At 43.4% G+C, this 54956-nt stretch carries 71 protein-coding genes (2 of these 71 running past the window's edge); 24 read left to right on the top strand and 47 right to left on the bottom strand.

What is annotated here, in order from left to right:
• Both L1271_RS09785 and rlmA read left to right on the top strand, forming a co-directional pair.
• Positions 1-492, top strand: the 3' portion of a protein-coding gene (locus L1271_RS09785) for an energy-coupling factor ABC transporter permease (RefSeq protein WP_010605043.1). The gene continues 132 nt to the left of window position 1, outside the view; only the last 492 of its 624 coding nucleotides appear in the window; its start codon lies beyond the left edge, outside the window; the stop codon is at positions 490-492.
• Positions 489-1289, top strand: coding sequence for a 23S rRNA (guanine(745)-N(1))-methyltransferase (gene rlmA / locus L1271_RS09780; protein ID WP_102056986.1), 801 nt, complete (start codon positions 489-491; stop codon positions 1287-1289). Before L1271_RS09785 ends, rlmA begins: the two co-directional genes overlap by 4 nt.
• 67 nt (positions 1290-1356) lie before the next feature.
• Here rlmA and yfbV read toward each other — a convergent pair whose 3' ends face one another.
• A complete protein-coding gene (gene yfbV, locus L1271_RS09775; protein ID WP_010605045.1) occupies positions 1357-1803 on the bottom strand; it encodes a terminus macrodomain insulation protein YfbV in 447 nt (148 codons plus the stop codon).
• Between the two features lie 152 nt (positions 1804-1955).
• Between yfbV and L1271_RS09770 the strand changes: the two genes are divergently transcribed.
• The 8 genes from L1271_RS09770 to L1271_RS24845 all read left to right on the top strand — a co-directional run bounded on the left by L1271_RS09770 (position 1956) and on the right by L1271_RS24845 (position 8894).
• On the top strand, positions 1956-3155 hold the full coding sequence (locus L1271_RS09770) for an acetate kinase (RefSeq protein WP_102056988.1): 1200 nt from the start codon (positions 1956-1958) through the stop codon (positions 3153-3155).
• 2 nt (positions 3156-3157) lie between these two features.
• On the top strand, positions 3158-5305 hold the full coding sequence (gene pta, locus L1271_RS09765) for a phosphate acetyltransferase (RefSeq protein ID WP_235367763.1): 2148 nt from the start codon (positions 3158-3160) through the stop codon (positions 5303-5305).
• 157 nt (positions 5306-5462) lie between these two features.
• Positions 5463-5843 carry an ACT domain-containing protein gene (locus tag L1271_RS09760; protein WP_235367723.1) on the top strand — a complete coding sequence of 127 codons (381 nt, stop codon included), beginning with the start codon at positions 5463-5465 and terminating at the stop codon, positions 5841-5843.
• Positions 5840-6352 carry a PTS glucose transporter subunit IIA gene (locus L1271_RS09755; protein WP_235367722.1) on the top strand — a complete coding sequence of 171 codons (513 nt, stop codon included), beginning with the start codon at positions 5840-5842 and terminating at the stop codon, positions 6350-6352. Before L1271_RS09760 ends, L1271_RS09755 begins: the two co-directional genes overlap by 4 nt.
• The gene (locus L1271_RS09750) at positions 6349-6696 is read left to right on the top strand and encodes an ArsC family reductase (RefSeq protein WP_235367720.1); all 348 of its coding nucleotides are present in this window, start codon (positions 6349-6351) and stop codon (positions 6694-6696) included. Before L1271_RS09755 ends, L1271_RS09750 begins: the two co-directional genes overlap by 4 nt.
• Positions 6696-7823: a succinyl-diaminopimelate desuccinylase gene (dapE, locus tag L1271_RS09745; protein ID WP_235367719.1), complete on the top strand. Its 1128-nt coding sequence runs from the start codon at positions 6696-6698 to the stop codon at positions 7821-7823. The genes L1271_RS09750 and dapE overlap by 1 nt, the downstream gene beginning before the upstream one ends.
• Positions 7816-8508 (top strand): M15 family metallopeptidase, encoded by a 693-nt coding sequence (locus tag L1271_RS09740; RefSeq protein WP_235367762.1) that lies wholly within the window; start codon positions 7816-7818, stop codon positions 8506-8508. Before dapE ends, L1271_RS09740 begins: the two co-directional genes overlap by 8 nt.
• A gap of 143 nt (positions 8509-8651) precedes the next feature.
• Positions 8652-8894, top strand: a complete 243-nt coding sequence (locus L1271_RS24845; protein ID WP_328265965.1) for a hypothetical protein — start codon at positions 8652-8654, stop codon at positions 8892-8894.
• Here L1271_RS24845 and L1271_RS09735 read toward each other — a convergent pair.
• Positions 8816-9703 (bottom strand): NAD(P)-dependent oxidoreductase, encoded by an 888-nt coding sequence (locus L1271_RS09735; protein WP_102056992.1) that lies wholly within the window; start codon positions 9701-9703, stop codon positions 8816-8818. The two genes, L1271_RS24845 and L1271_RS09735, sit on opposite strands and share 79 nt — an antisense overlap.
• Before the next feature lie 128 nt (positions 9704-9831).
• Between L1271_RS09735 and L1271_RS09730 the strand changes: the two genes are divergently transcribed.
• Together L1271_RS09730 and L1271_RS09725 are read left to right on the top strand one after the other, a co-directional pair.
• Positions 9832-10347, top strand: a complete 516-nt coding sequence (locus L1271_RS09730; protein ID WP_010373899.1) for a glutathione peroxidase — start codon at positions 9832-9834, stop codon at positions 10345-10347.
• Positions 10313-11293, top strand: a complete 981-nt coding sequence (locus tag L1271_RS09725) for a 2-hydroxyacid dehydrogenase (protein ID WP_102056993.1) — start codon at positions 10313-10315, stop codon at positions 11291-11293. The genes L1271_RS09730 and L1271_RS09725 overlap by 35 nt, the downstream gene beginning before the upstream one ends.
• Positions 11294-11372: 79 nt before the next feature.
• Here the strand turns inward: L1271_RS09725 and L1271_RS09720 are convergent, their stop codons facing one another.
• Together L1271_RS09720 and L1271_RS09715 are read right to left on the bottom strand one after the other, a co-directional pair.
• Positions 11373-11960: an MlaC/ttg2D family ABC transporter substrate-binding protein gene (locus L1271_RS09720; RefSeq protein WP_010373895.1), complete on the bottom strand. Its 588-nt coding sequence runs from the start codon at positions 11958-11960 to the stop codon at positions 11373-11375.
• 322 nt (positions 11961-12282) lie between these two features.
• On the bottom strand, positions 12283-13263 hold the full coding sequence (locus tag L1271_RS09715; RefSeq protein WP_233525161.1) for a zinc-binding dehydrogenase: 981 nt from the start codon (positions 13261-13263) through the stop codon (positions 12283-12285).
• 155 nt (positions 13264-13418) lie between these two features.
• Between L1271_RS09715 and L1271_RS09710 the strand changes: the two genes are divergently transcribed.
• Positions 13419-14390, top strand: a complete 972-nt coding sequence (locus tag L1271_RS09710; protein WP_010605058.1) for a LysR substrate-binding domain-containing protein — start codon at positions 13419-13421, stop codon at positions 14388-14390.
• Positions 14391-14451: 61 nt separating this feature from the next.
• Here the strand turns inward: L1271_RS09710 and L1271_RS09705 are convergent, their stop codons facing one another.
• Positions 14452-15954 carry a putative bifunctional diguanylate cyclase/phosphodiesterase gene (locus L1271_RS09705; RefSeq protein ID WP_233525162.1) on the bottom strand — a complete coding sequence of 501 codons (1503 nt, stop codon included), beginning with the start codon at positions 15952-15954 and terminating at the stop codon, positions 14452-14454.
• A 252-nt stretch (positions 15955-16206) separates the two neighbouring features.
• Positions 16207-16449, bottom strand: a complete 243-nt coding sequence (locus L1271_RS09700) for a YdcH family protein (RefSeq protein WP_010373888.1) — start codon at positions 16447-16449, stop codon at positions 16207-16209.
• Between the two features lie 385 nt (positions 16450-16834).
• On the opposite strand from L1271_RS09700, the gene purM reads away from it, so the two are divergent.
• Genes purM through L1271_RS09685 form a run of 3 tightly spaced genes read left to right on the top strand, consistent with a single transcriptional unit; the run spans position 16835 to position 19246 of the window.
• The gene (purM, locus tag L1271_RS09695) at positions 16835-17887 is read left to right on the top strand and encodes a phosphoribosylformylglycinamidine cyclo-ligase (protein ID WP_102056995.1); all 1053 of its coding nucleotides are present in this window, start codon (positions 16835-16837) and stop codon (positions 17885-17887) included.
• Positions 17887-18537 carry a phosphoribosylglycinamide formyltransferase gene (purN, locus tag L1271_RS09690; RefSeq protein WP_017219541.1) on the top strand — a complete coding sequence of 217 codons (651 nt, stop codon included), beginning with the start codon at positions 17887-17889 and terminating at the stop codon, positions 18535-18537. The genes purM and purN overlap by 1 nt, the downstream gene beginning before the upstream one ends.
• A gap of 13 nt (positions 18538-18550) precedes the next feature.
• Positions 18551-19246, top strand: a complete 696-nt coding sequence (locus L1271_RS09685) for a DUF3108 domain-containing protein (RefSeq protein WP_235367718.1) — start codon at positions 18551-18553, stop codon at positions 19244-19246.
• A gap of 64 nt (positions 19247-19310) precedes the next feature.
• Here the strand turns inward: L1271_RS09685 and L1271_RS09680 are convergent, their stop codons facing one another.
• From L1271_RS09680 to L1271_RS09570, 24 genes are all read right to left on the bottom strand, one after another.
• Positions 19311-20075 (bottom strand): class II glutamine amidotransferase, encoded by a 765-nt coding sequence (locus tag L1271_RS09680; protein WP_010605063.1) that lies wholly within the window; start codon positions 20073-20075, stop codon positions 19311-19313.
• Positions 20076-20193: 118 nt separating this feature from the next.
• A complete protein-coding gene (locus L1271_RS09675; RefSeq protein ID WP_235367717.1) occupies positions 20194-21144 on the bottom strand; it encodes a hypothetical protein in 951 nt (316 codons plus the stop codon).
• The gene (locus tag L1271_RS09670) at positions 21111-21803 is read right to left on the bottom strand and encodes a hypothetical protein (protein ID WP_235367715.1); all 693 of its coding nucleotides are present in this window, start codon (positions 21801-21803) and stop codon (positions 21111-21113) included. Before L1271_RS09670 ends, L1271_RS09675 begins: the two co-directional genes overlap by 34 nt.
• Entirely contained in the window at positions 21800-22282 is a 483-nt protein-coding gene (locus L1271_RS09665; protein WP_235367714.1) for a baseplate complex protein, read from the bottom strand. Before L1271_RS09665 ends, L1271_RS09670 begins: the two co-directional genes overlap by 4 nt.
• Positions 22279-22941, bottom strand: a complete 663-nt coding sequence (locus L1271_RS09660) for a hypothetical protein (RefSeq protein ID WP_235367713.1) — start codon at positions 22939-22941, stop codon at positions 22279-22281. The genes L1271_RS09665 and L1271_RS09660 overlap by 4 nt, the downstream gene beginning before the upstream one ends.
• Positions 22919-23284 (bottom strand): DUF1353 domain-containing protein, encoded by a 366-nt coding sequence (locus L1271_RS09655; RefSeq protein WP_235367712.1) that lies wholly within the window; start codon positions 23282-23284, stop codon positions 22919-22921. Before L1271_RS09655 ends, L1271_RS09660 begins: the two co-directional genes overlap by 23 nt.
• Complete coding sequence (locus L1271_RS09650) at positions 23262-23678, bottom strand: hypothetical protein (RefSeq protein ID WP_235367711.1); 417 nt, start codon at positions 23676-23678, stop codon at positions 23262-23264. The genes L1271_RS09655 and L1271_RS09650 overlap by 23 nt, the downstream gene beginning before the upstream one ends.
• A gap of 92 nt (positions 23679-23770) precedes the next feature.
• Positions 23771-24163 (bottom strand): hypothetical protein, encoded by a 393-nt coding sequence (locus L1271_RS09645; RefSeq protein ID WP_235367710.1) that lies wholly within the window; start codon positions 24161-24163, stop codon positions 23771-23773.
• Position 24164: 1 nt separating this feature from the next.
• On the bottom strand, positions 24165-26747 hold the full coding sequence (locus tag L1271_RS09640) for a phage tail-collar fiber domain-containing protein (RefSeq protein ID WP_235367709.1): 2583 nt from the start codon (positions 26745-26747) through the stop codon (positions 24165-24167).
• Positions 26744-27250 carry a phage tail protein gene (locus tag L1271_RS09635; RefSeq protein WP_235367707.1) on the bottom strand — a complete coding sequence of 169 codons (507 nt, stop codon included), beginning with the start codon at positions 27248-27250 and terminating at the stop codon, positions 26744-26746. The genes L1271_RS09640 and L1271_RS09635 overlap by 4 nt, the downstream gene beginning before the upstream one ends.
• Positions 27243-28382, bottom strand: coding sequence for a baseplate J/gp47 family protein (locus tag L1271_RS09630; RefSeq protein WP_235367705.1), 1140 nt, complete (start codon positions 28380-28382; stop codon positions 27243-27245). Before L1271_RS09630 ends, L1271_RS09635 begins: the two co-directional genes overlap by 8 nt.
• Entirely contained in the window at positions 28372-28686 is a 315-nt protein-coding gene (locus tag L1271_RS09625) for a DUF2590 family protein (RefSeq protein ID WP_235367704.1), read from the bottom strand. Before L1271_RS09625 ends, L1271_RS09630 begins: the two co-directional genes overlap by 11 nt.
• Complete coding sequence (locus L1271_RS09620) at positions 28683-31013, bottom strand: phage tail tape measure protein (protein ID WP_235367702.1); 2331 nt, start codon at positions 31011-31013, stop codon at positions 28683-28685. Before L1271_RS09620 ends, L1271_RS09625 begins: the two co-directional genes overlap by 4 nt.
• The gene (locus L1271_RS24925; protein ID WP_371378761.1) at positions 31014-31160 is read right to left on the bottom strand and encodes a DUF6890 family protein; all 147 of its coding nucleotides are present in this window, start codon (positions 31158-31160) and stop codon (positions 31014-31016) included.
• Positions 31161-31183: 23 nt separating this feature from the next.
• Positions 31184-31477 (bottom strand): putative phage tail assembly chaperone, encoded by a 294-nt coding sequence (locus tag L1271_RS09615; protein WP_235367700.1) that lies wholly within the window; start codon positions 31475-31477, stop codon positions 31184-31186.
• Entirely contained in the window at positions 31458-32093 is a 636-nt protein-coding gene (locus L1271_RS09610; protein ID WP_235367699.1) for a hypothetical protein, read from the bottom strand. The genes L1271_RS09615 and L1271_RS09610 overlap by 20 nt, the downstream gene beginning before the upstream one ends.
• Positions 32093-32542, bottom strand: coding sequence for a phage protein (locus L1271_RS09605; RefSeq protein ID WP_039497824.1), 450 nt, complete (start codon positions 32540-32542; stop codon positions 32093-32095). Before L1271_RS09605 ends, L1271_RS09610 begins: the two co-directional genes overlap by 1 nt.
• Before the next feature lie 9 nt (positions 32543-32551).
• Complete coding sequence (locus tag L1271_RS09600) at positions 32552-33652, bottom strand: DUF2586 domain-containing protein (RefSeq protein WP_235367698.1); 1101 nt, start codon at positions 33650-33652, stop codon at positions 32552-32554.
• Between the two features lie 18 nt (positions 33653-33670).
• Entirely contained in the window at positions 33671-34303 is a 633-nt protein-coding gene (locus L1271_RS09595; RefSeq protein ID WP_235367697.1) for a phage virion morphogenesis protein, read from the bottom strand.
• Positions 34296-34769, bottom strand: a complete 474-nt coding sequence (locus L1271_RS09590; RefSeq protein WP_235367696.1) for a phage tail protein — start codon at positions 34767-34769, stop codon at positions 34296-34298. The genes L1271_RS09595 and L1271_RS09590 overlap by 8 nt, the downstream gene beginning before the upstream one ends.
• The gene (locus L1271_RS09585) at positions 34766-35203 is read right to left on the bottom strand and encodes a head completion/stabilization protein (RefSeq protein WP_235367695.1); all 438 of its coding nucleotides are present in this window, start codon (positions 35201-35203) and stop codon (positions 34766-34768) included. The genes L1271_RS09590 and L1271_RS09585 overlap by 4 nt, the downstream gene beginning before the upstream one ends.
• Before the next feature lie 96 nt (positions 35204-35299).
• The gene (gene gpM / locus L1271_RS09580; RefSeq protein ID WP_235367694.1) at positions 35300-35998 is read right to left on the bottom strand and encodes a phage terminase small subunit; all 699 of its coding nucleotides are present in this window, start codon (positions 35996-35998) and stop codon (positions 35300-35302) included.
• Between the two features lie 67 nt (positions 35999-36065).
• Entirely contained in the window at positions 36066-37118 is a 1053-nt protein-coding gene (locus L1271_RS09575) for a phage major capsid protein, P2 family (RefSeq protein WP_235367693.1), read from the bottom strand.
• Positions 37119-37129: 11 nt separating this feature from the next.
• Positions 37130-38029, bottom strand: a complete 900-nt coding sequence (locus L1271_RS09570) for a GPO family capsid scaffolding protein (protein ID WP_235367691.1) — start codon at positions 38027-38029, stop codon at positions 37130-37132.
• Between the two features lie 191 nt (positions 38030-38220).
• On the opposite strand from L1271_RS09570, the gene L1271_RS09565 reads away from it, so the two are divergent.
• From L1271_RS09565 to L1271_RS09550, 4 genes are read left to right on the top strand one after another with little or no spacing between them, the layout of a single operon-like run.
• Positions 38221-39993 (top strand): terminase large subunit domain-containing protein, encoded by a 1773-nt coding sequence (locus tag L1271_RS09565; protein WP_235367690.1) that lies wholly within the window; start codon positions 38221-38223, stop codon positions 39991-39993.
• The gene (locus L1271_RS09560; RefSeq protein ID WP_235367689.1) at positions 39993-41051 is read left to right on the top strand and encodes a phage portal protein; all 1059 of its coding nucleotides are present in this window, start codon (positions 39993-39995) and stop codon (positions 41049-41051) included. The genes L1271_RS09565 and L1271_RS09560 overlap by 1 nt, the downstream gene beginning before the upstream one ends.
• Positions 41048-41362, top strand: a complete 315-nt coding sequence (locus tag L1271_RS09555; RefSeq protein ID WP_235367688.1) for a hypothetical protein — start codon at positions 41048-41050, stop codon at positions 41360-41362. Before L1271_RS09560 ends, L1271_RS09555 begins: the two co-directional genes overlap by 4 nt.
• Entirely contained in the window at positions 41362-41799 is a 438-nt protein-coding gene (locus tag L1271_RS09550) for a hypothetical protein (protein WP_235367687.1), read from the top strand. The genes L1271_RS09555 and L1271_RS09550 overlap by 1 nt, the downstream gene beginning before the upstream one ends.
• Before the next feature lie 26 nt (positions 41800-41825).
• Here the strand turns inward: L1271_RS09550 and L1271_RS09545 are convergent, their stop codons facing one another.
• Positions 41826-42101: a hypothetical protein gene (locus L1271_RS09545; RefSeq protein WP_235367686.1), complete on the bottom strand. Its 276-nt coding sequence runs from the start codon at positions 42099-42101 to the stop codon at positions 41826-41828.
• Positions 42102-42146: 45 nt separating this feature from the next.
• Positions 42147-42386, bottom strand: a complete 240-nt coding sequence (locus tag L1271_RS09540) for an adhesin biosynthesis transcription regulatory family protein (protein WP_235367684.1) — start codon at positions 42384-42386, stop codon at positions 42147-42149.
• Positions 42387-42731: 345 nt separating this feature from the next.
• Here L1271_RS09540 and L1271_RS09535 point away from each other — a divergent pair, with 345 nt between their 5' ends.
• Complete coding sequence (locus L1271_RS09535) at positions 42732-42977, top strand: ogr/Delta-like zinc finger family protein (RefSeq protein ID WP_084204363.1); 246 nt, start codon at positions 42732-42734, stop codon at positions 42975-42977.
• A gap of 80 nt (positions 42978-43057) precedes the next feature.
• Here the strand turns inward: L1271_RS09535 and L1271_RS09530 are convergent, their stop codons facing one another.
• The 4 genes from L1271_RS09530 to L1271_RS09515 form a co-directional block, all read right to left on the bottom strand.
• Positions 43058-43294: a DUF7415 domain-containing protein gene (locus L1271_RS09530; protein WP_235367683.1), complete on the bottom strand. Its 237-nt coding sequence runs from the start codon at positions 43292-43294 to the stop codon at positions 43058-43060.
• 294 nt (positions 43295-43588) lie between these two features.
• Positions 43589-44092, bottom strand: coding sequence for an HNH endonuclease (locus L1271_RS09525; protein ID WP_235367681.1), 504 nt, complete (start codon positions 44090-44092; stop codon positions 43589-43591).
• Between the two features lie 213 nt (positions 44093-44305).
• On the bottom strand, positions 44306-44584 hold the full coding sequence (locus L1271_RS09520) for a hypothetical protein (RefSeq protein WP_235367680.1): 279 nt from the start codon (positions 44582-44584) through the stop codon (positions 44306-44308).
• Between the two features lie 19 nt (positions 44585-44603).
• Complete coding sequence (locus tag L1271_RS09515) at positions 44604-44930, bottom strand: hypothetical protein (RefSeq protein WP_211866385.1); 327 nt, start codon at positions 44928-44930, stop codon at positions 44604-44606.
• 124 nt (positions 44931-45054) lie between these two features.
• On the opposite strand from L1271_RS09515, the gene L1271_RS09510 reads away from it, so the two are divergent.
• A complete protein-coding gene (locus L1271_RS09510) occupies positions 45055-45237 on the top strand; it encodes a hypothetical protein (RefSeq protein ID WP_211866387.1) in 183 nt (60 codons plus the stop codon).
• A gap of 5 nt (positions 45238-45242) precedes the next feature.
• Here the strand turns inward: L1271_RS09510 and L1271_RS09505 are convergent, their stop codons facing one another.
• The 4 genes from L1271_RS09505 to L1271_RS09490 all read right to left on the bottom strand — a co-directional run bounded on the left by L1271_RS09505 (position 45243) and on the right by L1271_RS09490 (position 48278).
• Positions 45243-45761, bottom strand: coding sequence for a hypothetical protein (locus tag L1271_RS09505; protein WP_235367678.1), 519 nt, complete (start codon positions 45759-45761; stop codon positions 45243-45245).
• A 364-nt stretch (positions 45762-46125) separates the two neighbouring features.
• On the bottom strand, positions 46126-47481 hold the full coding sequence (locus L1271_RS09500; RefSeq protein ID WP_235367677.1) for a hypothetical protein: 1356 nt from the start codon (positions 47479-47481) through the stop codon (positions 46126-46128).
• Between the two features lies 1 nt (position 47482).
• A complete protein-coding gene (locus L1271_RS09495; RefSeq protein WP_235367676.1) occupies positions 47483-47878 on the bottom strand; it encodes a hypothetical protein in 396 nt (131 codons plus the stop codon).
• Positions 47879-47921: 43 nt separating this feature from the next.
• Positions 47922-48278: a hypothetical protein gene (locus L1271_RS09490; RefSeq protein ID WP_235367675.1), complete on the bottom strand. Its 357-nt coding sequence runs from the start codon at positions 48276-48278 to the stop codon at positions 47922-47924.
• Between the two features lie 236 nt (positions 48279-48514).
• Here L1271_RS09490 and L1271_RS09485 point away from each other — a divergent pair, with 236 nt between their 5' ends.
• On the top strand, positions 48515-48886 hold the full coding sequence (locus tag L1271_RS09485) for a hypothetical protein (RefSeq protein WP_235367674.1): 372 nt from the start codon (positions 48515-48517) through the stop codon (positions 48884-48886).
• A gap of 43 nt (positions 48887-48929) precedes the next feature.
• Here the strand turns inward: L1271_RS09485 and L1271_RS09480 are convergent, their stop codons facing one another.
• From L1271_RS09480 to L1271_RS09455, 6 genes are all read right to left on the bottom strand, one after another.
• Positions 48930-52079, bottom strand: a complete 3150-nt coding sequence (locus tag L1271_RS09480; protein WP_235367673.1) for a replication endonuclease — start codon at positions 52077-52079, stop codon at positions 48930-48932.
• A gap of 110 nt (positions 52080-52189) precedes the next feature.
• Positions 52190-52495 carry a hypothetical protein gene (locus L1271_RS09475; protein WP_235367672.1) on the bottom strand — a complete coding sequence of 102 codons (306 nt, stop codon included), beginning with the start codon at positions 52493-52495 and terminating at the stop codon, positions 52190-52192.
• 26 nt (positions 52496-52521) lie between these two features.
• The gene (locus L1271_RS09470; protein ID WP_235367671.1) at positions 52522-53109 is read right to left on the bottom strand and encodes a class I SAM-dependent methyltransferase; all 588 of its coding nucleotides are present in this window, start codon (positions 53107-53109) and stop codon (positions 52522-52524) included.
• Positions 53110-53122: 13 nt separating this feature from the next.
• A complete protein-coding gene (locus L1271_RS09465) occupies positions 53123-53464 on the bottom strand; it encodes a hypothetical protein (protein WP_235367670.1) in 342 nt (113 codons plus the stop codon).
• Between the two features lie 11 nt (positions 53465-53475).
• A complete protein-coding gene (locus L1271_RS09460; protein WP_235367669.1) occupies positions 53476-53757 on the bottom strand; it encodes a helix-turn-helix transcriptional regulator in 282 nt (93 codons plus the stop codon).
• Entirely contained in the window at positions 53754-54032 is a 279-nt protein-coding gene (locus L1271_RS09455) for a helix-turn-helix transcriptional regulator (RefSeq protein ID WP_211866406.1), read from the bottom strand. The genes L1271_RS09460 and L1271_RS09455 overlap by 4 nt, the downstream gene beginning before the upstream one ends.
• Before the next feature lie 177 nt (positions 54033-54209).
• On the opposite strand from L1271_RS09455, the gene L1271_RS09450 reads away from it, so the two are divergent.
• On the top strand, positions 54210-54674 hold the full coding sequence (locus L1271_RS09450; protein ID WP_211866408.1) for a helix-turn-helix domain-containing protein: 465 nt from the start codon (positions 54210-54212) through the stop codon (positions 54672-54674).
• A 38-nt stretch (positions 54675-54712) separates the two neighbouring features.
• Here L1271_RS09450 and L1271_RS09445 read toward each other — a convergent pair whose 3' ends face one another.
• A protein-coding gene (locus L1271_RS09445; RefSeq protein WP_211866410.1) for a hypothetical protein crosses the window boundary here: on the bottom strand, positions 54713-54956 show its 3' portion. 104 nt of this gene lie beyond the right edge of the window; 244 of the gene's 348 nt are visible here — the last part of the coding sequence; its start codon lies off the right edge, out of view — the gene reads right to left on this strand; the stop codon is at positions 54713-54715.

The raw sequence follows: 54956 nt of genomic DNA, 5'->3' as shown, positions 1-54956 counted from the left end.
ATAAAAGCAGGCATTTTACCTGAGCTGAACATTCATATTCTTGGAATAACAGCAGTAACGTTAATTTTAGGTTGGCGACTGGGTGCGTTGAGTGCAACTTTGGCCTGCCTCGTCCATAGTTACTTTAGTGCTTTTACCTTGGTGGAGTTTGGTAATTTTTGGCTGTTTACTGCACTGATACCTGTCTACTTAAGCTATGGACTTTTTGCCCTTTGCTATCATCATTTACCGCGGCACTTTTTCGTTTATATTTTTGTTTGTGCATTTATTTTCGCAGGTACGGTGGGCTGTTTAAAGATACTTCTAAGCGCATTCTATTATTATGCAATCGATGCCTATACTTGGTATCAGTTGGCAGACAATTATCTCCATTTTGCCGTCATAATGTGGTTCCCTGAAGCCATGTTAAACGGCATGGCCATCACCTTACTCATTACATATCGCCCACATTGGGTAAAAACTTTTTTTGATAGGGAATACTTAGACAAATGATCTCCCACTACCGCTGTCCACTGTGTAAACTGCCTTTATATCAAGGTGGTGCAAGCTACAGCTGCAATAATAATCATCAATTTGATATTGCCAAAGAAGGCTATGTCAACTTACTACCCGTGCAAAATAAAAAATCAAAACAGCCGGGCGACAACCAAGAAATGGTCGCAGCGCGTCGGGCATTCTTCGAAACCGATCATTATCATTTTCTACGTGATAGGCTTGCACAAATCGTCTCTGAAAAAGCGCCGGCTACCCTGCTGGACTTAGGGTGTGGTGAAGGCTTTTACACCCATGAAATCGCAAATCGCTGCGAGAATGCCAAAGTCTACGGGGTCGATATCGCAAAACCTGCTGTCCGCTATGCAGCTAAACGCTATCCTCAAGTAGAATTTAGCGTAGCCTCCATCAAAGAGGCTCCTTTTGAAAATGAATTTGCAGATGTGATTGTGAGCATTTTTGCGCCAGTGTTCGCCGAAGAACTCGCCCGTCTATGCAAACCATCAGGCAGTTTGTATGTCGTCTCACCTGGTGAGCACCATCTATTCGAACTCAAGTCTTTGATTTATGACAATGTAAAGCTACACAAGGCACCAGAAACACCACAAGGGTTTGAGTTGGTTGAACGGACTAAATTACAACAAACACACAGAATGGAATTTGAGTGTGTTGAACACTTAATCATGATGACGCCATTTGCATGGAAATTTAAGCAACAACACATGGACAGATTACAAAAGATGGACCATATCGAAATCACGCTCTCGTTTTTGATAAACCAATATCAGCGCATGTAACCCAACATCAGATCACCCATTATGAGCAAATCGCTGCCTACTTGCTTGGTAGGCAGGCAAACAGAAACTACAGATTTTCTTGCGTAAACGCTTTGTCCATTTTATCGAACATATCTTTTAGCAATCGCGCTAAATCTCTATATCTAGGCTTTCTTGAGGACAGGGGTGCATCGTAGCCATTGGCAACCATCTTTTGATGCAGTTCTGTATACCAAGAATACAAAGCCGGATTTAACGGCGTTTCAGCTCTTTTACCAAGCCATAATAACCCTTGGACAGGAAGCGATAAAAAGAATAAAGCAATCGCAATGGCTTGCGGCAGATATTGAAAACCCAATTGGCTGGTCTGCAAAAACAGAGTAAACACCGCCAGCATAGGCATTGTATTTAAAGCAAGTTCTGTCGCCTTGATCACCCTAAATTCGGGGAACAACGGTGCTAATTCCTTGCGCATAGGCCACTCTTTCGAGTATTGACGTCCAAGTTGCACTTGCGAAATAAGACTTTTTTGCATCATAACTCCTAGGTGCTAACTTTTATATAAAAAATGAGGTAAAATCGACGTCTTTACTGTCAACTATACCTTAGTCTAAATGCGTAGCTTATATGCGCTATAGCTTTAAGCTTAATACGCAATAACTGTTATTGTCAAAACGGAAAGTCATTATGTCATCTCAGCATGTTTTGGTTCTTAATTGTGGAAGCTCCAGTCTTAAGTTTGCAATCATCGATAACGCAACGGGAGAGGAGATATTATCAGGTCTGGCTGAACGCCTAGCTGAACAATCACCACAAATTAAATATAAGTTCCAAGGCAACAAGGAAATCGTGCCCCTCAATAGTGGTGATGCGCACCAAGTTGCGATCACAACGCTTGTAAAACTCATCAAAGATCTCGCGTTAGACGCAAATCTTGTCGCTGTCGGCCACCGCGTTGTACACGGCGGTGAGCGCTTTACACAATCTGTCATTATCGATGACTCCGTTCTCACAGCTATCCAAGAAACGGCTAGTCTGGCGCCTTTACATAATCCAGCTAACCTACTTGGGATCCGCGCAGCTCAAGCCGCATTTGCACATTTACCGCAAATTGCTGTCTTTGATACGGCTTTCCATCAAAGTATGGATCAAACAGCGTACCTTTATGCCCTACCTTATTCGCTATATCGTGAGCATGGTGTTAGACGTTACGGTTTCCACGGTACCAGCCATGCTTATGTATCGGCGCAGGCCATCGAGATTTTAGGCCTAAAAGGTAAACCATCGCGTATTATTACCGCACACTTAGGCAATGGTTGTTCCGTTACCGCGATTAAAGACGGTAAATCGGTGGACACCAGCATGGGCTTAACTCCATTAGAGGGTCTAGTGATGGGCACCCGAAGTGGTGATATTGATCCGGGCTTATTCTCGTTTTTAGTTAATCACCTTAACTATTCAACACAGCAAATTGACACCTTGTTGAATAAACAAAGTGGCCTTTTAGGTATTAGTGAGCTTTCTAACGATTGCCGAACGATTGAAGAAGCAGCGCAGGAAAACCACCCTCAAGCAACACTGGCGCTTGATATTTTCTGTTATCGTTTAGCCAAACAAATTGCTAGCTTCTTGGTACCACTAAACGGTTTAGATGCACTTGTATTTACCGGTGGAATTGGCGAGAACTCTGATGTTATCCGTGAAAAAGTAGTGAACCAGCTTAACTTCCTTGGCATGCATATCAATAAAGCGCGTAACCTCAACGCACGCTTTGGTAATCAAGGTGTGATCACTGATGAGTCTCACTCTCCTGTCGCTATAGTCATCCCAACCAACGAAGAGTGGGTGATTGCCAACGACGCAGCTACGCTTGCTGAAGGAGTGTAATGATGGGTCGTCGTATTATGCTTATTCCTATTTCAACGGGCGTTGGTTTGACGTCGGTGTCTGTAGGAATAGTCCGAGCACTGGAACAAAAAGCGGTAAAAGTAAACTTCTTCAAGCCAATTGCACAACCTCGTAAAGATGAAGTCGGCCCCGAGAAGTCAACACTCATCGTTCAGCAAGGTTCAACCATTGCCCCACCCACGCCGTTTGAGCTGAGCTACGCTGAGCAAATGATAGGTGATGGTAAAGGCGATGATTTGTTGGAAGAAATTGTGGAGCGCTTTGAAGGCACAGTACAAGACGATGAAGTTGCCATCATTGAAGGAATGGTTCCTACCCGTCGTCAACCTTACGCTGGCCGTGTAAACCGCGAGATTGCGCAAACACTAGGTGCAGATATCGTGTTTGTCTTAACGCCGGGTAATGACTCTATCGACGAGCTTGAAGACCGCTTAGAGATTGCTGCTGGCAATTATGGCGGTGTAAACCACCCTCGCGTATTGGGTTGTATTTTCAATAAAGTGAATGCACCGCTGGATGAAGATGGCAGAGCGCGCGCCGATCTGGTTGATCAATACAAACCAGAAGAGCTTGAAAACGAAATGAATCGTTTGGCATCGCTGCCTATTTTCAGAAAACATCCATTTCAACTTTTAGGTGCCATTCCATGGGACTTTGACTTAGTTGCGCCGCGAGTTATCGACTTAAGCAATTATTTAAAAGCCGAAATCATCAATGCGGGCGATATGGAGCACCGTCGTCTGCGCCGTGTTACCTTCTGTGCAAGAACAGTATCGAACATTCTTAACCACTTTACACCAGGTGCTCTGTTGGTTACTCCTGGCGATCGGTCGGATATCTTAGTCGCAGCGTGTTTGTCGGCCATGAATGGCACCAAGATTGGCGCTATCTTGTTAACTGGTGGATTCAAACCAGAAGAGAAGATCATGACCTTATGTGAGCAAGCGATGGATACCGGTCTGCCTATCCTTGCTACTGAGGCTGATACTTGGCGCACTTCTTTGCTATTACACAATTTCAATATGGAAGTTCCAAGCGATGACGAACAGCGCATCGAGCGCGTAAAGCAGCATAACGCCCGTCACATCGATAGCGAATGGCTGGAAAGTTTGGCCAAAGGGGTCGCAAAAACCCGCAAACTCTCCCCTCCTGCGTTTCGTTACCTGCTAACTGATTTAGCTAGACGTGCGAGCAAAACCATTGTGCTGCCTGAAGGTAATGAGCCTAGAACGATTAAGGCGGCTGCTATCTGTGGTGCGCGAAATATCGCTAAAACCGTACTACTTGGAGACAGAGAAGAAATAGAGCGTATCGCCCAGCAACAAGGTGTTGAGCTGAATGAAAACGTGACTATCTTATCTCCTGAAGAAGAGCTGCAAAAATACATTTCGCCAATGGTTGAGCTACGTAAAAACAAAGGCCTAACCGAGGTCGTTGCGGCAGAGCAACTGCAAGATAACGTCGTGCTCGGCACCATGATGTTAGCCGAAGGCCAAGTTGATGGCTTAGTATCTGGTGCGGTAAATACCACCGCCAATACTATTCGCCCACCCCTGCAGTTAATCAAAACGGCACCAGGCGCGTCGTTGGTAAGCTCAGTATTTTTCATGTTGCTACCGGACCAAGTGCTAGTATACGGTGACTGTGCAATTAACCCAGATCCAACGGCAGAACAGTTAGCCGATATTGCAATTCAATCTGCAGATTCCGCTGCAGCATTCGGCATTGAACCTCGCGTTGCCATGATCAGCTACAGCACAGGAACATCTGGACAAGGTGCAGACGTAGAAAAAGTGCGTGAAGCCACCGAGATCGCACAAAAGAAACGTCCTGATCTCGATATTGATGGGCCGCTGCAATACGATGCCGCCATTATGGAAAATGTCGCACGTAAAAAAGCGCCAAACAGCAAAGTCGCTGGTAAAGCAACGGTATTTGTCTTCCCAGATCTAAATACGGGTAACACCACATACAAAGCGGTACAACGAAGTGCTGAACTTGTCAGCATCGGACCTATGTTACAAGGTATGCGTAAGCCGGTTAACGACCTAAGCCGCGGGGCTTTGGTTGATGACATAGTATACACCATTGCCTTGACTGCTATTCAGGCAACACAAATCGAAGAATAATCTTTATACCAAGGGCTCAATGCATGAGCCCTTTTCTTTTTCATCTCACTAATCCTTTCTTTTGCCTAGAATTCAGGCGAACGCTCTGGTCTTTAAATTGACTTCGCTATACTATGAATTATACCAATTGGTATTTTTCCAAAAACAAGGGTTGGTAATGTCAAAGCAAACGCTGCAATTGCTCAAACAAGAATTTACGATACATAGCTTGGATTGCGATGACGCTGTTCCGCAAGCAGTGTTAAACAGTGAAATCTTTTTTATTGCCAAAACTGAGGATGAACTCTCTATCGTTTGCGCGTCAGATATCTCAGTCAGTAGCCTCGCGGCTGAAAGTCATTGGAGAGCATTGGAAGTCGTTGGCCCGCTGGGGTTTTCGCTGACGGGGATTATGGCTAATATTTCTGGTGTGCTAGCAAAGTCCAACGTCTCTATTTTTACCTTATCAACATACGATACCGATTACATTCTGGTAAAAGAAAGCCAAATCCAGCAAGCGATGCAAGCGCTCAAAAAAGATGGATATTTATTACTTTGATTGAACTCTCACCACCAATCCAATATCGGCCAATATCCCAAATCGCAAACCCGATTGCGCACATTCCAAGTCCTTTTTCCGGCAAAGTCTTACCGCTAAGTACGCATCCAAACGCGGCGATTGCGTCTGGTATGTTAGGAATAGGCGTTTGCGTACAAATGCGTGTGCCTTTGTTGCTATCTCCTTGTAACGGAAAACTAATCCAGATCAGAAAAAATAACTGCGAATACATTTTACACGCCAATAACGGCTTAAAAATGTTACTGAGCTTAGAAATCGGCAATGAGTTTGCCAAACCCGAATATCTCAAAGCAAACAGCTTTGGCAAAACCACGATAAAGCTTGGAGAGCCGCTATGCTTTTTTGATATTCCACTCAGTGAAGCAAAAACCATCGCCACCATTGTGCTACTCAATGCACAAAAGCTTGGTGCGTGTTATTATCCTTTAAAACAAGTATCTGCGGCCAAAGAGCCGATAATCACAATTGCAAGGGCGTGTGCTTTATGACAATCACCATGTATGGGATCAGCAACTGCGATACCATTAAAAAAGCCAAAAAATATCTTCAAGAAAACAATATCGAATTCACTTTTCACGACTATCGCAAAGATGGATTAGACGAGGCTCTACTCACCGCTTTTATTGACCAACTTGGCTGGGAAAACGTGTTAAACAAACGCGGGACCACATACCGAGCGCTTAGCGAAGAACAAAAACAAAATCTCGATGCGCAGTCAGCGAAGCAACACCTTTTGGCGGCACCAGCCATGATAAAACGCCCTATTTTGCAGTACCAAGGTCAATATCACTTGGGTTTTAAAGCTGCACAGTATGATGAGATTTTTGCCTAATGAGCGAAGTAGTTAAGCTCGCTCAAGCTCTGATCCAAAGGGCTTCTGTTACACCTGATGATGCTGGCTGCCAACAATTAATGAATGAACGCTTGGCAAAGCTTGGCTTTATCATCGAAGAACACTTCTTTGTTGATACGCTCAACACCTGGGCACGAAAAGGCGACAGCGGACCACATTTTTGCTTCGCTGGACACACAGATGTAGTACCGGTTGGTGACGAGAGTCAATGGCAACACCCGCCATTTGCTGCAGTGATCGAAAATGACATGTTACATGGCCGCGGAGCTGCTGACATGAAAGGCTCACTTGCAGCTATGGTCGTGGCAACGGAAAGGTTTATCGAAAAACACCCCAACCACAAAGGATCATTGTCTTTTTTGATAACCTCTGATGAGGAAGGTCCTTTCGTGAACGGCACAACTCGAGTTGTAGATTTATTAGAAGCCCGAAACGAAAAAATTGATATGTGCTTGGTTGGTGAACCTTCATCACGTCATGAGCTTGGCGACGTAGTAAAAAATGGTCGTCGCGGTTCACTCACCGGACACCTAAAAGTGATTGGAAAACAAGGTCACGTAGCCTACCCTCATCTCGCTAAAAACCCCATTCACTTGTCTGCGGCGGCGATTGCTGAACTCAGTCAAACCGAGTGGGATCAAGGGAATGCATTTTTCCCCGCAACAAGCTTCCAAGTTTCCAATATCAATGGCGGAACTGGAGCTGGTAATGTGATACCGGGCTCTTTGCAAGTACAGTTTAACTTTCGCTTTAGCACTGAAGTTACAGCCGATGAGCTCAAACAACGTGTTATTGCAATTTTAGACAAGCATCAACTTGATTATGAGCTTAATTGGATACTGAATGGGCTACCGTTTTTAACAGAGCCAGGCCCATTGCTCGATGTGACGATTGCAGCCATCAAAGAAGTGACGGGAATGCAAACCACACCGGAAACGTCAGGTGGCACATCTGATGGCCGATTTATTGCCCAAACGGGATGTAAAGTAATTGAGCTTGGTCCAATTAATGCCACAATCCATCAAGTCGATGAATGCGTGAGTTGCAAAGACTTAGATCAATTGGCCTTAGTCTATGAAAAGATCTTGGAGAAGTTACTTGCCTAGCCGCTATATGCTTACAAGCGCTGAATGCAGCGCTTGTGGCGTTAATGAATCACATCTGGTTTTTTACCATGGCCGCCATGTGCATAGCGCAATCGTTTCCGATCTCAACGCCCTCTCACAAGCTGCAAAAAAGGCAGGTTTTGAATTCTACATGGCGTCCGCATATCGAGGGTTTGAAAGGCAAAAAGCGATTTGGAATAGCAAGTTTGCGATGCACCGTCCTGTTTTTGATATCTCTAACCAAGAGGTAGAACTGAGCAACCTCTCAGACATCGACAAAGTAAAAGCAATTATGTTGTTCTCCGCCCTACCTAGTGCTAGCCGCCACCATTTGGGTACTGATCTGGATGTGTTCGCCAAAAACCTTGTACCGACAGGACAATCACTACAACTAGAACCATGGGAATACCAGCAAGATGGACATCAGCACGAATTTTCACTGTGGCTTGATGCGCATTTAGCAACTTTTGGTTTCTACCGGCCTTATGATTGCTATCGAGGGGGAGTTGCTGCGGAGCCTTGGCATATTAGCCACCAGCTAACGGCATCAAAACTTGCCACGTTGCAGTCCGTTGATGCGATTGATGCCGTGCTGAAACGCAGCGATATCAAAGGTAAAGGCGCAATATTGGCGAATCTCAGCGCACTACATCAGCAATTTATCACCAATGTAGCGCAGCCATAACGACTGATCCGAGCTTAAGTTACTTAGACTAGGGCCTGTTGATCTTTCAAGTTTGTTTTTGCAGCAGTTTGATTGGTATTTATACAAGGCAGAGCCAGCGTAGCATAGTCATTCTATGTAAGTCTGGCTATAACACAGTAGAAATGCTAATCAAGTGCTGCCCTTTGGGTTCATCTGAGTGCGCTTTGTTCATTGTTGCTCAACTTTTGCCTAGATTACTAGGCGGCAAGTCGAGCGTCGCGACCAAAACACACTCAGAAGAACAAAAATCAAACAGCAAAGGTCAACAGGCCCTAGAAACGAAAGGTTATTTGTTTTTGTCGTGGATAGCGTCAAGCCTAGCCAGTAGACTTGAGGTATCAAAACGGTTGCCGCCAAGCGCTTGAACATCCGCATAATATTGATCCACTAAAGCTGTAAGCGCCAAATTTGCGCCGTTACTTCTTGACTCGTCTAGTGCAATGCCTAAATCTTTTCTCATCCAATCGACTGCAAAACCAAAGTCATATTCGCCTGCCAACATGGTTTTATAACGATTCTCCATTTGCCAAGAGCCAGCTGCACCCTTAGCAATCGTTTCAATTACCTTTTCACCATCAAGACCCGCCTTTTTAGCAAAGTGTAAGCCTTCTGCGAGCCCCTGTACCACACCTGCGATACAAATCTGATTGACCATTTTACAAAGCTGCCCAGCCCCCACTTCTCCAATTAATTGGCTAAAGCGAGCAAACGCGGCCATGATTGGTTGTGCTTTTTCAAACGTACTTTCGCCTCCTCCAACCATCACCGTTAACACGCCATTTTCTGCACCAGCCTGACCACCAGATACAGGGGCATCTAAGAATTCAACTTGTAATTTTCTGGCTTCTTGCGCTATTTCACGGGCAACTTTTGCAGATGTTGTCGTATGGTCAACTATCACCGCTCCCGGCTTTACCCCCGCTAACACACCACTCTCGCCATATACGACTGAGCGTAAATCGTCATCATTGCCAACACACATAAACACAAAATCACAGTCAGTCGCTGCATCTTTAGGTGTAACTGCAAAGTTGCCAGTATACTCAGCGGCCCATTTTTCGGCTTTGCTGGTGGTACGATTGTATACCGTGACTTGGTAACCCGCCTTTTGCAAATGCCCAGCCATTGGATACCCCATGACGCCTAATCCTATAAATGCGACTTTCACTGACATATTTCTGTCCTATTTCGTTGTTATCTTAATAAGAATGGAGTTTTTATACCCGACCACCTCTGTCATAGCAAATGAAAAAACCGCTTTGATACCGAATAACATGAATAAATCACACGGAGCCTGAAAGGATGGAGAATATTTATCGTTTTAGTGCACAGCTTATTGATGGCCAAGTTTTGCCATTACAGTCCTTAGCGGGAAGACCGCTATTGATCGTTAACATTGCGAGCAAATGTAGCTTTGCTCCGCAACTGTCTGCACTTGAAAAGCTATACAGCAAATACAAACCTTTTGGATTTGAGGTATTGGCCTTTCCTTGTAATCAGTTCGGTCGCAATGAACCACTTGAAGATGAAATGCTTAAAGAGTTTTACAATACACATTTCAATTTAAGCTTTAAGATCTGTACTAAAACACAAGTCAACGGACCTGATGCACATCCATTATTTAGCTATTTAAAATCTCACACCCGTGGTATCGCGCAAAACCGCGCAATTAAATGGAATTTTACCAAGTTTCTAATAAACTCTGAAGGCATGCTAGTATCAAGATATGCCCCAAGAACAAAACCAGAAACGCTTAAGTCAGTGATAGAGAGCCACATTAATCATGAGAATCGCCCTATTCAGTTCGCAAAACTATGAAGTGCCGTTTTTTGAGCAAGCCGTAAATACCTACTCAGAACTTGAAATAAGTTTTATTAGTGAGTCACTCAATGAAAAAACGGTTTCGCTGTGTCAGCACTATGACGCGGTTTGTGTATTTGTAAACGATACTGTAAATGCACAAGTGATTGATAAACTGGCTGACTATGGCGTTAAAACCATCGCCCTACGCTGCGCAGGTTTCAATAACGTTGATATTCAACAGGCAAAACAGCGTGACATAAAGGTTGTCCGTGTTCCAGCCTACAGCCCAGAAGCGGTTGCAGAACACTGTATCGCGTTGATGCTAACGCTCAGCCGCAAGACACATAAGGCCTACAATCGAGTTCGAGAAGATAATTTTGATCTCAACGGCTTACTCGGTTTTAATATTTACAATAAAACGGTTGGTATCATCGGCTGTGGCAAAATTGGCCAAGCCTTAGTCAGTATCTTAAACGGCTTTGGTGCCAATGTCCTAGTTTATGACCCAAACATAGGGGAAGGTCCTTATACCTTGGTCTCTCTAGATATCTTACTGGCGCAATCGGATATTATTAGCCTACACTGTCCGCTTAATGAACATACCCATCATATTATTGATGATGCTGCGTTTGCCAAAATGAAAGCGGGTGTCATGCTTATTAACACTAGTAGAGGCGCCCTGTTAGATAGCAAAGCCTGTATCGCCGCGCTTAAGTCTAAACGACTCGGTTACCTCGGCTTAGATGTATATGAGCAAGAGTCAGAGCTATTTTTTAAAAACCACAGTGAAGAAATAATTCAAGACGATGTTTTCTCGCGTTTGGTTAGCTTCCCCAATGTGCTAGTTACTGGACATCAAGGTTTTTTTACCAAAGAAGCACTAAAACAGATTGCAACAATAACCTGTGAAAACCTCGACGCAGCAAGACTTGAAAGGCCACTGACAAACCAAGTAGTCTGATTTCAGAAACCAAAAAAAGAGCATATCAGCCATGATGTGCTCTTTTGGTTACTTCAAAGTCGGGGGGAAGTAATTTGATTTATGCTTTACTCTTCAATTCAGCCGTAACCTGAGCCAAACCTACTTCTGAGATTCTCATCGTGATTTCTTTTTGCTTAGCACTCAATAAAGAAATACCCTCAGCAACCATGTCATACACTTTCCAGTCTCCATCTTTGCTTTGACGAAACTTAAAATGCATGTCTATATCTGGTTTTGATTGCTCTCTTATTACCACCTTTACCGTCGCAAAATCAGCACCATCAGAAACTGGTAACTCTTCAAACAATACGTCTTGGCCTTTGTACTGTAAAAGTGCATTAGCGTAGGTAGATACAAGATAGTTATCAACCGCACCAATAAACTCGATGGCTTCGTCTCTTTTTAGCCCTTTAATATGTTTACCAAGCAATTTAAAAGATACAAACTTCACATCGATGTGTGGCATCAAGCGACTACGTACTATGCCCTTCATCTGAGTTTCAGTTGCTTTGCCATCTTGATTAACCGTTTTTATATCAGCAAATAGCTTATCGCCAACTTGGTTAATTAATTCATAAGGTGTGTCATTCGCAAACGCGACACCTGAGAAGATGAGAAAACTGAAAATAACAAGTAACTTTTTCATTGTTTAATCCTTATTAAACTGATGACACTAGTCTATCCAATTTGACGAGTGCAAATAAACATATCAATTCGCACCAAATTGATGCCCCTCCGACATCAATTAACGCAATGTAAAATTTCGCCTTACGATGACAATGACTATTTATGAAGTCGTAAAGGAAAGGCGTATTCCCTTCATGGCGAGGCCTGGAGGGAAGTATACGGTGTTCAAGCGATGAAAAATGTCAGAAATTGTATCAATTTATTTGGACGCTGAGCCCAGCGAATATTGCCAAGCTCAGTATTGTTGCGTGAAGAGGATAAATTATCGCTACTGATGGGGGCTACAGATTCATATCTGCCGCAAAAAACGTGATGTTATCGTTGTTTTCTAGCTTTTTCAGCGTTTCAATTATCGCATCATGCTGCGGTGAAATTGATTCAAGTTGCTGCAAAGTAATTTCATTTTTTTCAAGCTTTTCAGCCAGAGTATTTCCGATGAATGCCATTCTCTGCTGCGCACAAACACTATTGGAAAGCCAACTACCACACAAAGAAACAATGCCTATGTTTGGCGCTTTCTTCATTAAGAGGTGTTGCTCAATAGCAGGTAATCCCGCTAAGCAACTTACTCGACCACAAAATATCAAATGCGCAATCAATTGTTGGGTATGTGTACCTGTTAAATCTAGTGCGCCTTGCACCTCTGCTGCGCCAAAATGAAGCTGCAGAGCATCGGCTAAGCCGGCAAAGTCAGACTGGGTATACACGAGATCTGCACCTAGCTTTTCAAGCAGCTTTTTATATTTAGACTCGGAACATGCCGCCACCCCAAGCCCCACCTGTTTGGCAAATTGTATTGCCATTTGGCCAACTGGATGATGAGCTGATTCGATTAAAATCGTATCACCTGTATTCAGTTGAAGCTTAAATAGCGCAATCAATGCACACATAGCAGGTGCGATTGCCGCTGAGGCGAGCTTACCATCAACATTTTCTGGTAGTACAGTAAGTGCGTGACTTGGCACCAAGGCAAATTCACTCATCGTGCCTTGCTCTCGAATGTCTCCATGCCAAAAAACCCGCGTACCTGGTTCTGGAAATCCCGTTTTACATGCTTTTTCCACAACACCCACAGCATCCACACCAAACACTCTATTCGGTGTTTCTTCACAGGGACAATTGGCCACTTTGGTATCGATAAAGCTTAAACCAACGTATTCAACTTTGACCAAGACTTGATCATCGGTTGCCTCAGGTAAGTTAATTTCTCCCTGCTCGAAGGTAAGTCCATTTGTGTGATTGAATCGGACTGCTTTCATCATATGCCTTTGCGTTAGGTTAAAAATAAAGTAGTGAGACTAGATTCATTAAACCATTGTTAGCATGTTGCCACAACTTTATTAGTGTAAATATGCCCCTCGCAATTCCAATTGTTTAGTGTCACAATGGCATCAGTCTTAGTGAACTTTCTCGCATTATGGATATTAGCAGCAGATTATTAATCTTTTTAGACGTTGTGGAACGTGGTTCCTTTGCCAGTGCCGCACAACTGAGAAATATCGATCGCTCTGTCATTTCTAAGCAGATGACCAAGCTGGAAGAAGAACTCGGTGTAAGATTAATGAATCGTACGACTCGTTCCTTTTCGCTCACCTCTGCAGGTTCCGAGATGGTAAAAAAAGCAGAAGAGCTAAGGCTGCTACTAAACGACACTCAGCGCATCGCACAGAATTATCACACCGAGCCTAAAGGTTTGCTTAAAATTGCCAGCTCTACTGTGGTAGGTCGACGCTACGTACAACCTGTTATCAATGACTTTCAAAAACGTTTTCCTCATGTTGAGGTTGAACTTAGGCTTGAAGACAGACTCGTGGACTTAGTGGGTGAAGGCTTTGATTTAGCTTTTCGTGTCGGCGAGCCGAAAGATTCATCACTTATCGCCCGCAGAATTGCACGCAATCGATTGCTCATATTAGCAAGCCCGACGTTCTTAAAAACTCATGGCACGCCAAACTCGCTTGAGGAGCTCAGCGAATTACCTGCAGCAACCTACGCCAGTGATGCGTTAAGGTTTACCAGTATCACCTATCAAGACGAGCAAGGCATCGAGCAGCAAATGCCTGTAAAGAGTATCTTCAGAACCAACGACGGAGATACATTGATGGAAAGTGTGCTGTCTGGTACCTGTTATATTGTTGCACCAGCCTTTCTAGTCGGTAAAGAAATTACTGAAGGCAAATTACAACCGATTTTAACTAACACAAAACTGGTCGATTTTGCTGCGATGTATGCGCTCTATCCTCATCGTGATTTACCAGTCAGAACTAGGCTGTTTCTTGATGCATTCCGTGCATATATCGGTGAAGAAACCCCAATATGGGAAACAGAGATCCCTGGATTTGAACAAATGTACGGTTTTATCCCACCTAAGCCGATGTTAACTTTCTAGTCGACAGCAATTTATTCGTATATCTGGATATCAAGCTTTTTGCAGAGAGAGGTTATAGACCTCATCCGTCTAACCTTTTCATTGCGCCTTTCACCATATTCTGGGAATTAATCCACTTTACGCATTCGCTTAGCGAAAGTGGTTCACATATCTGAAAGCCCTGAATATACGGACAATTCAAGCTATACAAATACTGCAAACAAGCATCGCTTTCAACACCCTCAGCAACAATACTGCAGTTCAATTTACGTGCTAAAAACATACTGGTTTCTACTATGGCTTGATCTTTTTCACTTTCATGACTTAGCCTTACAAACGAACCGTCTATTTTGATCTGCGAAATTGGTAACTCTTTTAAAATAGAAAATGAAGAAAAACCAGTGCCGAAGTCATCAATACTCACTGCAAATCCCATATCTATTAATGTTTCAATTAGGCTTCTCGCTTTTTCCACTTCTTCCATTACGGTGCTTTCTGTAAGCTCAAATACTATATGAGTTGGGTCTACTCGGTGAGTATCCAGTAGCATGGCAAGGGTATTAATTAGATTCTGTTCAGCAAAATCTTGGCAGGAAAGGTTGATATGCACAACTAACTTGTCATCTATTTCAATCAATATTGCAAGGTCTTGGAATACACGGTTAATCACAAATGCACTCAGCTGCCGGATAAGATTATTACGCTCCGCTAACTCAATAAACTGATCTGGCATTATCATTGTACCGTCGGGCTGAGGCCACCTTAATAGCGCTTCTACTCCATGAATATCACCACTTTGAGAACACACTATCGGTTGATAATAGAGCGCCAATTCACCTCGAGCGAGCGCAACTTTGAGATTAGCTAAAAGTTGGAACTCGGCCTCAATTCCCTCATGAAGCTCTTCATCAAAGATGACGATGCTTTGACGGCTATGCTTGGCCGAATACATGGCGATATCAGCTTGCTTCAAAAGGTCAAACACATCAAGTTGGCGCGATTTAGTCCATAAGCTTGCTCCTGCGCTGTAGGTCACATCCAGTTGCAACTCCTCAATTTCTATCCCAGACTTTAACTCGCTCAGTAGTGCATTGTTTTGAGAGTAAATACAGTTTACGTCTGTAACGTCCATCAGGATAATGAATTCATCGCCGCCCATGCGATATAACTTGCTACGAGGAAGCAGTGCTGCACGCATTTTATGTGCAAGTTCCACCAACAATTTATCACCAAAGAAGTGCCCTTTTGCATCGTTGATCTGCTTAAAATTATTCAGATCAACCAAGATAACACTAAAGTCGAGCTGCTGATGCTTACGTTCATTAATGGCGTCAATGCAGCGCTGGCGATTCTCTAAATCCGTTAAAAAATCATGTTCAGCGTTATATTTGGCCTGCGTTGCAATTTCATTTAATTCTTGCAGACTTGTTAGACTTAGACAATTCACCACAAAAACAAAAATGGAGCCAAGAAACAGGATTAAACTTAAGCCTTGCTCAATGAAACTAGCGCTATTGTGATCGTACAGAAAGTAGGCAAAGCTCAAGTATCCGAGTTCAAACAGAGCCATAAGAATTAACAACACTCGCCACCCGACCGAAGAGGTTAATCGACATATTTTAAAGGCCGGTGAAAAAGCTAATCCCATGATAAAGCTGCCAGCTAATACTAATATAAGTGCAATCAAAGGAGTCGTCGTGCATGGAATACAATGGTTAGAGTATAGATTATAAATCTGCCCTTGCTCGGGACAGGCTAAATTATTCAACAATTGGTGGAGAATTTAGTAGCGGACTTGGCAGCCCGCTCACATAGACCAGTTGGCCTTGATTAAAAGTTAGTCTGCACTTTTTAGAATTCGGTAAAGTTGATCTTTTAACCACAGTCTCTTTTTCTTCAGTGACTCAAGATACTCATCACTTGAGTGCTCTACACCGTCTTCAATTCGAATAACTTCATTGTCTACTTCATGATAATCTTTAAAAAGTTTTGAGAAATGTCCATCAGACAGTTTTAATTCATGAATTCTGTCTTTAAACTCTGGCAGTTCTTTAGCTAGGCTGTGGCGTTCAATATTCATCGTTTTATTCCCATAAATAGCTAGGTAATCTGAGTTTGGGTATAAATCTCAGATTAAGGCTGAAAATGCATTTGAGTTTAGGGTAGACCCAATCAATGCGCCGTTAGTGACAGTGATTTCGAATACATTTTTTGAAGTTACTGTCTGATTGGGCCTGTTTCCATAGTACGCTGCCACCTTCTTTGAGTATTGATCTAACGCAAATCACATTCAGTTATAAACAATCAAGTTTTTGTCGTTTCTTTATACTGCTCGAGATACAAAATCGAGGACCTTTGACCACATTCTTAGGGTTTCTCGCAAAGTCGCTAGCCGCCTAGATGCAATTGTTGTAAAATGTCGGCGTTTCTAAGCAAATCTATCTAGCAACTTTTGAGGAAAACCTGTGAGCGAACAAAAACAGTCTCTTAGTTATAAAGACGCTGGCGTTGACATCGATGCGGGCAACGCATTGGTCGAAAGAATTAAAGGCGTAGTGAAAAAAACTCGTCGCCCAGAAGTAATGGGTGGCATTGGTGGTTTTGGTGCACTATGCGAACTCCCAACCGGATATAAAGAGCCTGTTTTGGTTGCTGGCACTGACGGTGTTGGTACTAAGCTACGCTTAGCTATCGATTTGAAAAAGCATGACACAGTAGGTATTGACCTAGTTGCTATGTGTGTTAACGATCTTATTGTCCAAGGCGCTGAACCCCTATTTTTCTTGGACTACTATGCTACAGGCAAGTTAGACGTTGATGTTGCGGCAGATGTAGTATCTGGTATTGGCAAAGGATGCGAGCTTTCTGGTTGTGCGCTTATCGGTGGTGAAACGGCTGAAATGCCAGGCATGTACGAAGGCGATGACTACGATATGGCTGGCTTTTGTACTGGCGTGGTAGAAAAGTCTAAAATCATTGATGGAACTAAAGTTGCGGCTGGCAATCAGCTAATTGCACTAGGTTCAAGCGGTCCGCACTCAAACGGCTACTCTCTAATCCGTAAAGTACTAGAAGTATCTGGCGCAGATACTAACGCAGAGTTCGAAGGCAAAACTCTAGGCGAGCACCTGCTAGAACCAACGCGTATCTACGTGAAGCAAATCTTAGCGCTATTAAAAGAAGTTGATGTTCACGCACTTTCTCATATCACTGGCGGTGGTTTTTGGGAAAACATCCCTCGTGTGCTACCTGAGTCAGCAAAAGCGGTGATTAAAGGAGATAGCTGGCAATGGCCTGCAATCTTCAACTGGTTACAAGAAAACGGTAACATTGCAACGCACGAAATGTACCGCACATTCAACTGTGGTGTTGGCATGATCTTAGTTGTTCCTGCTGACAAGCTTGAACAAAGCCTTGAAATCCTGAAAGCACAAGGCGAAAACGCTTGGCACATCGGTGAAATTCAAGACGCTCAGGCTGGTGAAGAGCAAGTTGAGATCTTAGGTGGTGCCGAGTAATGGCACCCACTCGCCTTGTTGTTCTGATCTCTGGTAGTGGTTCAAATTTGCAAGCAATCATTGATGCTTGCAAGTCTGGCTATATTCAAGGTGAAATTGCAGCCGTTGTTAGTAATAAAGCGGACGCATACGGCCTAACCAGAGCGCAAGAGGCTGGTATAGCGACTTCTGTTTTAGACCATAAGCAATACGCATCTCGTGAAGAGTATGACGTTGCGCTTGGTCAACTAATTGATAGCTTTACACCAGATTTGGTTGTATTAGCTGGATTTATGCGTATTCTAACTCCAAACTTGGTGCAAAAATTTAGAGGAAAAATGTTGAACATTCATCCTTCTTTGTTGCCTAAGTATCAAGGGCTGAACACCCACCAAAGAGCAATCGATGCAAACGATGCAGAACATGGTGCTAGCGTTCACTTTGTCACAGAAGAGTTAGATGGTGGTCCTGTGGTCTGTCAGGCCAAGGTCGCTGTTCTTCCAGATGATACGGCAGAGTCACTGGCGCAACGTGTGCATAAGCAAGAACACATTCTTTATCCTTTGGTGGTCAAATGGTTCAGCGAACAAAGACTAACAATGGAAGCAGACTATGCTGTTTTTGATAACAAAACCTTACCAGTTCAAGGTGCGCCGTACCCAGAAAAATAAAAAATGGAGCGCTGTGCTAATTGGTATTAGCGCTCTACTTTCCACTTCGACATTTGCGAACTCTCTCACTGAATATCACGCCGAATACCAAGTTTCACGCAAAGGTAAGGTTCATGGTAATGCCACGCGAGACCTCACAAAAATAGCGGATGCAACATACGCTGTACGTTACAAAAGCGATATCGAATGGATGATTTTTTCAGATGTAAGAACTGAAGAATCATTGTTTAAAGTCGCTGAACATACCGTCAGCCCACTACATTACAGTATGACCCGTGAAGGGACTGGTCCAGATAAAAGCTACAAAATTAAGTTTGATCATCAAAACCAAGCAATTACCTCCAGTGAAGAAAAGTATCCACTGAAAGTGAAGTGGCTTGAGAATCAGCAAGATTTAATTAGTTATCAAGTACAGCTGCGAGAGGATTTAAAGGCGGGAAAGACCAAGTTTAGCTATCCTATCATAGACAAAAAAGGCGACCAGCGAAGCTATGATTTTGAGGTGGCTGGCGAGGAAATGATCACTCTACCTTTTGGCAACGTCAAAACCATCAAAGTTAAACGCGTTTATGATGATAGCGATCGTCAAGCCATTGCTTGGTTTGCACCAAGTTATGATCATATGCTGGTTAAAATGTACAAAGGTAAAGATGGTATGGAGCAGTTTCAGATAGAGCTTAAAACCTACCAACCCAAATCAGAGAGTTGATAGCTACATCGTTAATTCATCAAGGCGGCTCAACTAGGCCGCCTTTGCTTACAAAAACTCAGAACTACACCTTCTCACCTAATTTGAATAAAGCAAACTCGCCGGGCTCAAGTTTCTGCCACTGTTCATCGTTGGTCAGCGGTCGAGTCGCAATAACAGTGACAACATCATCTGGTGTGGTTTCCTTTTGAAAATCCACCACCATATCCGCATCAATTAAGGTAGCCTTACCAAATGGGGCTCTACGGGTTATCCAATGTAGATTATTGGTGCAATACGCCAACACATAAATACCATCGGTTATCAACATGTTGAATACCCCTTTGTCTCTCAATGTGTGCGCTAGCTTTGCGATATACCTGAAAACTGAGACCATGTTTGACGGACGACTTGGGTATTTTTCTCGTACTTTGTCCAAAATCCAACAAAAAGCAAGTTCACTGTCTGTATTCCCAACTGGTCGGTAGAAATCAGTTTTTAAGTCTTTATAGTCCGAAAGCTGGCCATTGTGGGCGTACGTGATCTCCCGACCCCATAATTCTCGAGTGAATGGGTGGGTATTTTCAAGACAAGTTCGTCCCCTATTTCCCTGTCGAATATGGCTTATTACAGACACGCTTTTAATCGGATATGCTTTGACTAGTTTAGCAATTTCAGACTGACAGCTAGGCTCTGGATCTTTAAAGGTTCTACATCCTTTCCCCTCGTAAAAGGTGATACCCCAGCCATCTTTATGAGGACCCGTATTGCCACCGCGCTCCAACAAACCAGAAAAGCTAAAACAAATATCTGTCGGTACGTTCGCCGACATCCCCAAAAGCTCACACACAAATTAAACACCTCTTAAAAATCAATAATTTAAAAACAAAACTCTATTTAAAATCCACTTTGGTCACAGTTTTGGTCACAGTTTGGTTTTCAAAATCTCATTAAAATAGGCAAAAAACCTACTTAGTTATCGGGTTAAGCTTACCATGTAACGCATCAGCTTTGCTTTTAAAACCTGTAAACTCAGCGGCGTTAATTGGTGGCGGTTTTGTCATTTCGTGCTTATGAGTCGCTATTTTTTCGTTAGTCTTTGCGACAACTTCAATTAGTTCTAAAATAATTCTTATCGCATTAACTGAGTTGTTACCAACCCATACAGTCGCCCCCTCTACTTTTGCAAGGTCAGCAGCTTTTGCATAAAGCGTCCGCAAGCTTTGCAACTGCATATCATCATGTGCTTTTATTTCAATTTGTTTTTTACTGCCAATCAATACGCCTTCGAGGGCGGTTAGTAATGCCTTTTCACCCACAATTGTTTTCAGGGCACCCATCACCTCATTTATTTGGTTGCCATCTATCTTTGTTGTGTCATGACTCTCTATGTTGCACGTGCGCTCATGGTAGGCCTCATTTCTTGACCTCGCCATAACGGTGCTTGTGTCACTACATTGACTGATATCTCTATCCGTTTTCATATGCCAGCTTTCATCCCGGCCTTGGATGCTGCTGGTAGTACTTTGTAAAAGAGATACGTCTGTGTGTTTAGAGTTAGGCACTAAGCTTTGCCACGGTAAAATTGCAGTGATCACAGGTAGACTATTGAGCCCATCAATATATTGCAGTAGACAAAGCATGCCGGGCTTGGGGTGTGAGATGACACCTGCATTATTTGGCTGTCCAATTGCTAGTGTCACTTGTTGAAATACCGGTGCGTCAGTCGGCTCAAGAGTTTGTGGGTTTATGAGCTGTATATCTGCTGCTTTGTATGGCCGGTACGGAGTGCTAGCTTTTGGGGTATCTGTAGGCAAATCATATATAGCAACAAATTTTGCCAGCTGTGGTAAATGTTTTCGCTCACCGAGCTCAGGAAAATACCTTAGTATGAGCCGTTTAATAGCTTGTTTGACCATCTTAATTGCATCCTGTCATCTTTTAGTGTCACTTCCGTGATGTATCGGCCATTGATTTTTATGCCAGGTCTTAACTTTGGTATTGCTAACACCTCGCTGTTTATCGTTTTAATTGCGTGTTCAGGGAACTCACTAACCTCAGAGGTGGCCCACTTGGAATGCTCCCAACTGCCAACGTAGATTTTCCCATCAGGTCGCTGCTGAACTATGTAATGAGGTATTTGCCAAACTGCACCAATTTGGCGTAGCGCTTCAATGCCTGTTCCTGCATGGTGGAATGCTGGTACGACGGCTTTTGAATATTGTACATTTGGTATAACAAATTCTAGTTGTCCTTGTGATAGCTCTGCCAATACCTTTTCAATCGTTGCATGTCTAATTGCCATAGGTATTTTAAAGCTTAGTGCGCCAATTAGCTCTCTACATGTCAAGTGCCACAAGCCGTTTAAATATAACTTTGATTCAATCACACCTAAAAAGTATGGCTCCAACGCCTCTAATTCATATCCTATATGCAGTTCAACAAGTCCAGCTGGTTCAAAGTCACAAACAACTTGAAAGCTCGCCCTGCCTGTAGAACCTATATCCAGTTGCACTAGCTTTTTTTCGATTGTTGTTACTGGCACTCCCCCAATTGTTAGTTGCTCATTTAATTTCAAGGCCCTTCAACCTCACTAAATTGAGCCAATATTTTTTCATGTCCTGTCGTTGACTGCGCCGCAGCGTGTCGCTGCCCTTTTGAGTCTAATTGCTGTTGCTGGCGCTCCGATACCGATCTCACTTCGAGCAGGTTAAAAGACACGAGCCACGCCCTCACGTCTTCATCTTCAGTTGCTTTTACATCGCCATCAAATTTGGCGCGGCGGATTTTATATGCTGCTGAAATAGGGCTATTGATGGTATAGGTTCGACGCGCGCCATTTTCATCGAGTGCCTTTGCCTTACTGATCAAAGCTTCTAGCTCTTGTTCTTCAGCGAATGGTATTTTTGTTTTCACAGTAAGCACCGCAGCCTTAATACCTTGGTCAAGTGACAACGCAAACGAGCCGAATCCCGATGCATCATCACCCTTAATTTTTACTGCCGCGCTTACCTTGGTCTCATAACCTGGCACACGCCATCCATCTATACTGATCATATTGCGTCTTTCACTATGCTTAGGCTTTCAAAATTACCGATGAGTAACACAAAAACCCAGTGTTCGTCATTATTGCCAAATCGAGTTATAGCTTGTGCAAGAGAGCTTCTGCTTGAAGCTCTAATCAGCTCAGCATTAAGTCTCGTTGCAATGTGTACTTCGCTAGGATTTAGCCTATGATTTCGCTCTGCTTTTAGTTTTTCGGTTTCTGTCATCGCATTGTCAATGGATGTAATAAGGGTTGTCCCCTCATCATTTATGAGCCTTTTTGAATCATTGAGCCATTGTAAACTCAAAGGTTTTAATGATGTTGTAGTTAACGTTTGCCAATCCAAACTTTGCCCGTTTGTGATTGTAAACTTATCTTGCTCCACAGTAGTTAAGCTCTCTGCATAAGCTGCCGTGTGAATAAAATCAGCAATTGGACATGATTGATTAAAGTTCTCCAGCTTACTTTTTAGAGCTTTTTCGGTTTGTCCAGAACTATAGAGCAGTAAACCATCCCAACTGTTAGGGCTATCAATTCTGGATTCATCTTGTACAGCTTCCGCAAGTTCAGCGGCCCCTGCTGCACTGGTCATAGTTCGTGATGTTTGATAGCTGTAATGGCTTAACTTATGGAGTGTTTTTATCCGTCTATTTAACGCTGCCCTGTCCATTGAGGATATCCTTAAAAGCATTAGGGTATTTTACTTTTTGATACCCGAGCACAAAAAAATACATAATGTGAGCTTTGAATTTACTCACACCACCAAGCTCAAGGTATTCTCGAAAATACCTATGTGCTTGTGGGTTGCGCTTTCTAAGCTCATCATCATGAATGATTGCAGCTAGTAGCCCATCTCCAAATGGATTGTGAAACCACCATAGCCACCTAGGAATACTGAACCCATCCGTTACGATCCCAGCGGCCACCTCTCCATATTTGTGTTTAATTGGCTCAAGCACGCGAGCTTTGCCACCCCCAATAAACTCCAGCTTAGGCTGTGGCAACTGGGACATAAACGTCAAACTCCATCGTTTCAAAATTCAATCTGAACGGCGCGTTTTCGATGCGAGCCAAACCCTCATTAAGTCTCTTGGCAGTAATGAGATAATTACCGCTGGTATCAAACTGTAATGGCAACGTCACCACACCATCTTTGATAGTCGCAATAAACCGTAGGTCTTCAATTGGTTGGCTCGCATTTACTACGCGCTCAACCATCACCATGAGCCCGCCGTTTGGTAGTCCGTCAGCTGTAGCAGTTACGATGAGTGGTGTGCCTTTCTGCACCCACCAAATTCTACCTATTTTTTTTACGTTTTCACCGTTTTCACTTTGCAGGGTAATGTTACCCAGTGTAATCAACGGTAGTTCATTTTGAACCTCTGGGCTAAATAACACTCTAGACATTATCTCACCACTGTTGCCGATGGTTAATTTATAACATGGAGCAACTGGCTCGCTTAGGGGGGTATGGTCCAGCGTTTCGTATTTGATAACCACTATTCAGTCCTCCAAACGCTGTACGATGCGTACGCTAACGAATCTGCGTAATGACGCTTACAGATGATTTTAATCGACTCGTCAAAATGCAGTGGGAGTAGTTGTTTTACTAAATCTGCGGTTGCAGGGGTTGCTCCCCCTCTATTTTCTTCAAACGTTTTTATCACATCTACCCCATCTCTAATCAGAGACACAAGATGCAAGTTAGTACTGTCAAACCCATTCAAAACCCCCTGCAAATGGTTGTACTCCAGGAGTATGTAATCCTCGTTGTACCCCTCTGGCAACATGACCGCGTTGTATGAACCTGAGGAGTTTGAATTATCATTTTGATATTGGGCTGTTAACAAATCAATCAGCCGCGGTTGGACGTTATCACTTACTAACATCATACTACTGCACCTCCCAATACTCGCCGTTGAACACGACTAAAATTTCGCGATTCGCTTTGTACATGAATTCACTACCCGTTTGCACTGCTTGGCCGTGACGCTTGCTTAGCTTGATATCCACATCAGCCGTTTTAATAACAGGCCAAATGCCATGACATTTATTGAGGGCTATTGTTGTCCCATACGACATACCTACTGTTGGCGGTAGGGTGTATGGACCCTCGGTTGTGAGATATCGCTTTTCGTGAGGTGCAAGGGCTTGGGCTGTTTCTGTATTGCGATGTTCTTGCATCAGCACCGGTTTGATGTTGTGGGTGCTGTAGACGTAATCCATTGCCACAGTGACTTCTTTAGTCCCTGAAGGTTTTGGTGCATCAGTGATAGATTCAACTTTATTAGTCAGCCGACCGTCGCCCGTTACGTCCTTACAATACACATCGACTCCCTGCCAGTAACTCTGCCTTGGGAACCAAAAACACATTTTGCTATCGACATTTAATACAACGAGACCATGCAATCTTGCACCTGTCGCAATCCCCCTGCAGTTCAGCATCGTTTTGCTGTAGATGTACCCTTGCGCTATTACGTTGATTGGCGAACCACCGTACCCATTTCCTTTAATCTCCAACATCCACGCAGCACCGCTAGCCACCGCATAATTGATGCTGGTTTTTATCAACGTGCCATCTTTAAAATCTCGCTCTGAGTGCAGTGGCATATAATCAAACGCATTGATATTTTGCACCTTGTCTAGAGCGAGCAGCGCTTTACTCGGCGGGTTTTTTGTAGTGAGTACTAAATCCCATTCAGACCATTGGCCCTCTCCAACTCGATAACGAATATATGATTTAGGTTCGCCATGATAAAGATGGGCTTTTTGTACAATTCGCTGTTCGCTGCTGTTCTGGGTTTTGACTACAATTACTTCCACTATGTACGGCGATTCTGATGGCAGGTTTTGCACATTATTCAACGCTAAAACGCATTCAGAGCGTTCGGTTAAATCATTTACATCAACGCCGTCAACGTATCTACCAATATCTGAGATAGCCCCTATTTCAGACGGTGATGGCTTGTTGTATGTGGTGTATGTGTTTTCGAAAAAGTCAAACGGTTTAGCACTACCAGTATTTTGAAGAGCAATTTGACAATAAAAGCTATATATATAGTTCGACTCATGAAAGCATACAAAATGCGGCTTTCCATTGATGATTTGAACGCTAGGCCGATTTGAGTAAAGGTCATATGTATAAATATGCTTCGCTACCCAGCCGCGGCTATCTTTGTAGAAGCGTGCAACCAAATTTGAATTTGAGCTGGTTCTTTGGGTTGTACCAAAGACCAAGATATCAGATGCATCCGATGGCAAATCAGGAAATTCGCGAGGTCTACTCGAATTCATGATTAAATCAAACGTTCGTGTTACGAAGTATTCTGACTGATGACTCACCCTGTTGCCCAGCCCATGAATATCCATCTCTTGTCTAACTTTATTATCACCAGCCGCTGCCGCTTTTGGGGTGACAATTAAGTCTGTACGCCCACCTGTAGTGACATCCTCATCATCGCAAAAACGCTTGTCGGTTAATAAACTCGCACCGTTGAACGCTATTTCACCGTCAAATTCAATCGTGCTCTCAAAATTGATGGTGTCAGCTACTTCTTGATTGAGCGCAACGTTGTTTAGTAAATTGTAATAATCTAGACCGAACGGTTCAAATGATCCCGCTCCGTTGTATGTCACAAAATCGTGATGTGCAGCTGAATGGTAGAACTCAACTCCACCATACCGCACTCCATTAAGTTTGAATGTACATAAGCGAGGGGTGAATTTACTACCATTAGTTTGTAGGCAGCCTCTCAATCGGTCTGTACTATACTTTCTGCTAACAGCAACTTGTGAAATGATGTTGGGTACAATCCCGTTAACTCGACTAAATGTTAACGTGCCAATATTCCATGACTCGTAAGTGCTGGTCGTATTAACCAGTTTACATAATGCGATAACGCTTTTTCGATAACCTGTTAACTGCACTTGGTCTGACAAATCAACAGCTATATTTCTACCGTGGGTGCGACGGTTTAACTTCTCTGTTAGCGCTGACAAATCTTGTGCTGTCGCAAACACCCCATCGCTGACCTGCCAAGGTAACGTAGGTAAAGTTACATTCAGATCCCCAGCTAGTTGCTGGCTTCTCCAAATTATTGACTTAACACTATAGTCACCGGTATTAGCTCCATCTGTACGCGTTTTGGTTTGCTCGTTTGTATGTACAACCGCAATCAGCACTTCAGTGCCATTAGCTTTTCGGGCGAGTGCACCAAACCAGTTAAAAGTGAAGTCGCCAACGTCGTAGCCAAGCACGCTTGATATCACGACTGCATCACCGTCTAAGCTGCTGACTCGATCAATAGGTTGGTTATGTACAATGTTTGCCGGCACACTATCGCTTAAAATCGGCGAATCTGCATTTAATCCTGGTACATGAGCAAAAACCATCTTGGTTATATTGAGGGTTTCTGTTCCTGCAAACACATCATTTTTATATGCAATGCCTTCGTTTGTAATTTTTAATTGGCTCACCCAACTACCTCCTTGTTGTACAACACCAAGCCACATACTTCTGCTGTTGTGATTGCCGTCATTGCATTTAACACGTACCGCCTGCATGTCTTGCCATAACTCGCTATCAGCTCTAGTATCATTCGCTCTCTCCCTGCGAAATTCTTTTCTAGCATTGAGACTTGTACTTGGTCCCAGTCAAATCCGCTTACCCTTTCGTTGACTTCTGCTAATATTCCAAGACGCCTGAAAATTCTTTCAAGCCCTGCTGCACTGCCAGCATCAACCGCATTTACGTGAGCTAATTGCACTCGCTTTGCGTACATGCTCAGTGGCTCATCCGATAGCCGGCTAACACCTCTTTCCCATGCAAGCAGATCTAATATTTTTTCGCTGGCGTCTGTGCTGTGTTGAATTGTATTCCACCATAGCAGTTGTGAATTGAGCTCGTTCCAAAAGTCCTCAGTGGCCTTTGCTAGCCTCTTAGCATCATCGCCATATATCCAACTTGGTAGGTTAGCCATGCTGCACCACCAGTTCATTTAACTTTGGTAACCAAAACCCTGTGCTTAAGTTGGTTTGATTAAACGATACTCGTGTTAACTCAGGAAATGCGTTGTGTAATTCTGCCGCCAATAAGCTAAAACTAAATGCGGTATTTGGCATGACTCTAGTCGGTGAGTAAGCTGCGTTCTCACGAAAGACAGAGCGGATAAAAACACTGATGTCACTGCTAATATCTCGGCTCGCCTCATAGGTGACTGTCATATCAAATGACTGAGTTGGCATTGCAAACACTTTCATGTCATCGGCCAAGCCATGATTACCAGCAGCAATATGGTTATTAATACTGTCTATAATCGCTTGGCTGATTGTTCCTACTGTTAAATAAACATACGCGTTTGCAGTGCCTGGACCTCGTGGCGCGCCTTTTTCAAGTGCGATATTGTCCATGGGGATCCCGCCTGCTGTTGCGATAATATTCTTGTATACGTCATCCACATGGTATTTACCTAGGTGTGAGAATGCCGCTTTTATTCGCAATCGATAGTTCTCATCACTCTCTACGTACTGCCCGGCTGTGATCAACCAGTCGTCGTCATTTGTGATATTTACACCATCATATTCGCCATCGATACGAACATAATAGCCAGCACTTAAATTGTATTCATGACCATGAGATTCAGCGACAGCAGTCAGTGAGGCAGTTGATTGGCCTATTGCTAAGACACAATCGCTCTCTGTAACGAGGCGGTATACTTTTCCATTAAGCGGAATGCTTTCTACAATAGTCCCCGCTGGGATCTCTATTTCTTGTGATGCGTCTAAACGGCTTATTTTTAGCTGCCCTCTAGCAGTCACAGCCGTGAGTCTCTTAATATCACGAGCATTCCCTTGAATGTCTAACCACTCAGCTTGAGCCAACATAACAAAGCTGTTTGGCATTACATGAGTAGTCATCTGTTTGACCAGTTGGGCGGCAGGCTCTGCAACTAACGCTTTTTGTAATCTAAAAAATGGGCTGTATGGACTTTGGTTATTTACAACAAACCCCGCACTTTTTAGGTGCTCATCAAACTGCGCTGAAAAATCTTCTACGGAGACTGACATACCGGCAGCTCGCATCTCCTTTTCAAAAAGTGCTTTATAATCCATTATCAATCCTTCCGTAATCCCGAGTATCTGCCTCTACATTGATAAGGCCTGTAGTCAATTGTGTGATTTTTATTGTGCCAGGAACTAAACGATCATCTTGTTCAACAATTAGTTCAATTTCAGTGAGCACTTTTGCAATGTGGTCTTTGTTCCTAAGGCCAATTAGCAAAGGGAGTTTTTTACTTTCAATAATCCGGTGCTTAATATCCTGTGCAACCACATCACGATCATTGATTTGTGACGGGTTGAATAGGCTATCTAGCTGAATATCTCCATCAACAATATTGAGGTCTATACGTATCATCCAGCTAACTCCATTAGCTCATCAAAATCTCTCTTCACGTTGTCTGACTTTATGGTGAGAGAGTCAATCATCACGCGCTTCGAGTTATCAGTCGATACTGCTTGGTTGTTTGTTGTGTTCTTGCTTAAGCTTTGTAAAAACTCAGACCTATGCGTTTTCACTTTGTAGCTGTTATTTTGTTGCTGAAGCTCGCTTTTTTGTCTCTCTATTTCTAATGCGCTATTGATTGCTGAGTTGGTAATATTTTGATCTAAATTATTTCTAAGCTTGTCCATTTGCGGCATTAGATTTTTTATTACTATGGCGCCATCGCTACCGAACGCTTGTGTTAACTCGCTGTATTCTTTGGCCGAGTCAATCTCACCATATTTCTCTTGTAGCCTCTCTAGAATGGTAACGATAGGAAGTGCGATGCTTTTGTCACTGTTTAGTTGAATACCTAACTTTTGTTGAGCGTATGGCAAACTTTCTATAAACGATCTGTAGCTGCTACCCGCATTAGCGCCTGACATTGTGTTTTGTAGCTGCCCAAGTACAACGGTTGATTCAGCTTTGCTGATCTGATGAGTAATCGCCGTTTGACCAAGCTCCCGCTGCGCTATCATCATTTGGTCACTGTTTGCCTTATAGAGTTGCTCTGGCAATGGTTGACTTGTATGTTCAACTTTTAATTTTGCTTCGGTATCATCAATCAGACCTAGCTTTTCTAGTATCCAACCAACGCTATCTGCCAAGGCATTAAAAGACGATTTAACACTGTCAAAGACACTCATCAACATCTGCCCCCATGCTGTGTCTTTAAATGCGGCAACTAAATCATCCCAGTAATAGATAAGCGCACCGATTGCTGCAATAAGTGCCACGACTCCAGCTACTATCCATGTGATCGGGTTGGTCCAAAGTGCCGCACTAAATAAGAGTGCAGCGAACTTTCCTGCCACCATTACTGCATTTAATGCTCCCATAGCAACAGTGGCTGCGCCTAAACTTGCAACCAAGGCTATCAACCCTGCGATACGTGTAGCGACCAGTGCAGCTTGCCAAAGTTTAGTAATGAGTAAGTGTGCTTTTGTTAACGCAATACTAGATAGCATGGTCATACGATACAGCCCCATCACGGCATTAAATGCTCCCATGACAACGACATAAGCAGTAAAAGCCACAACACCTGCAGCAATGATCCCGGTTAGGGTTGGAAACGTTTGAGTTAACCAAACAACGCCTCTCAATATGGCAGATAGTCCATCGACGATAGGTTCAATAATTGGTAAAACTGCTTGTCCGAGGCTAGTCATTGCTGCATTCATTGACCCGCCAAAACGGTCCCAAGAACTGCTCATTGAATTAGCCATTTCAATGGCAACATCCATGCCTTTAATTTGAGCGAGTTGATTGATATTGGATTCTAATTGCTCTGTTTGAGGGATAAGAAGCTGTAACATTGCAACGGCTTCATCACTGCCAAATGCATTCTTTAACGCATCTGTCTTAGCTACGGTATCTATCTCCCCAAACCGTCCTTTTAGACGCTCAATCACTTGTACCATTGGTAACAACTTGCCTTGAGAATCTGTCAACTGAATGCCGAGTTTTTGCTGTGCGGCCCCCACTCCTGTTAAAAATGCTTTATATTTTGTACCCGCTTCAGACCCTGACATTGTTGCTTGCAGCTGGCCTAGCACCGCCATTGATTCATTCATTTCAATACCGTGCGAGTTTGCGCTAGCACCAAGGCTTGAGAACGCACCCGCCATTTCACTACCAGTGGTTTTGAACATACGCACACTTGCAGCAGTTTGACCTGTGAGCATTTGTATCCACTCAGACTTACCAACCTCTTTTGCAGTATCTTGGTAAATACCATACATAGTGCCGAAATAATCTGTTGTAGTAGCGGCATCTGACTTTGTGCCTTTGGCGAGAATAGCTGATGAGTTGGTAAACTGTGACAACTCTTTACCATTAAGCCCTGCTATTGCAGATTGGATATCGTAGGAGCTGCGGATCACTTCCGCTGAATTACCGCCATAGTTACTTACAAAATTCATGGCAGTATTATTGAGTTGAGTTAACGCCTCATTACTTACATTAAGTGAACTGACTTCACCGAGCGCGGCCTGTGCATCTATCGCAGGATTGAGAGAACCGACAAGCATCATCGCGCCGCCAGCGGCACTCATTAACCCACCCGTCATCTGATCTTTCGCAGCAGCAGTTTGCTCACTCATCTGATTAATCTTAGCCATGATTTTATTCACAGGCCCAGTGACTTTGTCTACCACACCTATTGAATACATCAGTTTGTCTAATTTACTGAGTGAGCTCATTTAATCATCGCCATTTAACGCCATACATATGCCGTTATTTACGGCAGTGGCTAACAATTCATTTTGCTGGATCTCGAGAAAGAGCGCTTGGGCTAAGCTCTCATCCGTTACTGGCATAGCCCCAAAGTATCGAGCATGGTATGCCAGTAACTGATCAATTCGGTTTGTCTTTATTTGCTTGGCGCGCTCTTCGATTTTTTTACGGTAAAATTAAACTCCGGTTGAAAATCTTCCACAATCGCACTTGCCATATGCAATGCCGCCGCTGGTTGCTGTAGCAGATCTTTCAGTGCTCTTGCTTGTGATTCATCAACAGTAGACATCAAAAAATTCGTCGCCGGCTGAATTTTATTGATTGGAGTTAATGCATTGATGTACTTGTTGTATGCAGGAGTATCAACATTAAACTTGAACTCTGTAGTGTCTGTCTCGATGATGATTGTTTTAGCTAGTGACATTGTCATTACTCTCTTTTAAATCTGCTTGGTCTAGCAGTGTATAACTAAAATATGGGCCCCATTTTTGAGCTGATAACTCGCAAAGCTCAATAAACTCGTCAAAGTCATTCGGATTTGCAATTACTTGACAGCCCGCAGACCACTTATCCACTTGGGTCGAGGTCGTTGTTGCACTCGCTCGATGACAATTAATGCCAAAGTAGCCTTGCTGTAGTTCTGCATGAGGCGTGGTATTGGTGTCCAACTCGTCGTCCTGGTTGTTATCCCGTAAGACAACTACTGGTTTATGTTGTACAAGTGCGCGGTACTTGCCTTGGTGATAGCCAAGCGTCCAAAGACTTAGGTGTTGCCCAGCGATAAGCACGGCTGTACCGTCTACATTCATTGGATGTTTGCGCCAGTAAAGTCCCGCATCAGTTGTTGCTTTATACTGCTTTAGTTGCCATTCTCCACCTTGTTGATACAGCACACAGATCGCATCATTAAATGTATTTGCTCGTGTATTACTGTGGCGAACACCGATGATATTGAGGTTTAATTCTCCCTCAAATACATGATGGCCACATGCACGCATAGTGTTTATCACCATATCTGGGTTTAAGTGTCGAATGGCTTTTGTCATCACAGATCCCTTACTTCATCGTCAGTTAGATAAGGCACACCGTTGATTTTCACAAAATCAGGGCTTGTGATTGGACATTTGATCGTCGTGGTGTCTTCTTCACCACCATCGGCCTTAATGTTTAAAATCTCTTCTAGTTGCGGTAAACACCCGAACGCCTCAACGTTCTTTTTACCCGCAGCGACTTCAGCGTTAAACGCAACGTCGAAAGGTTCAATCGCTTTCCAGCTACCAGCTTTTTCCGCTTGAGCTTGCAATATCAACCAGTTCTCATGGTCAAGTTTTAACGTGACTTCACCTTCAACATCACCATCAATAAAGCCTTTTGGTATACCGCGAACCTTTTTAACCTTTCGGCCATCCGTGATTTTTACCGTGGCTTCCATAACATGGACCATTGAATTACCAATGAAGATATCAAAGTCCTTACCACCTAATACCTTTTGCATGTGCGCTCCTTACACTTCTCGGTCTAACATAATTCCAACGATAATGGTGCTCGGGGAGTCAATCGGTTTTACCTTCAGCACAACTTCTAAGGTTTTCTCGTCCATAAACGTTAGATTGATACTGTCGTCTTTCGGCGTGTCGATTAAACCAGGGAACTTATCTGCACCAATGTTTACTGACTTGCTCATATCACGAAGTGGCTTACCCAGTGTGCGTTTGCCAAATTCAATGCCTGTTGTGCTGTTGTTTAGTCGGCGGTTTTTAATCTGCTGAATTGCAATGATGCGCACGGCGCGTGCGGCTTTATCAACAATGCGGCCTGTTTCGATTTGCTGAAAATCACCACCTTCAGCATCTAGCATGTTAACGTCGCCAAAATATACGCCGTCAAAATCTGGATAAAATTGCGTACAGCTAAAGCGAAGCGCATCCAGTGCAGATGTAGTTGCGTTAGTTAGTGGATTACCCGCGGCATCTTCCGGCAATGGCATAAGTGACATTGCACCAGTTAGTACTCGCATAGGGCTGTCGGCAATCGTCACTGCTCGCTTACATAATCTACCAGTTACAGCGCCCAGCTCATCACCGAATAGCAGAGGAACAACGGCCACTCTATCGCCAACGATACCGTCTGTTAACGGCTGTAACGCCGTAACTAAATCCGACCAGTTTTGACCATCAGATAAACCTGGTGCAGCAATTAGAAATCTAACTCGCCTAGCCAAACTTGATAAGATCTCTAATGCCTTAGCTTGATAGCTCTCGATTTCAGCTTTGCCTGTGACTGGCGTACAGATCACAATGATTTCAGGACTCACGTCTTGGTCCATTGCTTTATCAATTAACGCCATAGCATCATCGCCAGCACCGTGAGGAATTGCATACCCACTCACTAGATCATCACCGTTACGCTGCCAGGCAGCAATTTGCGTTTTTAATGGTGAGTCATCACCACCGAATAAATCATCGAAATCACTTTGAGCATTGATGGGTAAAATGTTGCCAATGTTTGCAGATGCTTGTCCGATAAACAGAGCCGTGCGTTCCACTTCTTTCGTAGCGCCACTACCAGTTTGAATGGCGGCAACGGATACTTTTCCTTGTGCCATGGTCGTTCCTTATTTGCGCTACGCTACTTGCATAGCTTTGTTTAATATAAAATTCAGTTGCTCTTTTTCTTCGGCCTGTGTTTGACCTAAAAAGGAGCGGGCCGGCAAGTCAATTTGCCATTCGCTCTTACCTGAGCTGCCCTTTAACTCTCGGAGCAAAAAACCTGCTTGGGTCTTACTTAAATGCTCTGTGATCCACACAATACTTGCGCGCTTTGTGCCTTTGCCTTTTCCGCGTGGTATTTTGTAACCGGCGGCAATTAATGCTCTTGCTTGGTTGCGCGTTGCCAAACCGTCCTTGCGCTGCTCACCATTGTCTTTTGGCGCTTGCGCAGTAATGCTTATTCCCTCTTGCTGCGCTCTGGCTATTTTGCCAGTACGTGTATCTTTAAAATAAACGCTGGCGTTATTTGGTCCGTAGCGAACTTTCATTCGACGCTTTAGCTTGGTAAGCATTTTTTTCTTGCGACCGTTAGCTCGGCCCTTCCACGCTTTACCTGTTAAATCTTTTTGTTGGGTTATTCGCCCTTTACTATTGCGGTTCGCGGCTCTTATCGCACCCCGTAACAAGTTACGTCGTTTATTTGGCTTGAGCTGTAAAAACGCTAACTGCTCTTTGCTTTGGCCTTCGTCAAATTTGACGTTAAGCACGGCTTACTTCACCATGCAACGTGAATGCTTCCGCTATCCACAGGCTTTGCTCACCAAAGTCATAACGCTTACCATTTAATTCAAACGGGCCATTGTCGGTTTGAATAAGCTCAATATCCTCACAAAGCTGCTCTATCGTTAGCTCAACTTCGTTGCTGTTGTCATCGTTAACGTCAGCGCTAAATTCAATGTCAGTGCTGTCATACTTACCGCCATTGTTTTGCAACCAAAACGATGCAAACGCACATATCAATGCAGCCGGTGCAGCACAGGGGTTTATGCTAATAACCCCTGAGTAATAAAATCGTGCAGCTAATAAACCGTTGCCATTGACTGTTTTACTGCTTGGCTCAATTCGCCCGCCTTCAATCCAACAATCAAATTGCGTTTCTAGCGCTAGTTTGTGGCCTTGGTATACCGCACTCACTAAGTGCTGCTTAAGTTTAGCTATTTTGCTTTGGCTCATAACAGTTCCACCGATAAGTTGGGGCTGAGCGCCTGCAATAAACGCAGTGCGTTGATGCTTTCACGTTGCCAATGCTCATGGTTATCAAGGGCTGATTGGCTTTGTGCTGTGGCGTTATCCCGATGCGTACTACCAAGCTTTGATACCAGTAAATTTGCTTTGGCTTTGCTGTACACTGCATCGTGATAAAAAATCACTTGTTGCGCGTTCAATGGCTCGCCATTAGTAAGCTGCACATCTTCAAGCTCTTGGTTAATATCAGTTTGTGCGCGTTTAAGTTTCTCAACGAGTAAATCGCTTTTGTTTGCGTACTCATTGGCAACTGCATAATGTTCAATAAAGTGTGCTGTACTTAATGCTGGGTAATAGCCATTACCTGGCACTTCAACATTGACGCTTTGTAAATCTGCCTGTGGCATACCGCTTAAGTTCATCACCACCCCCGTAAATTTGCGTGGGCGCCACTTAGACGTAAGCAGCCAATCAAATACTGTTAACTGGTTACGCTAAGTTGCCCACTGGCGTTGGAGCTATTTCAAGTTTTTTTCTAGCTTTTCGACGAGTGTTTTTACACCCGCTTTCTCGTTAATCTTTTGCGCCATTTTGCCAAACCGCACTGCATTACCATTGTTATGCAACGTGGCCTCTATTTTGGTAGCAATGGCATAGAGCTTACCGCCCGCGATTTCGCTTCCAGTCCAGTCTTGATTGCGAGTGGCATGAATAACTCGCTGGAGTGTAAACGCCATGTTTGCCAAATCTTCCACTGTGCAGCTGTTTTGTAAGTACCAGTTGGCATCGTCGTAAAGCTGATCGATTAAAAAGGTCGGCCAATGCTTGGTATTAAACTGTTTGGGTAGCGGTTGCTTTTGCTCGATCAGTAATGGCAATAAATAAATGGCCTGTGACCAACGTTTAAGATCAACCAGCCAAATAAAAACCCAAGCTAAAACTAGGTTTGGATGATTGTCACCACTTAACCGGTATTGGTTTAAGTAACCTATGTAATCGTTCTTCTCGATTGCTTTGGCTTTATAGTCAGCTTTGTCGCTAATATCGCCGAATGTTTTTAGCTGAGCCAAGTCTGAGTCAATGGCCGCTTTAAAAAACGCGTACTCGGTATGCTCACTTTTGCGGTTTTGCGCTTTGTTTGTTGCTGGCGCACTACTTTTAATGCTTGTTGGCACTTCGCCTTTTGCTTTGGCTAGCGCTCGTTTGACTAAGCTCATATAAAAACACTCTCTAAAAAACGCCGCTTGCAAACTGCCAAGCGGCGAAGCTCTACCTCAAAGGGTATTAAGACCAGTTACCTTCTTCATCTTTATCAATTTTTACCGAGTCAGATTCGATGAAGGCGATTTTTTCTAGGTCTTCCACGTAATAACAGGCGTTACGCGACTCGTAATCTTCCACTCGCTTTTTCTTAGCATTGCTTTCAATGCTCATGCGAATTGAGCCCGACTGAATGTAATGAGTTAAATTGTCAAAGCTCGTGACCAAAATGCCGCGCGGTGGAAAGAACGACACTTGAAAACTCGGCAAGCCGCCGTAAGTGTTGATCACCTGTGACATTTCAACTTTTTCTTTTTCGCTTGGTGTGTGGGCGTTTTTGGCGTAATGCTTGGCTTTGTCTTGCGAAATGAGGTCATCACCAATAATGGCTACAAGACCAACTCGCTTGTGCAACGGGATCCCTTGAATTAAGTCGTTTACTGCGCAATCGAGGTTTTCGTAATCACCGCCTTCACCAATTCGAATTTCATCGACTCTTGGTGTATCTTCAGTACCACCATCTTTAAATGCTCTTTCTGGTGCATCGCGGCGAACCAATTCCAACCAACCAATGTTGACGTCTTGCATCATGGGATATTCGGTCAGATTTGTACTTTCGGCAACATGGGTGCCATACCAACCAATTTTGATGATATCGAGTGCTTTTTGCTGGCGAACATGCTTACGATAACGCTCATGAAAGTCCGGGAACTTAGACCAGGCATCCATTGTCACCCAAGGCAAATGCACATCGACTTCTTCTGGGTGACAACGATACTCTCGCTTTTTTAGTGCTGATACGTCTTTGGTTTTACGTTCTTTGGTGTCATCTGTCTCTACACCAGCGCGACCCGTAACCCCAGCACCCGAGCTCATGAATATAGACTCACCTGCGATGTCATCAACCATTGCATGGTTAATTCGATTTAAAAATTCAGCTGATTCATAAACTTGGTCATACAGTGTTTGTTCAAGTGTTGGCGCTACCGCAAAGTTTTCATACACACTTGCAACACCGTAGTTGCTTGAAAGTGCAACGCAAATGGCAGTAAATAGTTGAGTAGTTCTTGTGCGCATATTCTGTGTCCTTACAGTAAGTTTGCGAATTTACCGTCGTCGCCGGTATGTTCTTCATCGGCTTCGGTAGTGCCAGCGGCTTCCGTACTTGAGAGTTCAGTAAACTTGTTTTGAAGCGCATTAAACTTCTCTTCTTGCTCATCGAGCTTTTTGTTTAGCTGGGTGAGCTGCTCCGTCAGCTCTAGGTTTGTGGCATCATTGCCTTGGCCTTCATCCTGTTGGCCCTGAGCTTCCTGCTCATTATTTTTACCAAACTCTTTGATACTCGACGTAAGCTGAGTAAATACAGGGGTAAGCGCCTCGGCAACTGCGTTACCAATTTCGGCTTTATCTTCTTTCGTTAATGGCATGGGTTCATCATCCTTGCTGAATAGGTTTCTAAAAAATGGTTTTTTAGCTGGCTTTGAACTTTGGCTATGTAGGCCAAGGTCTGCGCGTAAAAAAGAAACGTCCGTGTTATCTGCGCCCTTATTAAATTTGGCTCTTGATGTGTAGGTGCTTGCTGGGTAATCAGTGACGGCTAAACCTGTAAGGTAGGTTTTTCCGGTGCCCATAAAATTGCGGTCAATTTCAATAGAAAAGTAGACGTGCTGATCGGCTTGGTTTAGTTGCACAAAGCTAGCATTTGGCGCTAGAACCGCTTTTAAAACTTGCACGCCATCTTCGTTAGTGTCGGTGCTCACCTCAATCACATCGCCTAGCATACCGCCCGTGAGCTTAACCGATGATAGTGCTTCGGCTTTCCAGCCAGACCAATCTGCATAATGGTCAATATTAATGCGGGCGCCATACTTTTTAGGATTGTACGTCTCAACAATATCGTTAATGTCTTGCTCTTCGATTTCTCGCCCGTCTACTGTTAAACCAGCAGCTGCAATAGCAAGCGGTATTGTGCGTAATTGACCTGGCATTGATTAACCTGTTTAATGCGTTGCGTTATTAAGTTAGGCCAAGTTTGCACACAATAAATGATTAATTCTAATGGTTTAACTTTTTGAAATTCCTATATTTAGCTTTTAGGAATAGCTAGGATTTTAATTGGACGATTTAGCTACTTTTAGCCCTTAAACTGTACGAATTAGAGGATGAATGATGGTGCAGGATGCAACCAAAGTACGGGCCAGAGGTACGCAAACAAGCGCAAGACTTATATGTGGTACAAGGCTACACGTTTGATGAAATAGCAGATTTGCCAAACATGCCGAGTGCGCGCAGTATTCGCCGCTGGGCTGATGATGGTAAATGGGCAGATATGTGCCCGAGCTACAATGCAGAAATGGCATTTAGCCGCCGTATTAATATCCTAACCGACAAACCTGAAAAAACCGACGCTGATTATAAAGAGCTAGAGTTTTGTACTCGCCAGCTCTGTGCACTAAACAAAAGTAAACTTGCGCCGGCACCTAAACAACGAGCAGCCAACGACGGGCAACCAGAAGGTAATAGCTCCGCAGGCGGTAGCAAAAAGAAGAAGAAAAAGAAGAACGACTGCTCAGCCATCACGGTTGAAATGCTCGACGAACTAAAAGAAAAGTTACTTTATCCGCACCAACTCCATTGGTTTGAGAACCAAGACCACCGAAGCCGCTTTATTTTAAAACCGCGCCAAATTGGGGCCACATTCTATTTTGCATTCGAAGCGTTTTATGATGCCGTTGTAAATGGCCGCAATAAAATTTTCATCTCAGCAAGTCGTGACCAAGCCGAAGTATTCAAAGCCAATATCATCGCTCTGGTTCGTGAGCACTTTAATATTGAGCTCACTGGCTCACCTATGGTGCTAACGCTCAAAGGTGGCAAAACAGTTAAGCTTATTTTCAAATCAACCAATGCAAGAACAGCGCAATCGGAGAGTGGCGACCTATATATAGATGAAGTGTTTTGGATCCCCAAATACAAAACTCTTCGTAGCCTTGCCCAGGCAATGGCAACACATAAACATTTACGCATTACTTACTTCAGCACACCCAGTGTTACCAGCCATGAAGCGTATGATCATTGGAATGGTAAATGGTTTCGTAAAACCAAAGCCTGTAACGACCCTGAATTTGCCATTGATTGCAGCCATAAAGCGTTAAAAGAAGGCCGCTTATGTGAAGACGGTATTTGGCGCCAGATGCTTAACGTGCATGATGTGGTTAATTCTGGCTTTGACCGCATTGATATTGAGGTACTTGAAAACGAATACTCACAAGACGAGTTCGACAACTTGTTTATGTGTAAGTTTATTGATGATGCACACAGCGCCTTTAACCTAAATCAAATCATGGCATGTGTAGTTGATTCAACAAAATGGACTGACTTTAATTTAGAGTGGCAACGCCCCTTTGCGTTAAAACCTGTGTTGATTGGTTTTGACCCTGCCCGCTTTGGTGATAAAGCCAGTGTTGCAGTATTAAGCTGCCCGATGAAACCAGGTGAAAAGTTCCGCCTGCTTGAAGCAATCGATTTAAGCGGCAATGACTTTGAAGCCATGGCCGCTGAGATAAAGCTACTTACAGAAAAATACAACGTTCTACATATCGGTGTTGATACCACTGGTATTGGTTATGGCGTGTGGGAAATGATCACCAAATTCTTCCCGAATGCTGAACCAATTCACTACAACCCAATAATCAAGAATCAGCTGGTTATTAAAGCCATCAACGTGATTAAAAACCGCCGCTTTGAATTTGACGAAGACGCGGTAAACATTGCCAGCTCATTTATTAATATTCGCCGTAAAGTTTCTGGCGACCAGATCACGTATGCCACCAACCGCACAGCGACCACAGGCCATGCCGATATTGCATGGGCAATTATGCACGCCATGAAATTTGAACCTTTAGACGGTAACACAATGGGCCGTCAAACATCTGTAGGGATAGCAGCTTAATGGATAAGCCAAGGATAAATGTAAAAAGTGGCGAGACGCCAAACTATACAGCAATGAGCGATGTATTTAGTTTTGGCGATCCCGAACCATGTTTAGATAACCGGTTGACCGATTACACCGGAGTATTTGCAGACAGTAACGGCATTTACGCACCACCCGTTAGTTTATATGGACTGGTAAAGCTGTTGCGAGTTAATGCCCAGCATGGGCCTATTTTAGGCTTTAAGCGCAACATGATTTTAAAGTGGTTTAAACCCAATTCAGTGCTTAGCAATGACGCATTCAAAAAATTCGCTTATGATTATTTATGGTCTGGTAACGCGTACCTGCAGATCATTAAAAACCCATTCGGTCAAATAATCCGGTTGCGCCACCTGCCTGCACTAACTATGCGATACACAACTGAGCGCGGGGTATATGCGCAGCTCAGTAATAACCACTTAGAACCCATTCGCTTTAAAGCGGGTGAAATATTACATGTAAAGGAATACGACCCAGCTCAAGGAATTTACGGCATACCTGAGTATTACGGTGGAATTCAAAGCGCCCTACTCAATGAGGATGCCACATTATTCAGGCGCAGATACTACAAGAACGGCGCACACATGGGTTTTATATTTAGTATGGCCGATCCTAATTTAAGTACTGATGATGAAGCCAAGCTCAAAGATGCAATTAAAGACAGTAAGGGCGTGGGTAACTTTAGAAGCTTGTTCTTCAACTTTAGGAGTAATAAAGCGGACGCTGAGAAGTCTATTAAGATCACGCCTGTAGGCGATATCTCTACAAAGGATGAGTTTGAGCGAATTAAAAAAATCACACTTAATGACATGCTGAGTATGCATCGTGCGCAAGAAGCATTGAGCGGCCAAAGCTCCGGCGATAGCCCAGGCTTTGGTGATTTGGATAAAATCACTCGAGCGTATTACAACAATGAAGTAGTGCCTCTTCAACAAACGATGGCAGGCATTAATCGCTACTTACCAGCCCATTTGCACATTGCTTTTGACATTCCGGAGTACTCCGATTTATACCCTAACAAGGACAAGGCCGCATGATAGATATGGAATATCTAAAACACATTTTACAGTTTGTGGTGATCAGCATGGTCGCTGCCGCAATACAACTTTATTTGAGCCCGCATGCTTTTACCTTTGCACGTTATTTTTTTAATGCGCTAATGGCATTACTTGCGGCTTATTTGGTATCGAGCTTTTGCGATTTCTGGCAAGTGGCCGAAAGCGCTCGACCAGGCTTTATTGGTGTAGGAGCATATTTAGCTCCCCACCTATTCAATGGATTAAATAATTTAGGTCAGCGATTTAGCAAGGATCCGCTGAAAGTCATAAACCAATTAAGGAGAAAGTAATGGGTTTGCTATCAAAAGTACTATCGTTCTTTACCAACCCTGTGGCGGACTTAACAGGCGGCTACCGTGAGCGTAAACGAATAGCAGCTGAAACAGCAGCTGCCGTGGCAAGCGCTGAAGCTAATTTTAAGATTGCACAATTTAATGCTAAAGCCCGACGCTGCGAGCAAGCGGAACAAAATGATTCCGACTATGACCTACTTGTGCTCAAGAACCGCGACAAAACGTTTATGGATGAAGTGATTATTCTATTTTTTTTGACTTTGTTTATCTGCCACTTTATACCAAAAATGCAACCTTTCATGGCTGCTGGTTGGAAGGCCATGGGTTACACCGGTGCACCTTGGTACTTTGAGTTTGTCATTGTTGGGATTGCCGTTTCAACGCTTGGACTTATGCGATTATTTAGGGCTTTTTGGACCAAACGAAAAGCGTAAGTACTAATCTATTTAGACCTAAGAGCTTAAGCTTTTTCTATTGCCTTAAGCTCAATTTCATTATTGCTTCCTACTATAATTTCTAGCAATAACCCTTTGCTTTTTGCCTCTTTAGCTAGAGGCGCTAAATCCAATTTGGAAAATTCATTTTGACTTACACGTTTTATCGCACTCAGTGAGATTTCATATTCACCACACTCTACACCAGAACAAATATAATGGCGTCGGTTTCCATGGTCAGTTTCAACATATGTCGACGGCTCACTGCACAACAAACACTTTTCTTTTATAACTTTAGACATCTTATTTCCTGTTCAGTTAACGTCTGAGCTGCTATGAGATTCTTGCTATCTCAAGTCAATCTCTTTAATAAGCTCAATTATTAAGGCTTTTTCTTCTAGCTTATTTAAGGCCACAGAAAGATTAGGCAATTCTACACCGTTAATCATTGCTGCGGCTTTCTTATCCATCCCTTTTACCAAATAGTCAAAAAGCGCACTAATAACGTTTTCACTTTGAATTCGAGTGAGAGACAAAAGCAATTCAAAGCGCTCTTGGCTTTGCATGCCTTTAAAAAGATATTTCATAAAATAGTTATGAGTTAAGCCATAATAATTTTAGTATATTTTGATTTTCAATTTTTACAATGATTTTTGCGATATTGTTGTCACTTTGCTGTCACTGTATGTCACACTTTTGACACTCAGATCCTTTCACAACTTCTTCTAGATCCTTTATCTACTTAGGCTAGCAAAATGATTTGTGTCACAAGCCTTGTCAATCTGACGCGTTTTTTGCACGAAAGCGGAAGGCGAGGAGGAGTGAATTTTTCGCCCTTTTGCTTTCTCGCTCTCATTTCTGGGTGATATTTGCAGAGGCAGTGAATACTGTATAGAATCACAGTGTCTTAATTGTTTTGAAGTGGGGTTTTGATGGCTAGAGTAACGTGTCCTAACTGTGAGGCTAAAGCTATCGTCACGTCTCGTGATAAACAAAGCGCACACGTTGTTACGCTGTATTGTTCTTGCAGTAATACTCGTGAGTGTGGTGCCACATTTCGAGTGACACAATCATTTGATCATTTCATCAATCCCCCGTGCAAAAGCACAGCGCAAATTGCAGCAGGGCTTATTAAGAATCTTCCAAGAGATCAGCAGTTAGAATTGCTTGGGCTTTAATTGCTATTCTACTGCTAATAATGCAGCCATAACGCTTTGCCTTTCTGCTGGCAGGAGTGTTGCTGTTAATCCATTGCCCATCACTTAATATTGTTAAGATTTTGCAGATACTCTTTAACCGTGGATTCATCAAACTTTGGTAATTCTATTCGGTCATGATTATATGTAAATGGCCCATTCGTAGATACGAATGCGCCTTCACTAGTGCCAGTCTCATTGCAGCGAACAATCGCTAGTCCAAGCGGATGCATTATTTTTTCATTAATCTCAACTAACAAACCAAGTTCTGATATCTCGTTCCAATCAATCTTTTTCATGAACAGCCTCCTTCTCCATACTTTTAAATTTCGAATCAAGATCTTTGAGTATATTGACTAATCGCGGTTCAACCGTGACGAGTGCCCTTTCACCTAGTTCCGGTGACAAGACGAACCACACATCTTCACTGCCTAATTGAACCTTGAATCGAGAACCATAAAGAATAGAGTAGTGCTCTCTCAACAACTCAAATGCCGATCGACCACAGAAAATTGTATTTTGATGGCTCTGACTACCGAAGTAAGACGCCTTTCTTTCAATCATTTATTTGCCCTCACCCGTATTCCAATACCTTAAAGCCCATGTTTGGGACTGTAGTTATACTCAATTTCAGCTTTCTTTCTCATGCAAACCGCTTCAAAGAAATCGGCTGAACTGCCTAGATATTTTTGCTTACCGCCAGCACCTATGAAAGCGTGATACTTCGATGATGTTTTGTGAAATTTAACACCAACAACACCCGTTTTATTTCGAATGCTTTTCTTGTTATTTCGCTGGTCAATACAAGCATCACCACGCCTCAAATTAGACCATTTATCATTTAGGGGATCTTGATCAATGTGGTCGATAATAAAATCAGGAAACTCACCCGTCATTAAAACCCATGCCAACTGACCTGATGTGTATTCTTGACCATCAAAAACAATCCTACGCCAAACATTGCGCTCGTTTCGTTGTGACTTAACACAGCCAGCCACCAGATTTTTACGCCTTCCTGAACCGCTTTCACGCCATTGAAAAACGCCCGTTTCAGGGTTGTAATTTAGTTGATTGCGAAGCTTGGTAATGTTTAACAAGGCTTAATCCCGTATTCCAATTAAAGTTTTTGGTTTCGCAAAGCGGAAATTTGGCGCTTTACAACCTTGCTTTGCCTGAATGATGAAACATTCACTTTCAAAGCACCGGCACTGCTCATTCCTACAGCAATCTCAGGTTTGCGGTCAAAATTAGGCGCTAGCCAACGCACAAGTGCGCGTTTGATACCCATTTCACTTATTCCAACGTCAAAATTAGATTTGGTTTAACAGTTCGTGAGCGTTTTCTATCGGGCAATTCGCGCTCGAATGCTCACCCACTGATTCACCAAAATACTCTCCAACCGCATAGGCTAACTTGCTGGCTCTTTCTTCCCATCGATCACGGTTTTCTATTTCTTCACAAACTGCTGTGTCTAGGTCATCCGCTAGAGCTTGAAGCTTGCGTAATTCTTCACCTACTTGCTTAGTTGTTAACTTTTGACCATTTTTAAAAATGGCGTTACCAGCTACTTCAAATGAATTTTTTGCCATGAGTCTTGTTTTCCAATGGTTAATTAGATTGACGTTGTAATTTATCAATTTCAGCAGCTATTAACGCGCCCGCTTTTGTAAGCTCCTTTATTCTTGATCTGTAACAGTCATCACCTAACTTCAGGTGTTTTGACTCCCATGGAAAATGCGGAATAGGTTCGTTGTTCTCTGCCATAATTCTAAACTGAGCCCTAATACCTGTTGAGCTAGTTGCGGCTGTTGCGTATACGATTCCAGCCATTGTTAACTCGCCTTTTTTATAGCTATCGTCTCGCTCGCTTGAGTAGCCTTCATTTTCAACTTGTCGTTCTCTTTCGTCCGCAATGAGTTGTGCGCCTGTCTTCATAGTTAATTCACTCCGTCATTTTTTGTACGTACAATAATTAATTAAAAACAATGTAAAGTCAATATTTGTACGTACAAAAAATAGAGATTGCTTTAAATTTTTGTACGGACTAAAATTCGCGGTGATGAATGATAAGAAAATGCCGGTTGGCAGACCCAGAAAAAACGTAACGGCCAGCGCTCGATGTGAGTTTAGAGTAGAGCCCGAACGAAAATTGATTTATGAAGCCCAAGCAAAAGCGCAGGGGCTGAAATTGAGTGCGTGGCTGAAAGCCTTGGCTGACAAAGACTGTGGGCTAGAAGATTAGGCCCGTTAGTGCCCCGTCACTTTAATTCTTGAGTACACGTTGTTTATAGCGTCTGATAGCTGCAATAAATTACCGTTGTACTTGTCGGCTACCACCTGCCGCGAACTAAAACCAAACAAATCAGCAACTACACCATGGTCAACATTTTTTGCTAAGTGGATAATTAGCGAATCTTCAAAGGTTTTAGCTGTAGCCCAATCTAAACCAGCCTTTTTAAGCAGCGTATTAACTTTGGTTCGCAAGTTTGTCGGCTGTTTATTTATGCCGCTTTTAACAGTTCGTTCGCTCATTGCAAACTCATTAAGTCGATCATTTAACAAGGCTGGGGCGTATTCACTAAACCCTCTATAAGTATTTAAACTATGCCTGTACTTTGCTGGTAACTCTTGCTTTTCGTACCAATTAAGGTACTTTTCAAGTGCTTTACAAAACACTTCTGGCACTTCAATGATCCTGTCTTTTTTATTTCTGCTATAAGCTGCGGGTAGAACCCATTTCCGATAAACCTCACCTTTGTCATTCATTAACTGGTGCAAGCGCAGTAAATTGTGCTCAGTGAGCGACAAGGGAACGTAAGCGAGCTAGCTTATTAAATACCTGTCTTTAGTAGCGTACTTGCCAGTACAAGCTGAATTTAAAAGCGAATCGATGTCGCTATCAACAAATATCTGTCTCAACATTTTGTAATTGCATAACCAAATATTTAATATATGCAATATAGATTGCACTATCGAAGTGCAATAACAAGGCAATTAAGAAAAGAAGCTAGAGGAGATATTGGAAATGTGGGAATGAGAAAAACCACGTCAAGACGTGGTTCTGGCGCTGAAATTTTAAAATAGGTCGGTAACATTATCATCGGGTTGCGCCCCTTTGTTCAGCAGCTTTTTAGTTACTCGGTTGTATCTTCTTCTCTTTGTTTAGCAATGCGCTGACGTCCTCTCCGGGCTGGACTTGGGAGTCGCGGATCCTTTTGGCCACCCATTGGTAATCTACCCTCAAGCGCTTTGCTAATTCAGGACGCGTTAGGGGTTGCCCTTCAAAAACATACTGGGCATTACGGCTTCTACGCTCCAGACTATCAATCAGCGAGCTGACATCCTCTCTCGGCCCTACACCTTGTAAGCACTTTGAAATAGTACCGGAATCCCGCTCTGCTGCTGTTGCAATTTCAGATTTTGATAACAACCTACCATGATAAATGTATTTTAATTGGTGTTTTTGAGTCTCAGAGAATCTTTTTATTGCCTGCAAACTCACATTATCTCCAAGCTTTAGATTATGCTCTTTTACATAGCGCCTAAGTATACCCAAACTTACCTCTGCCTTCAGCGCCAACACATTCATCGTAATGGGCTCCCCATCCAACATATAAGCTTTCTTTTTAGAAAAGAAGACATTATCCAAAGTAACAATATCACCATCTCTAATCTCAATGTTAAACTCCCCCTCCTGATATCCTAAATCTGCGGCCTTATTGGCAATATCCTGTACATTAATTTGGATATCAGGCGAAGTAAGATCTTTTATCTTTCTGTAAAGTCGGTGGTATTCTTTTTGGCTAATCATCACTTCCTTTTTTCGACCACGCTTTTTCAGCGTAAGGTCGTGTCCTGTAACGTCCTCTCCTTCTTTGATGCCAAGCTCCTCCATACGCTTAACTAGAGTAGGGGGGGATATTCCATAACGCTCAGCCAGCTCAGCGCGGCCAACTTCTTTGCCATCTAGAATGTAAGTATAAGCAAGCGTTCTGCCTAACCCGCCAAGAAAGTCAATATCACTGATGTCGTCGCCTGTAGAGACATTGTGATTGCTAAATTTACCCATTAGCTGATTGTCTGTCAGGGAAAACATATCCTTTATTTGGGCTCGTGTTACAATCTCCCCATTGTACAGGTAGCTTCCATACTGAAACATGACCCCATCTTCATTTTGGATTTCGTACTCATCTTTCCCTGTTTCAATTTTTTGTAGAATTACATACCTATTTAGCCAAGCTCGACAGATGTTGTTCAAGGCCACAGGGACCACTGCTTTCAGTTTTTTAAGAGCATGATGCAGCTGTACCAAATGACCCATATTCGGGCTGTTTCTTTTCTCATACAGCCAACTTTCAACGGTCTTTTTGCTGACATCGTGAAGCTGAGCGAGCGCTACCCCGGTTAGCTGTTCGTTGAGCGTAAAGGCAAGTTTGTAGATGCGTTTGAGTTCGACCTTGTCCTGAAAGTCATACTGCTTGGCCATGTTACTTATCCAGTGCTTCTAGGCATGTTTTTATCATCCAAGGCCCAAGTTTCATACCCTCTTTTTGGGCTTTCTTCACCAAAGTGGCTTTGACTTGGCTATTAGCGCGCATTTGTATTTTCGTATCTAAGTCCAGCTCTCCTTTGGCGTTCACGTTACCCAAGTTCGCATGAAATCCTCGCGGAGCTTTACCAGCAACACCATCGCGATAACCTTCACCAAGCTCAGTACGAGGATCGCCATTTAACCCAAGCGCTTGCCATGTTTCATGCTCTTGCTCCGTGCCAAAGTTATCACCATGTTTAAAGCGGTTTAACCCTCTACGATAGCCAGAGGCATAGTCACTATTGATAGACTCAGCGGCTTTGATAAAAGCATTAAATTTAGTTTGATTCATAAGACACCTTAAAAAGGCGACCTCAGCCGCCTCGTTAGTTGGGTTATTCAGCTAGGTTAACGGTGTAGTCTTCGTTGAATTTGATTTGCTCTAGATTCCATTCAACAAAACATTCAGCCATCGCATCTTTCACTTCGTCAGTCCAAAACTCTTCTTTGCTTTCGTCATATTCTGATTCGTAATCACCTAGTGAATCAAAACCGTTTTGCGTGTTGAATAGCTCAACGGCAATATCGTCTTCATTGAAACAGTTGTGGGTATAATCAACGTCACCGTCCAGAGTAAGGCCAACACTGATATCGTTTCGACCTGAAGTGTTTCCGACATAAAAGCGCTCAAGGATTGAAACAGTTTGTTCTGCGATTTGACGTGCTGTTAGAGTAGAATTGATAGTAGTCATGGTAAGTTTCCTTTTTAGTCTAGGTTCCGCCTAGTCGGTCAACTGTCCGTCAGTTGATGATTAGATAATAGGCTTAGTTGATTTGTTTGTCAATACAAACAAATCAACTTTCTGCACTTTTTTTATTCGATGGGATTTTGGGGTGGTTTCGTTGCATACCAGAGGAAACCAATACAAATTTTGCATTCGGGTTATGTGAAGGTTTATCATACAGTAAAACAACTGAAGGAACTTACATGAGAATAATTGAATCTGGTAATGACCACGCTAAAGGTAGGATTGTTTATGAGATCAATATGCCAAGCGGGGGCGTGGTGACGCTAAATGACAGTATTTATGCTGGGCCTAACGTGATAATCGAATCTGGAAGCTATACCTCTGCAATCCCGCAAGAATGGTTCAGCATTCAAGGTTCTTACGATGAGATTGAGGATGAACAAGGTTCTCTTTGTTACAATGGAATAACCAACGCTAGCATGGTTGTGGCAATTCCTGGACTGGGTGATACGCTTATAGAAGTGAGAATCACGCTTGAAGACTACTTTGAGTTGTTAGATGTAGAGCAGCTTCAGGATTACATTTCACACAACCCTAAAAGAAATAGTTAAATTACGTCATCCATTACGCGTGCAAGCCAATACGAACTGTCAGCTATGCCATACTGAACCCAATATCCCACCAATCATTCGCATTGATATCAGTAGCTAGTCCACTAACGATCAACCTGGCTAGCTCCATATCTCCAACTAACTGCAACTTCTTCTTATATCTGCAGTTCGACGGCAAACGCCGCTGTTCGGCTTCTGCCAAGCTGAATGCCAAATCAACAATTTCTCTCGCCTCACGCCAATGATCCTTTTCTGGTGTAGCTGAAATTGCTCGGTCCATATCGCTAAAGTCGAGCTGTTTAAACGAACGCAACTTATCACCCTCTTTATAGAACACCCGCCCATGAGCCATAACGGTTCCATCTTCTTCTAACACTTTAAGCTGATCATCTTCTAGGGCATCCCAATACGCTAGGCTGTTTACAGCTTCGTTCCTGCGTTCTTCAGCTTGTTTTTGGGCAAGCGTTTGCGCTACGTGAACCACATAGTCATGTTTGATCGCTTTTATCTGGTCTTTTTCATCCATAACGAGCAATTGACCTCCCCGAATTACGTAAACTCGGCCATTGTGATGCACCTTTTTACCGTCCGCTAGATCCTTTTTAAACTCTGCGATCTCTTTTTCTGAATATCCGATCATATCTAGCAATAATCCGTCTCTATGCCCCGTAGGGCAAGGCGTACAATTATTCCCACTAGTCCAAGATAGGTCGGCTGCGCCGACGTTGTTGGCATCGTGCATACTCGCATCATAGGTGTTGTCGTTAGCTGCGGCAGTACCAATTGGTTGTTTGTCCCAGGTGTGAACTCGAGTTATTAGCGTGCATCTACTTTGTTCATCAACCACGCCTTTAAGGCGCTTTGTACACTCTGAATACGCATTGCCAAACTCCGTATGTTGATAGGCAGGTTTAAACCGTGCCTCGCGGCCAATGCCAAAACCACCCATTAAGTTCACAAATGTCTTAAAGTCACCTTCATCAGCGGCTTTACGCACTTGCTCTAGCTCTTCATTGCCTTTAACTTCTTCGCGCACCCTGCGCAGCTCACGCCAGATGGTAATTGAGGGAGATTTTTGAAATTGAAATTGGCGAATGCCCCACGTACTCGCCCATGCTTTTACCGGGTTAACAGCCTTAACGAGCTTTTCACCAGTTTCCGCGTCGTATTCGTTGGCCAACGCAAACCCGTCTATGTTCTTACTTACATATTTAGCGATGTATGCCGCGGCACCACCTGTTTTGTTACCATCTTTATCAACCTTTGGTGGCTCCATTCTAATGGCCGTATAGCGAGGGCCGCTTGGGGTGTAATCCTTTTTGGGTTCTCGGGTATACACTTTGCGCTTTTTATTAAGGCCCCATATTCTACGAGCGCGCACATACCTGGCACGCAGAGATTTACGCTTTTTGAACCGTTCAAAAAAGACCTTTCTATCGTCTTTGGTAAAGTACCTACGCAGGATGTGATTAACTTGATGGTAATAACGCTCTGGCATCCACAGCAGCATATGCCAATGAGTACAGCCGTCGGCATGTGGCTCAGCAACGCGAATACCAAAATATGGGATTTCTTCGCGGTCCAGCTTAGCCCGTGCTTGTGAGTACAGTTTATTGAGGTAATTGCTTGCTTCTTTCGGTGTTGAGCCGTCCCATTTAGGAGAGTTCGCATGGAACCGGCTCGGGGTTGTAATGTTAAAAAACCCGCCTACATAGCCCATTTCGTCCGCAAGCTCTTCAGTCTCGCGGATCCGTAGCATTAATTCATTACGCATGTTTTCTGGGTTAGCCACACCCGCTTCAACGGCTTTCATCAACGAAATTACGTCGTTATGCTCATTTACTAGCTCTAAGCTTTCTAGGTATCGCCTACCCCTTTCACGGTCTGCTTGGTACTCTTTAAGCGCTTGTTTAGAGCAATAAGCATTAATCCCCTTTCTTTTGGTGACCGAGCCTGTCTTTTTGTTATGTGTGGTAAATAGGTCCCGGCCCACCTCTCCGGTAGCGATCTCTAAATGCTCTAGATAGCGGCGCCTGATGGTTTTTAATTTGCGCGCCCACCACTTGTGGCACTGGGCTTTTAATAGTGCAATTTCGGCGTCTGGCTCGGTTAAATACTCACCTTTTTCCTCAAAAGGTAACGTAACGCCATACTGCTCAGTAAAGTCAGCAATGGCGTTATAAAAATCAACCATACCCCAGCTTGATTGCTCGGCAGCTAAGTCAGTTAATACTTCAGTCACTTTGGCCGCGAGTTCGCTGGCGTGCTTCTTGGTTTTTTCTGCATTGGCTAAAATGTGCCAAGGCAGCGGCATGCTGTCTGTTATCTTTTTAAGTGTTTTTAGGCGGGGCTTAAGGGTGTTTACAGCACGTCTAAGCCAAGCGTTGGCTTGGTATTGGCATTTTAAGTGGTTTTTAAAATCTTCTGGCACGCCCCGTTGCGGGTGCTTACCAAACTCATATAACCGCTTACTGATCTCTAGTAGCTCATCCTTACCAGCGCTTGCTAGGCTTTCAAGTGATGAGTCATACTTAACTATAAAGCGCTTGGCAAAACGTAGCTGTAGTGGCTTTGGTACTTTGCTTAAACAGTCATATACAAAGTCAATCTCAGCTTGGTCGCCCAAGGCATTAACTAGGGCCATTGCACTGCTAGTTACCAAACCGCCAGATTGTTTTGCAATGACTTTCTCTGCGTCTAATTCTGTTTGTGAACGGTCACGCTCAAACAGCTCAACACGCTTTGCTTTTGCTACCTCTGCTGCTTTTAGCGTTTCCTCAGTTTGCCTCACAAAGCTAGCCTGAATACTTCTGGCACGCTTACTGGCTACTATGTCGGCAGCAATATAATTATGATGGCGGTTGTTGTGTACTTTATTTAAGGCCGCAACAGCCTGTTTGCTCAAGCCTAAACTGGTTAAATCTATTCTATGAGGTGTAGTTGCAAGCACGTTACAAAACCAAGCGTTAGCAGGTTCGCTTGGGTTTGTAGGCTCGTCTTGATACCAAGCGTCTGGCTCAGGTGTTATTTTAGAGATGTATTGTTTGGCTAATTTGTACTGGATATAAACGGTAAATCGCTGCAAGCCTTTTAACAATGTCGCTCTATGCGCATTGTCCTGTACTTGCTTTGTGATGGTTACTACAGCTTTGCAAACCTCAAATGTTTTTATTGGCCATATGCTCACTGGCATTTTTTCCTTAAAAAAGGGGCTTTCGCCCCAATACATGGAGATTTTTATTAGCCGGCTAGTGCTTTATAAATTACTGATACGTCTTTGGCCTAATTGCAACTATTGCAGCGTTACTGCCCTGCCCCATACGCTTCCTCTACTTGTTCAATTGGTAAAGGCTCACCACCCATTTGGGCAGTATTTAGCGCTGTTTTCATTTGGTCATAAATGGGGGAAAATTCGGCATGCTCTTCGCTGATCATTTCAATGATTGGGAGTAAATCAGTTAGCGTGTCTTCGCACTGCATTAGCATATGCACAGTGCTTCTTTGATTGAGCAAACGGATTGTAAAATTGGCCTGTTCAACTGCGTGATGAACAATATTGCTAATTAGGCGCTGTGTTTTAGATAGATCTTGGTCTTTGATGGGGTACATTTTTACTATTCCTTTGGGTAATTAAATTAGATTACGAGCAGCTCAGCATTTGCAGGATAACCCTTGCAAAATACAAAGTGAGCGTATTCGATGGAGTCGGTTTTACTTGGCTTTTCAGGGTTGAAGCCCGGGCGTTTGCTGTGCACATACACCGAGGCCAGCGGCAAGGTTTGCCACATGGTTTTTCGCTTAGCGCTGCCAAGCCAGTTTAGTCGTTGCAGCATAACCACCAGGCCACCCGGACGCACCATGTTGAGTGCTTGATACACAAACTGTTGAGACAGTTTAAACGGCGGATTGGTAATGATCATATCGTATTGGTTTAGCTCAAGGCCCGTATTTAGCTGCAAAAAATTAATGCCTTTGCGCTCAGCGCGGGAGTCTTCTCTTAGGTCCCAGGTTTCCACATTAAAGCCGCGATTATTTAGCACCGTTGGGTAGCTCATTGGGTACTTTTCGCACCCGCCTGCGCTTGGGTCGAGTATGTCAACGCACGAATCAAAATCCCAGAGGCCATCTTTTTTAAATTCATCAAGAAACTCGTGAATTAACCAGTGCGGGGTAACGTAATAATCATCGGCATGGCGTTCGTAGCCACGGCTAGTTGAGCTCATGATTTCACCACTCCTAATGTTGCTTAATTGGTGTGACTACGCTGTCGGCACTGTAGCGTGGTGTATTTGGCTTGGCGCCATGATAAAAACACTCTGGCTGCATGGCGTTCGCGTCGATAAACTCAATCACAATGTTGTTCAAAAACATCAAGCCATTGCGCACTTTGTCACGCTCGTCTAGCGTCATATCATTCCAGTGCTTATCTAGGTCTAAACGGCTGAAACCTGCTGTAAACAGCACCAGTTGGCGTTGCTTTTGGCTAAGTACGTTTGTAAAAATGTAGCCAGGCTTTTTACGGTGATCGCCAATCATTGCTCGTATTTCGAGTAAGCCCTGAGGCTGTGCATTTGCCATGTTCGCTCTCCTTAACTCGCTTGTTGCGTTGTATTTTGGCCGTAGGTTAAATAGAACTGCTCAGCACCTAGGCGCATCCACTCTTCTATGTCAGCCTCTAACCACACCACTCTGTCGCTGGTGATCTTATGGCTTGGTGGAAACTGAGACTTATTCATAAGCGTATAAACCGTTGAACGGCTTATTCCACACTTATCTGCAACTTGGTTTGCACGTAAAAACTTATCGTTAATCGTTACCACATCACCACGAACATTGGTTCTATAGTTTGGGGTTGGCACTAAGCTGCTCATGCTGCTTGCTCCTTGGCTTCAAGGATTTGTTTTCCATATCTAGCGAAAAACGACTCTGTAGTCATCGAACGCCAGATATCAATATCGCTTGCTAGCCAGACAGTGCAGCGGTGAGATACCTTCTGCGGTAGTGGAAACTTTCCTTCTCCCATCAACTTGTAAATATTTGAGCGCGACATAGCGCACTTTTCCTGCACCTGCTGTCTTTTTAAGAACACCTCATTTGGGCCAACAACTTCACCAAGCAGATTTTTCCTAAACTTTGCATCTTCCATAGATCACCTCGAAACTATTGTTAGCACCTTGCATGGTTCCTTTTGTTTACTCGCATGTGCTAATCTTGTTTATAGATACTTTGATTTCATTAATAAAAACTAGAAGCGACCTTGTAAGGATCCATTCAAACCCTTAAAAGGACGCTCTTGGAATAATATAGATCCACAGGTGGATACATGTCAAATACTATTGGCGAAAAATTTCGATTAATCCGTAGTACAACAGGCTTAAGTCAGCCAAAGTTTGCAGAGCTGGTTGGTATCAGCGTAAGCTCGTATAAAAAATATGAAGGTGGTCACTCTGAAGTGGGCTCGCAACCGTTATTGACCATTGCTAATCATCCCGAGTTTAAGAAGTATGCTCTCTGGCTTATTACTGGGGATACGAAGCCTGAAGCAGGACAATATTCACCAAGCGACAAAATTGAATTAGCAAATACGATAACCACTGAACAATTTGAAGAAAAATTTGTAGAGACAGTTTCCCAGTCACTTTTAATGTTCTGTCATTTAGACTGGTTTAAACCGAATGTTGAAAAGCAGGTCGACTTTGATGATTGTGGAAAGTTAATTCTAAAAGACGTTAAGCCCTTGCTAGCCGCAAGGTATGCAGACGACCAAAGCTCAAGTAAGACAGCATAAAAAAGCCCGCTCGAAGCGGGCTTTTTTATAGAACAATTTTACTTTACAGCTTTAAGTATTGGCCGTTCAGGTATAGGCCTTAGTTCAATAGGCTTACCAGCCATGGTTAACACGTAGTTTTTTACTTTATGATGTGCCACTACTGTTTTTTCGTATGAAAGTAATTTGTTAGGTTCTGTAATAGCGTCGTGTACTTCAAGTAGGATGTTATGTGATGTCATTCCCGGCTGTTCATAAACTTCGTCTTCACCGTTATTGCTATGCTGCTCTACTAAATCAAGC

The sequence above is a fragment of the Pseudoalteromonas sp. OF5H-5 genome, assembly GCF_021530695.1.
Lineage (GTDB): Bacteria > Pseudomonadota > Gammaproteobacteria > Enterobacterales > Alteromonadaceae > Pseudoalteromonas.
This window is presented reverse-complemented; position numbering and strand designations above follow the sequence as displayed.

Bases quoted from the DNA above. Each gene is read 5' to 3' on its own strand.
- rlmA (WP_102056986.1), top strand. From the start codon at position 489: ATGATCTCCCACTACCGCTGTCCACTGTGTAAACTGCCTTTATATCAA.
- yfbV (WP_010605045.1), bottom strand. From the start codon at position 1,803: ATGCAAAAAAGTCTTATTTCGCAAGTGCAACTTGGACGTCAATACTCG.
- L1271_RS09770 (WP_102056988.1), top strand. From the start codon at position 1,956: ATGTCATCTCAGCATGTTTTGGTTCTTAATTGTGGAAGCTCCAGTCTT.
- pta (WP_235367763.1), top strand. From the start codon at position 3,158: ATGGGTCGTCGTATTATGCTTATTCCTATTTCAACGGGCGTTGGTTTG.
- L1271_RS09760 (WP_235367723.1), top strand. From the start codon at position 5,463: ATGTCAAAGCAAACGCTGCAATTGCTCAAACAAGAATTTACGATACAT.
- L1271_RS09750 (WP_235367720.1), top strand. From the start codon at position 6,349: ATGACAATCACCATGTATGGGATCAGCAACTGCGATACCATTAAAAAA.
- dapE (WP_235367719.1), top strand. From the start codon at position 6,696: ATGAGCGAAGTAGTTAAGCTCGCTCAAGCTCTGATCCAAAGGGCTTCT.
- L1271_RS24845 (WP_328265965.1), top strand. From the start codon at position 8,652: ATGCTAATCAAGTGCTGCCCTTTGGGTTCATCTGAGTGCGCTTTGTTC.
- L1271_RS09735 (WP_102056992.1), bottom strand. From the start codon at position 9,703: ATGTCAGTGAAAGTCGCATTTATAGGATTAGGCGTCATGGGGTATCCA.
- L1271_RS09730 (WP_010373899.1), top strand. From the start codon at position 9,832: ATGGAGAATATTTATCGTTTTAGTGCACAGCTTATTGATGGCCAAGTT.
- L1271_RS09725 (WP_102056993.1), top strand. From the start codon at position 10,313: ATGAGAATCGCCCTATTCAGTTCGCAAAACTATGAAGTGCCGTTTTTT.
- L1271_RS09720 (WP_010373895.1), bottom strand. From the start codon at position 11,960: ATGAAAAAGTTACTTGTTATTTTCAGTTTTCTCATCTTCTCAGGTGTC.
- L1271_RS09715 (WP_233525161.1), bottom strand. From the start codon at position 13,263: ATGATGAAAGCAGTCCGATTCAATCACACAAATGGACTTACCTTCGAG.
- L1271_RS09710 (WP_010605058.1), top strand. From the start codon at position 13,419: ATGGATATTAGCAGCAGATTATTAATCTTTTTAGACGTTGTGGAACGT.
- L1271_RS09700 (WP_010373888.1), bottom strand. From the start codon at position 16,449: ATGAATATTGAACGCCACAGCCTAGCTAAAGAACTGCCAGAGTTTAAA.
- purN (WP_017219541.1), top strand. From the start codon at position 17,887: ATGGCACCCACTCGCCTTGTTGTTCTGATCTCTGGTAGTGGTTCAAAT.
- L1271_RS09675 (WP_235367717.1), bottom strand. From the start codon at position 21,144: ATGGTCAAACAAGCTATTAAACGGCTCATACTAAGGTATTTTCCTGAG.
- L1271_RS09665 (WP_235367714.1), bottom strand. From the start codon at position 22,282: ATGATCAGTATAGATGGATGGCGTGTGCCAGGTTATGAGACCAAGGTA.
- L1271_RS09660 (WP_235367713.1), bottom strand. From the start codon at position 22,941: ATGGACAGGGCAGCGTTAAATAGACGGATAAAAACACTCCATAAGTTA.
- L1271_RS09655 (WP_235367712.1), bottom strand. From the start codon at position 23,284: ATGTCCCAGTTGCCACAGCCTAAGCTGGAGTTTATTGGGGGTGGCAAA.
- L1271_RS09650 (WP_235367711.1), bottom strand. From the start codon at position 23,678: ATGTCTAGAGTGTTATTTAGCCCAGAGGTTCAAAATGAACTACCGTTG.
- L1271_RS09645 (WP_235367710.1), bottom strand. From the start codon at position 24,163: ATGATGTTAGTAAGTGATAACGTCCAACCGCGGCTGATTGATTTGTTA.
- L1271_RS09635 (WP_235367707.1), bottom strand. From the start codon at position 27,250: ATGGCTAACCTACCAAGTTGGATATATGGCGATGATGCTAAGAGGCTA.
- L1271_RS09630 (WP_235367705.1), bottom strand. From the start codon at position 28,382: ATGGATTATAAAGCACTTTTTGAAAAGGAGATGCGAGCTGCCGGTATG.
- L1271_RS09625 (WP_235367704.1), bottom strand. From the start codon at position 28,686: ATGATACGTATAGACCTCAATATTGTTGATGGAGATATTCAGCTAGAT.
- L1271_RS09620 (WP_235367702.1), bottom strand. From the start codon at position 31,013: ATGAGCTCACTCAGTAAATTAGACAAACTGATGTATTCAATAGGTGTG.
- L1271_RS09615 (WP_235367700.1), bottom strand. From the start codon at position 31,477: ATGACAATGTCACTAGCTAAAACAATCATCATCGAGACAGACACTACA.
- L1271_RS09610 (WP_235367699.1), bottom strand. From the start codon at position 32,093: ATGACAAAAGCCATTCGACACTTAAACCCAGATATGGTGATAAACACT.
- L1271_RS09605 (WP_039497824.1), bottom strand. From the start codon at position 32,542: ATGCAAAAGGTATTAGGTGGTAAGGACTTTGATATCTTCATTGGTAAT.
- L1271_RS09600 (WP_235367698.1), bottom strand. From the start codon at position 33,652: ATGGCACAAGGAAAAGTATCCGTTGCCGCCATTCAAACTGGTAGTGGC.
- L1271_RS09590 (WP_235367696.1), bottom strand. From the start codon at position 34,769: ATGAGCCAAAGCAAAATAGCTAAACTTAAGCAGCACTTAGTGAGTGCG.
- L1271_RS09585 (WP_235367695.1), bottom strand. From the start codon at position 35,203: ATGAACTTAAGCGGTATGCCACAGGCAGATTTACAAAGCGTCAATGTT.
- gpM (WP_235367694.1), bottom strand. From the start codon at position 35,998: ATGAGCTTAGTCAAACGAGCGCTAGCCAAAGCAAAAGGCGAAGTGCCA.
- L1271_RS09575 (WP_235367693.1), bottom strand. From the start codon at position 37,118: ATGCGCACAAGAACTACTCAACTATTTACTGCCATTTGCGTTGCACTT.
- L1271_RS09570 (WP_235367691.1), bottom strand. From the start codon at position 38,029: ATGCCAGGTCAATTACGCACAATACCGCTTGCTATTGCAGCTGCTGGT.
- L1271_RS09565 (WP_235367690.1), top strand. From the start codon at position 38,221: ATGCAACCAAAGTACGGGCCAGAGGTACGCAAACAAGCGCAAGACTTA.
- L1271_RS09560 (WP_235367689.1), top strand. From the start codon at position 39,993: ATGGATAAGCCAAGGATAAATGTAAAAAGTGGCGAGACGCCAAACTAT.
- L1271_RS09555 (WP_235367688.1), top strand. From the start codon at position 41,048: ATGATAGATATGGAATATCTAAAACACATTTTACAGTTTGTGGTGATC.
- L1271_RS09550 (WP_235367687.1), top strand. From the start codon at position 41,362: ATGGGTTTGCTATCAAAAGTACTATCGTTCTTTACCAACCCTGTGGCG.
- L1271_RS09545 (WP_235367686.1), bottom strand. From the start codon at position 42,101: ATGTCTAAAGTTATAAAAGAAAAGTGTTTGTTGTGCAGTGAGCCGTCG.
- L1271_RS09540 (WP_235367684.1), bottom strand. From the start codon at position 42,386: ATGAAATATCTTTTTAAAGGCATGCAAAGCCAAGAGCGCTTTGAATTG.
- L1271_RS09535 (WP_084204363.1), top strand. From the start codon at position 42,732: ATGGCTAGAGTAACGTGTCCTAACTGTGAGGCTAAAGCTATCGTCACG.
- L1271_RS09530 (WP_235367683.1), bottom strand. From the start codon at position 43,294: ATGAAAAAGATTGATTGGAACGAGATATCAGAACTTGGTTTGTTAGTT.
- L1271_RS09520 (WP_235367680.1), bottom strand. From the start codon at position 44,584: ATGGCAAAAAATTCATTTGAAGTAGCTGGTAACGCCATTTTTAAAAAT.
- L1271_RS09515 (WP_211866385.1), bottom strand. From the start codon at position 44,930: ATGAAGACAGGCGCACAACTCATTGCGGACGAAAGAGAACGACAAGTT.
- L1271_RS09510 (WP_211866387.1), top strand. From the start codon at position 45,055: ATGAATGATAAGAAAATGCCGGTTGGCAGACCCAGAAAAAACGTAACG.
- L1271_RS09505 (WP_235367678.1), bottom strand. From the start codon at position 45,761: ATGAATGACAAAGGTGAGGTTTATCGGAAATGGGTTCTACCCGCAGCT.
- L1271_RS09500 (WP_235367677.1), bottom strand. From the start codon at position 47,481: ATGGCCAAGCAGTATGACTTTCAGGACAAGGTCGAACTCAAACGCATC.
- L1271_RS09495 (WP_235367676.1), bottom strand. From the start codon at position 47,878: ATGAATCAAACTAAATTTAATGCTTTTATCAAAGCCGCTGAGTCTATC.
- L1271_RS09490 (WP_235367675.1), bottom strand. From the start codon at position 48,278: ATGACTACTATCAATTCTACTCTAACAGCACGTCAAATCGCAGAACAA.
- L1271_RS09485 (WP_235367674.1), top strand. From the start codon at position 48,515: ATGAGAATAATTGAATCTGGTAATGACCACGCTAAAGGTAGGATTGTT.
- L1271_RS09480 (WP_235367673.1), bottom strand. From the start codon at position 52,079: ATGCCAGTGAGCATATGGCCAATAAAAACATTTGAGGTTTGCAAAGCT.
- L1271_RS09475 (WP_235367672.1), bottom strand. From the start codon at position 52,495: ATGTACCCCATCAAAGACCAAGATCTATCTAAAACACAGCGCCTAATT.
- L1271_RS09470 (WP_235367671.1), bottom strand. From the start codon at position 53,109: ATGAGCTCAACTAGCCGTGGCTACGAACGCCATGCCGATGATTATTAC.
- L1271_RS09465 (WP_235367670.1), bottom strand. From the start codon at position 53,464: ATGGCAAATGCACAGCCTCAGGGCTTACTCGAAATACGAGCAATGATT.
- L1271_RS09460 (WP_235367669.1), bottom strand. From the start codon at position 53,757: ATGAGCAGCTTAGTGCCAACCCCAAACTATAGAACCAATGTTCGTGGT.
- L1271_RS09455 (WP_211866406.1), bottom strand. From the start codon at position 54,032: ATGGAAGATGCAAAGTTTAGGAAAAATCTGCTTGGTGAAGTTGTTGGC.
- L1271_RS09450 (WP_211866408.1), top strand. From the start codon at position 54,210: ATGTCAAATACTATTGGCGAAAAATTTCGATTAATCCGTAGTACAACA.